At 48.7% G+C, this 49,452-nt stretch carries 42 protein-coding genes and 1 pseudogene; 26 read left to right on the top strand and 17 right to left on the bottom strand.

Features of this window, described 5'->3' with window-relative positions; translation table 11 throughout:
• The coding region (locus ABUL11_RS04415; protein ID WP_350282653.1) for a KGG domain-containing protein at positions 1-394 on the bottom strand (394 nt) is incomplete at its 3' end.
• 433 nt (positions 395-827) lie between these two features.
• On the opposite strand from ABUL11_RS04415, the gene ABUL11_RS04410 reads away from it, so the two are divergent.
• Both ABUL11_RS04410 and ABUL11_RS04405 read left to right on the top strand, forming a co-directional pair.
• Positions 828-1,349, top strand: a complete 522-nt coding sequence (locus tag ABUL11_RS04410) for a hemerythrin domain-containing protein (protein WP_350282649.1) — start codon at positions 828-830, stop codon at positions 1,347-1,349.
• Positions 1,350-1,503: 154 nt separating this feature from the next.
• Positions 1,504-1,656: pseudogene (locus ABUL11_RS04405) on the top strand (helix-turn-helix domain-containing protein); the annotation flags it as partial.
• 444 nt (positions 1,657-2,100) lie between these two features.
• Here ABUL11_RS04405 and efp read toward each other — a convergent pair.
• The 3 genes from efp to ABUL11_RS04390 form a co-directional block, all read right to left on the bottom strand.
• Positions 2,101-2,658 (bottom strand): elongation factor P, encoded by a 558-nt coding sequence (gene efp / locus ABUL11_RS04400; protein WP_350282648.1) that lies wholly within the window; start codon positions 2,656-2,658, stop codon positions 2,101-2,103.
• Between the two features lie 73 nt (positions 2,659-2,731).
• Positions 2,732-3,919: an elongation factor P maturation arginine rhamnosyltransferase EarP gene (gene earP, locus ABUL11_RS04395; protein ID WP_350282647.1), complete on the bottom strand. Its 1,188-nt coding sequence runs from the start codon at positions 3,917-3,919 to the stop codon at positions 2,732-2,734.
• Positions 3,892-4,044 carry a hypothetical protein gene (locus tag ABUL11_RS04390; RefSeq protein ID WP_350282646.1) on the bottom strand — a complete coding sequence of 51 codons (153 nt, stop codon included), beginning with the start codon at positions 4,042-4,044 and terminating at the stop codon, positions 3,892-3,894. The genes earP and ABUL11_RS04390 overlap by 28 nt, the downstream gene beginning before the upstream one ends.
• Here ABUL11_RS04390 and ABUL11_RS04385 point away from each other — a divergent pair.
• Positions 4,044-5,036, top strand: coding sequence for a 2-hydroxyacid dehydrogenase (locus tag ABUL11_RS04385; protein ID WP_350282645.1), 993 nt, complete (start codon positions 4,044-4,046; stop codon positions 5,034-5,036). The two genes, ABUL11_RS04390 and ABUL11_RS04385, sit on opposite strands and share 1 nt — an antisense overlap.
• Before the next feature lie 2 nt (positions 5,037-5,038).
• Here ABUL11_RS04385 and ABUL11_RS04380 read toward each other — a convergent pair whose 3' ends face one another.
• Together ABUL11_RS04380 and ABUL11_RS04375 are read right to left on the bottom strand one after the other, a co-directional pair.
• Positions 5,039-5,476, bottom strand: coding sequence for a glycine zipper family protein (locus ABUL11_RS04380; protein WP_350282644.1), 438 nt, complete (start codon positions 5,474-5,476; stop codon positions 5,039-5,041).
• Between the two features lie 31 nt (positions 5,477-5,507).
• A complete protein-coding gene (locus tag ABUL11_RS04375; RefSeq protein WP_350282652.1) occupies positions 5,508-8,822 on the bottom strand; it encodes a M20/M25/M40 family metallo-hydrolase in 3,315 nt (1,104 codons plus the stop codon).
• A 274-nt stretch (positions 8,823-9,096) separates the two neighbouring features.
• Between ABUL11_RS04375 and ABUL11_RS04370 the strand changes: the two genes are divergently transcribed.
• Genes ABUL11_RS04370 through ABUL11_RS04360 form a run of 3 tightly spaced genes read left to right on the top strand, consistent with a single transcriptional unit; the run spans position 9,097 to position 12,150 of the window.
• The gene (locus ABUL11_RS04370; RefSeq protein ID WP_350282643.1) at positions 9,097-10,206 is read left to right on the top strand and encodes a TolB-like translocation protein; all 1,110 of its coding nucleotides are present in this window, start codon (positions 9,097-9,099) and stop codon (positions 10,204-10,206) included.
• Between the two features lie 40 nt (positions 10,207-10,246).
• Complete coding sequence (locus tag ABUL11_RS04365) at positions 10,247-11,218, top strand: polysaccharide deacetylase family protein (protein ID WP_350282642.1); 972 nt, start codon at positions 10,247-10,249, stop codon at positions 11,216-11,218.
• Positions 11,215-12,150: a GNAT family N-acetyltransferase gene (locus ABUL11_RS04360; protein ID WP_350282641.1), complete on the top strand. Its 936-nt coding sequence runs from the start codon at positions 11,215-11,217 to the stop codon at positions 12,148-12,150. The genes ABUL11_RS04365 and ABUL11_RS04360 overlap by 4 nt, the downstream gene beginning before the upstream one ends.
• A 52-nt stretch (positions 12,151-12,202) precedes the next feature.
• On the opposite strand, the gene ABUL11_RS04355 is transcribed toward ABUL11_RS04360, so the two are convergent.
• Positions 12,203-13,480: a cytochrome c gene (locus ABUL11_RS04355; protein ID WP_350282640.1), complete on the bottom strand. Its 1,278-nt coding sequence runs from the start codon at positions 13,478-13,480 to the stop codon at positions 12,203-12,205.
• A complete protein-coding gene (locus ABUL11_RS04350) occupies positions 13,477-14,196 on the bottom strand; it encodes a c-type cytochrome (RefSeq protein WP_350282639.1) in 720 nt (239 codons plus the stop codon). Before ABUL11_RS04350 ends, ABUL11_RS04355 begins: the two co-directional genes overlap by 4 nt.
• Before the next feature lie 89 nt (positions 14,197-14,285).
• On the opposite strand from ABUL11_RS04350, the gene ABUL11_RS04345 reads away from it, so the two are divergent.
• Entirely contained in the window at positions 14,286-14,711 is a 426-nt protein-coding gene (locus ABUL11_RS04345; RefSeq protein ID WP_350282638.1) for a DUF3293 domain-containing protein, read from the top strand.
• Here ABUL11_RS04345 and ftsH read toward each other — a convergent pair.
• Positions 14,694-16,541 (bottom strand): ATP-dependent zinc metalloprotease FtsH, encoded by a 1,848-nt coding sequence (gene ftsH, locus ABUL11_RS04340; protein ID WP_350282651.1) that lies wholly within the window; start codon positions 16,539-16,541, stop codon positions 14,694-14,696. The genes ABUL11_RS04345 and ftsH overlap by 18 nt on opposite strands.
• Positions 16,542-16,719: 178 nt before the next feature.
• Between ftsH and ABUL11_RS04335 the strand changes: the two genes are divergently transcribed.
• The gene (locus tag ABUL11_RS04335; protein ID WP_350282637.1) at positions 16,720-17,826 is read left to right on the top strand and encodes an S-(hydroxymethyl)glutathione dehydrogenase/class III alcohol dehydrogenase; all 1,107 of its coding nucleotides are present in this window, start codon (positions 16,720-16,722) and stop codon (positions 17,824-17,826) included.
• A 12-nt stretch (positions 17,827-17,838) separates the two neighbouring features.
• On the top strand, positions 17,839-18,702 hold the full coding sequence (fghA, locus tag ABUL11_RS04330; RefSeq protein ID WP_350282636.1) for an S-formylglutathione hydrolase: 864 nt from the start codon (positions 17,839-17,841) through the stop codon (positions 18,700-18,702).
• A gap of 154 nt (positions 18,703-18,856) precedes the next feature.
• On the opposite strand, the gene ABUL11_RS04325 is transcribed toward fghA, so the two are convergent.
• Together ABUL11_RS04325 and ABUL11_RS04320 are read right to left on the bottom strand one after the other, a co-directional pair.
• Positions 18,857-20,032, bottom strand: a complete 1,176-nt coding sequence (locus ABUL11_RS04325; RefSeq protein ID WP_350282635.1) for a type III PLP-dependent enzyme — start codon at positions 20,030-20,032, stop codon at positions 18,857-18,859.
• Between the two features lie 389 nt (positions 20,033-20,421).
• Positions 20,422-20,595, bottom strand: a complete 174-nt coding sequence (locus ABUL11_RS04320; protein ID WP_350282634.1) for a hypothetical protein — start codon at positions 20,593-20,595, stop codon at positions 20,422-20,424.
• On the opposite strand from ABUL11_RS04320, the gene ABUL11_RS04315 reads away from it, so the two are divergent.
• The 13 genes from ABUL11_RS04315 to cphA all read left to right on the top strand — a co-directional run bounded on the left by ABUL11_RS04315 (position 20,594) and on the right by cphA (position 36,157).
• Positions 20,594-20,860, top strand: a complete 267-nt coding sequence (locus ABUL11_RS04315; protein ID WP_350282633.1) for a PepSY domain-containing protein — start codon at positions 20,594-20,596, stop codon at positions 20,858-20,860. The genes ABUL11_RS04320 and ABUL11_RS04315 overlap by 2 nt on opposite strands.
• A gap of 281 nt (positions 20,861-21,141) precedes the next feature.
• Positions 21,142-22,485, top strand: a complete 1,344-nt coding sequence (gene rimO / locus ABUL11_RS04310; protein ID WP_350282632.1) for a 30S ribosomal protein S12 methylthiotransferase RimO — start codon at positions 21,142-21,144, stop codon at positions 22,483-22,485.
• A gap of 577 nt (positions 22,486-23,062) precedes the next feature.
• Positions 23,063-23,878 (top strand): hypothetical protein, encoded by an 816-nt coding sequence (locus ABUL11_RS04305; RefSeq protein WP_350282631.1) that lies wholly within the window; start codon positions 23,063-23,065, stop codon positions 23,876-23,878.
• A 312-nt stretch (positions 23,879-24,190) separates the two neighbouring features.
• Positions 24,191-24,532, top strand: a complete 342-nt coding sequence (locus ABUL11_RS04300; RefSeq protein ID WP_350282630.1) for a BolA family protein — start codon at positions 24,191-24,193, stop codon at positions 24,530-24,532.
• A gap of 53 nt (positions 24,533-24,585) precedes the next feature.
• Positions 24,586-25,215, top strand: coding sequence for a LemA family protein (locus tag ABUL11_RS04295; RefSeq protein WP_350282629.1), 630 nt, complete (start codon positions 24,586-24,588; stop codon positions 25,213-25,215).
• A gap of 44 nt (positions 25,216-25,259) precedes the next feature.
• The gene (locus ABUL11_RS04290; protein ID WP_396956325.1) at positions 25,260-26,114 is read left to right on the top strand and encodes a TPM domain-containing protein; all 855 of its coding nucleotides are present in this window, start codon (positions 25,260-25,262) and stop codon (positions 26,112-26,114) included.
• A gap of 155 nt (positions 26,115-26,269) precedes the next feature.
• Positions 26,270-26,770 carry a TPM domain-containing protein gene (locus tag ABUL11_RS04285; protein ID WP_350282627.1) on the top strand — a complete coding sequence of 167 codons (501 nt, stop codon included), beginning with the start codon at positions 26,270-26,272 and terminating at the stop codon, positions 26,768-26,770.
• A 242-nt stretch (positions 26,771-27,012) separates the two neighbouring features.
• Complete coding sequence (locus ABUL11_RS04280; RefSeq protein ID WP_350282650.1) at positions 27,013-27,585, top strand: RNA polymerase sigma factor; 573 nt, start codon at positions 27,013-27,015, stop codon at positions 27,583-27,585.
• The gene (locus tag ABUL11_RS04275) at positions 27,585-28,274 is read left to right on the top strand and encodes a DUF3619 family protein (protein WP_350282626.1); all 690 of its coding nucleotides are present in this window, start codon (positions 27,585-27,587) and stop codon (positions 28,272-28,274) included. The genes ABUL11_RS04280 and ABUL11_RS04275 overlap by 1 nt, the downstream gene beginning before the upstream one ends.
• 118 nt (positions 28,275-28,392) lie before the next feature.
• Positions 28,393-30,705, top strand: a complete 2,313-nt coding sequence (locus tag ABUL11_RS04270) for a cyanophycin metabolism-associated ABC transporter (RefSeq protein ID WP_350282625.1) — start codon at positions 28,393-28,395, stop codon at positions 30,703-30,705.
• Entirely contained in the window at positions 30,702-31,169 is a 468-nt protein-coding gene (locus ABUL11_RS04265) for a cyanophycin metabolism-associated DUF1854 family protein (RefSeq protein WP_350282624.1), read from the top strand. The genes ABUL11_RS04270 and ABUL11_RS04265 overlap by 4 nt, the downstream gene beginning before the upstream one ends.
• A gap of 90 nt (positions 31,170-31,259) precedes the next feature.
• Positions 31,260-33,527 (top strand): cyanophycin synthetase, encoded by a 2,268-nt coding sequence (locus ABUL11_RS04260; protein WP_350282623.1) that lies wholly within the window; start codon positions 31,260-31,262, stop codon positions 33,525-33,527.
• A 59-nt stretch (positions 33,528-33,586) separates the two neighbouring features.
• Positions 33,587-36,157 (top strand): cyanophycin synthetase, encoded by a 2,571-nt coding sequence (gene cphA, locus ABUL11_RS04255; RefSeq protein WP_350282622.1) that lies wholly within the window; start codon positions 33,587-33,589, stop codon positions 36,155-36,157.
• A 193-nt stretch (positions 36,158-36,350) separates the two neighbouring features.
• Here cphA and ABUL11_RS04250 read toward each other — a convergent pair whose 3' ends face one another.
• The 4 genes from ABUL11_RS04250 to ABUL11_RS04235 are packed head-to-tail and all read right to left on the bottom strand — an operon-like array spanning position 36,351 to position 39,503.
• A complete protein-coding gene (locus tag ABUL11_RS04250; protein WP_347887720.1) occupies positions 36,351-37,295 on the bottom strand; it encodes a multicopper oxidase domain-containing protein in 945 nt (314 codons plus the stop codon).
• 42 nt (positions 37,296-37,337) lie between these two features.
• Positions 37,338-37,724 carry a c-type cytochrome gene (locus ABUL11_RS04245; protein WP_350282621.1) on the bottom strand — a complete coding sequence of 129 codons (387 nt, stop codon included), beginning with the start codon at positions 37,722-37,724 and terminating at the stop codon, positions 37,338-37,340.
• The gene (locus tag ABUL11_RS04240) at positions 37,724-38,416 is read right to left on the bottom strand and encodes a c-type cytochrome (protein WP_350282620.1); all 693 of its coding nucleotides are present in this window, start codon (positions 38,414-38,416) and stop codon (positions 37,724-37,726) included. Before ABUL11_RS04240 ends, ABUL11_RS04245 begins: the two co-directional genes overlap by 1 nt.
• A 28-nt stretch (positions 38,417-38,444) precedes the next feature.
• The gene (locus ABUL11_RS04235) at positions 38,445-39,503 is read right to left on the bottom strand and encodes a multicopper oxidase domain-containing protein (RefSeq protein WP_350282619.1); all 1,059 of its coding nucleotides are present in this window, start codon (positions 39,501-39,503) and stop codon (positions 38,445-38,447) included.
• A 230-nt stretch (positions 39,504-39,733) separates the two neighbouring features.
• Between ABUL11_RS04235 and ABUL11_RS04230 the strand changes: the two genes are divergently transcribed.
• On the top strand, positions 39,734-40,189 hold the full coding sequence (locus ABUL11_RS04230) for an Rrf2 family transcriptional regulator (RefSeq protein ID WP_350282618.1): 456 nt from the start codon (positions 39,734-39,736) through the stop codon (positions 40,187-40,189).
• Here the strand turns inward: ABUL11_RS04230 and ABUL11_RS04225 are convergent.
• Both ABUL11_RS04225 and ABUL11_RS04220 read right to left on the bottom strand, forming a co-directional pair.
• Positions 40,186-44,160: a translocation/assembly module TamB domain-containing protein gene (locus ABUL11_RS04225; RefSeq protein WP_350282617.1), complete on the bottom strand. Its 3,975-nt coding sequence runs from the start codon at positions 44,158-44,160 to the stop codon at positions 40,186-40,188. The two genes, ABUL11_RS04230 and ABUL11_RS04225, sit on opposite strands and share 4 nt — an antisense overlap.
• Before the next feature lies 1 nt (position 44,161).
• The gene (locus ABUL11_RS04220) at positions 44,162-45,922 is read right to left on the bottom strand and encodes an autotransporter assembly complex protein TamA (protein WP_350282616.1); all 1,761 of its coding nucleotides are present in this window, start codon (positions 45,920-45,922) and stop codon (positions 44,162-44,164) included.
• 191 nt (positions 45,923-46,113) lie between these two features.
• On the opposite strand from ABUL11_RS04220, the gene ABUL11_RS04215 reads away from it, so the two are divergent.
• From ABUL11_RS04215 to uvrC, 3 genes are read left to right on the top strand one after another with little or no spacing between them, the layout of a single operon-like run.
• Positions 46,114-46,770 carry a uracil-DNA glycosylase gene (locus ABUL11_RS04215; RefSeq protein ID WP_350282615.1) on the top strand — a complete coding sequence of 219 codons (657 nt, stop codon included), beginning with the start codon at positions 46,114-46,116 and terminating at the stop codon, positions 46,768-46,770.
• 30 nt (positions 46,771-46,800) lie between these two features.
• The gene (locus ABUL11_RS04210; RefSeq protein WP_350282614.1) at positions 46,801-46,989 is read left to right on the top strand and encodes a tautomerase family protein; all 189 of its coding nucleotides are present in this window, start codon (positions 46,801-46,803) and stop codon (positions 46,987-46,989) included.
• Positions 46,990-47,004: 15 nt separating this feature from the next.
• Positions 47,005-48,819, top strand: coding sequence for an excinuclease ABC subunit UvrC (gene uvrC, locus ABUL11_RS04205; protein ID WP_350282613.1), 1,815 nt, complete (start codon positions 47,005-47,007; stop codon positions 48,817-48,819).
• The last annotated feature ends 633 nt before the right edge of the window (positions 48,820-49,452 follow it).

Below are 49,452 nucleotides of genomic sequence, written 5' to 3'. Positions count from 1 at the left end.
CGTCATCATCTCTGCTGCTGCGACTACGACTGGTTCGACGGTTGTCATCATCGTCATCATCTCTGCTGCTGCGACTACGACTGGTTCGACGGTTGTCATCGTCGTCATCATCTCTGCTGCTGCGACTACGACTGGTTCGACGGTTGTCATCGTCGTCATCATCTCTGCTGCTGCGACTACGACTGGTTCGACGGTTGTCATCGTCGTCATTCTTATGGCTTTGCCGCCCAGCTTCTCGTGCTTCTTGGGAATCAAATTCATGTGCATTGCCACTCTGATGAGCCGCTATCCCAGCCTCTCGTGCTTCTTGGGAATTAAACTCATGTGCATTGCCACTCTGGTGAGCCGCTTTTCCGCCTTTGCTAGCGATTTCTCTTTGCTTTTCGGGATCCATACCCGCAAAACCTCGTCCTTCATTCTCATCTGAATCCTGCTTTTGCTTAGTGGTAACCATTATTCATCTCCTTAATGTTTACTTAATTTTTAAATTGAATAAAAAATGAATTTAATTTCAAACAAATAAAATATTTAATATTGCATCAAAATGATATTCCTATTTATCAATAATGTATATAAATTCATTTGCGCTAAAAAATAATAATTCAACATTAATTAAAGAGTATCCTAATTACAATACATAAAATAAACAATCATTTTATAAATTCATATAACCGCTTTTATGATCACTTATATCTTTCATTCTTTAAATCATAAGCATGCTATATGATTACTTAATCTCAGTTAATGCTAGTTATATAGCACATATAATTCTAGGAAATAGAGAGTAAAGAAATATTACGTAACCAAATTATTTATTAGGAGAAAACATGAAGCAAAATAAGGAAAGTAGTGCCCCCAAAGCAGTAACAGGCGATATTGTGAAACTGCTTAAGGCGGATCATGAGAAAGTCAAAAAATTATTTGAAGAATTCAAGGACTTAATTGAGAAAGGTAACAGCAAGAGCAAAAAAGAAAAAATTGTTAAAGAAATATGTGAAGAATTAACACTACATGCCTTAGTAGAGGAATCAATTGTTTACCCTGCAGCACGTGATGTAATTGAGGATCAGATTTTAATGGATGAGGCTGATGTAGAACATGCAGGCGTAAAAGAATTAATTTCCCAGCTCCAATCAATGACGCCCGAAGATAGTCATTATGATGCAAAGGTGATTGTATTAAGTGAATATGTTGAGCATCATGTAAAAGAAGAAGAGAAGACAATACTCCCGAAACTTGCCAAGTCAGAAATTGATGAAAAAGAATTGGCAGAGGAAGTAATACATTTCAAAGAAGATTATCAAGATGATGGGTCTACAAAGTCTACCCAACACAAGAAGAAAGAGTAATTTAGTTATGGTAGCTCAGATTTGATCTGTCATTATCCTTGTCAAAAGGTGAGATTACCCGGTTTGATAGAGGTGAGAATCTTTATCAACCAAGCGCGCAAGCGCAAAGGAGTAATCCCATGAGTAGCGTTAACCAGAAAATCTCAAATACAAGATTGGCTTGCTTAATCTGGCAGCCGAGCTTGGCAATGTATCCCGTGCCTGTAAAGTGATGGGTTTTTCTCGCGATACTTTCTATCGCTATCAGGCAGCTGTGGAAACAGGAGGTGTTGAAGCTCTGATAGATGCAAACCGACGTAAGCCCAATTAGGGGTAAAACCAACAAATGTTAAGGATAGTTCAACGAAATGGCGGCTGGTAACATAACTGTTGGTTTTACCCCTAATACTTCAATGCTTATCCCGTATATCAGATCATCCATTCTTATTTTTCTCCGGACAAAAAAATACCCGCGCGTGGCGGGTATAGAAAAGTGCTGGTTCTGTCAGCACGCGAGCCTCAATGATCCGAAAGGAAAGAGGAATCTATAGAGAAGATCAGTAATGTAATCTGCCTTCCTTCTAAAACGATTCCTACGTTCAATTTTACATAATATACATTATACGAAATTTAATGCTCGTGCCGCCGGTACGGAAACAAAGGAGGAAATGCGTTATGTCAGATCGAAAAACAGGATTAGAATCTGCTCCGAACGAGATAAAAACATCCATTCGGAGCAAAGACTGGAAAAATGGGGAGAATTATTTGAAGCTTATTTGACGCGGCTGCGGTATTCGCGCGTCCGAGTATCGATTTCGATTTTGTCGCCGATTTCACAAAACAACGGCACCGCTAGTTCAAAGCCGGTCGGTATTTTTGCAGGTTTCAGTACTTTACCCGTAGTATCTCCTTTGACTGCAGGCTCGGTGTAGATGATCTCGCGCACAACTGTATTAGGCAGTTCAACTGAAATAGGTTTGTCGTTGTAGAACACGACTTCGCAGGGCATGCCATCTTCCAGAAAGCTGAGTGCATCACTCATGGTTTCCTCTTCAACCTCATACTGATTGAATTCAGCATCCATGAATACATACATTGGGCTGGCAAAGTAGGAATAGTTCACCTCTTTCTTATCCAGCATTACTATGTCGAATTTATCATCCGCTTTGTATACGGCTTCACCAGGGGATTCAGTCAATAAATTCTTGTACTTCATTTTTACTACCGAGGAATTGCGTCCTGATTTGGTAAATTCGGTTTTCAGCACGACCATGGGATCTTTGCCGAGCATGAACACATTGCCTACACGAAGTTCTTGAGCAGTTTTCATCTAATTACTTACTATAAGTCAAGGAAAAAAAAGAACATTATACTTTGACTTCACCGGCAGAACGAGCAAATAATCACCGGTTCCTGCAAAAATTTACCAGACTGGAGGCCAGATCTGGGATTTGTGCAAGCCGTTCAGCCCAGGCCATGGCATGCTGTTGCAGCACATCGCGATATTTCCAGAAACAGTTCCAATCCAGTTGTTCGTTATTATTCCAACTTCGATGAAAAGCCCGCACTGCATCAGCTGCCGGTTCGGCCAATCCCTGGCAGTAAAGAGCCAGGAAAGCTTCCAGTTTGATTAGATGCACGTTTTCCTGTTGCGGATAGATCTGCCAGATGATCGGCCGTGCTGCCCACTGCGCACGCACGAAGGAATCCTCGCCACGTACAAAATTACAATCACACGCCCACAATAAACGGTCATAGTTTTCCTGCGACATAAAAGGAATGATATGCAAAGTCAGATTACCGCGTTGGATGCTATCTCCTGCGGCAAGGTGTGATTTCCCTGTCCAGTCGGCTGCTGATGCCAAAGCTGTGCCTTCCGGTAACAGGCATCGAACAGGTGAAATCGAGCCAGCCCACGCTTCCAGCAAATCACTGATCGGAGCACTGTCGTAGCAAAACAGTGAAACGGTGGCCTCCTCATCCGCAGCAGGATTGGTGATACCCAATTCGCGCCACAACCCTCCCGGGTCAGCGCGTGATGCATCGCGCAGCGCAAACAATCCCGCCTCTCGCAGCAGCCCCCCGGTTGCTGCAGTAAATCCCGGGAAAAAGAAGTAATTGGTCAACGGTAAACCGGGATGTGGCGAAGCCAGCCCATGGTAGCCTTCCACCCACTGTTCGGCTGACAAATATTCCAGATTGATCCATATTCGGTCTGTTTTTCCTTCAATCTCCGAAAGCCGGGGTGAAGCAGCAGCCATCGCTGCTACATAACGTGGCGGTAATTCACACCCGAATGCCTCGATCACCACATCCGCCGGCATAAGATCAGCAAACGGTTCAACCCAGTGGAGAATCTCCACTCCCCGGATGTTCTGAATTGCCAGACGAGGGTTGATTACCGGGCAAATGCGTTGCATTGTCCCCAAATCGTCCACCAGCATGCGCACAGAAATATCAAATTCCGTAACCAGTTGACGCGCCAGGCGCCAGCAAACACCAATGTCGCCATAGTTATCGATAACATGGCAGAAAATATCCCAGCGTATGGTTTCTTTTATCTTCAATCCGGCAACTTCTCTGGAATCCACATCTGCTTTCTTGTTTGACTTTCCGGATATTTCCCGATACTTTCGTTTTCATTGAGCACTTCTATTACTGCTTCACCTTCCATGCGCGTTGCAAGTTGTATTGTCTCTGTCGGAAAAATATTCAATGAAAATCACTTTCTTCAGCACTCAGCCGTATGACCGTGAATCCTTCCTCAAACATCATACCGACACGCAATTTGAACTCGTTTTCCTGGAAGAAAAACTAAGCGAACACACTGTATCACTGGCCAGCGGGAGCCAGGCAATTTGTGTTTTCGTCAATGACAGCCTCAATGAAGCCGTTATTCATCAGCTTGCTCAACTGAATGTGCAACTCATTGCGCTGCGCTGTGCTGGTTTCAACAATGTGGATATCAAAGCAGCTCATGCCTGTAATATCAGGGTGGTGCGCGTTCCGGCCTACTCTCCTCATGCCGTGGCAGAACACACGCTGGCAATGATCATGACGCTGAACCGCAAAACACACAAGGCTTATAACCGTGTTCGTGAACAGAATTTTTCGCTGAACGGATTGCTCGGCTTCGATCTCCATGAAAAAACGGTCGGTGTGATCGGTATCGGTCATATCGGTGAAGTTTTCTGTCGGATCATGCATGGTCTGGGTTGCAACATTCTCGCCTGTGACCCGGTAAAAAAGCCGGAAATCGAGAAAATGGGTATTTCGTATGTTTCCATGAACGAGCTTTTTTCCCGGTGCGACATCCTTTCCCTGCATTGCCCACTCAATGAAGAGACGCGCTATCTCATCGACAGCAGTGTCATTGCACAAATGAAAACAGGCGTCATGCTGATCAATACCGGCCGGGGTGGACTGATCGATACCAAAGCCGTGATCGCCGGGCTGAAATCAGGCAAGATCGGCTATCTCGGTATCGATGTTTATGAGCAGGAAGCAGATCTGTTTTTTCAGAATCTTTCCGAGCAGATCATTCTTGATGACACCATCGCACGCCTCATGACTTTTCCGAATGTGTTGATTACTGCACACCAGGGATTTTTCACGCAAGAAGCACTTGATCAGATTGCACTGACGACATTCGCTAATATAAAACGATTCATGGCTGGAGAAATGCTGGCAAATGAAGTGAAAATTTGATTTTATTGCCAGCCGGTTACTTCATAGCCTTTCTCACGCAAACAACGGTTTACAAAATTCGTATAAGCTGGCGCAGGTCGCGAAGTACTTCCTGAACCAAGTACGCCGGATAATAACCCCCAGGTAGCGCCGCTGGCAGCGCCAACCATGGCGCCCCGTCCAGCTGCACCGGCAATGGCCCCGCCAACGGCACCACTGGCCGCACCGGCACCTGCTCCAATTGCTGTTCTCCGCGCTGTATTTCCGGTGCTCCCGCTCCCTTCCCTGGCGCCGGCTGATTCAGCCAGCTGTCTGCATTCTCTGATATCTCGTTCTGCAGTAGTTTTTCCAACAGACTGATAATAGGAATTGGGGTACAGAACAGGCTGATAGGTTGCACAGGCAGATAATCCCGATAGTATTATTCCGAGCCCCACTATTCTTCCGCGCTTGCTGATCATGTCATTGCTCCCTAATATCCTAAATAAGGTATTAACGCTCAACCGGTACGATTTCAATTGTCTTGATATCTTTTCCCCGTCGGAGTTGCAGTTCGATTTTCTCTCCTGCTTTCAATACTCGCAGAATATCGGCGTATGACTTCAAATCAGTAATGGGTTGCTCTGCCAGCCGAATCAGGATGTCACCTTGCTGTAATTGCGCCTGCTGCGCTGGAGAATCGGGCAGCACATCATCCACGCGCACACCCTCCCCCTGCCAGGAAAAATCCGGTACTGTACCGATGATGATTTTGCGTTTACCCTCTATCTGAGTAGTTGTTTGAGCTGTGTCAGATGACTGATTACCGGCATCCAGCGTAACCGTCAATGGTTCAGAGCGATTAGCCAGATATTCAGCTCCTTCCTTGAGAATGGCAGCTACCTTGATCAGCCCGGCAGCATCGATTTTATCGACGGTATCGCCGGGGGCATGATAATCCTTATGCACGCTGCCAAAAAACTGGACTGCCGGTACACCCGCCCTGATAAAAGCGGCCTGATCACTGGAACCGAAGTCATTCGGCACCGCGTTGACGGGAATGCCGGTGACAAAACCGGCGCCACGGAATACATGTACCAGCTCGCTTGCCGTACCTGTACCAAATATAGTGACCGGATTGTTACCCAGCCGGCCGACAGTATCCAGATTCAGCATGGCGATGATTTTTTCAGTGGGATAACCGGATGAATTGCCCAGATAATGGGTTGACCCCAGCAACCCGGATTCTTCACCGGTAAAAGCAATAAAAATGATGGTGCGCTGCGGTTGCCACCAGGTTGCGATCTGGCGTGCCAGCTCCAGCATGACAGCTACCCCGCTGGCATTATCATCCGCACCATAATGAATCTTGCCACGGTTGGCTGCACGCACATCCGGCCAGCCCAGTCCGAGATGATCGTAATGCGCCCCGATCACCAGGCTTTGCCCGGCCAGTTGTGGATTGGTGCCAGGCAGGATTCCAATGACGTTGCGCAGGGTGATTTTCCCTTTTGGCGTTCCTACATCCTGCTGCCAGATCTGAAAATAGCTTCCACTCTCTCCCCCCGGCTGCAATCCCGCCTGTTGAAACTGCTGTGCGATATATTCTGCTGCCTTGTCCAGCTCCGGACTGCCCAGCTCGCGCCCCTTGAATGCCTCACTAGCTAGCAAGGTAATATCTTCCAGCATGCGGCTCTCCGAAAACAAGGGTGGCAGTTCTGCCAGTGCATGACGGGGTGCCAGGGTGCCGGTGTGACTGGAGGTAAACGAAGCATCATCCTTCTGTTTGACCAGTTGTGTCAGAGGAGAGCGGGTCACCGGCCATTGACCTTTGTTGATGTTGTTCAGTTCTTCGCTTTTACCGCTACCTTCAAATACCAGATAACTGTATTTGCGGTAATGCGGCAGTTTTCTGGCCAGCTCTGTAATTGCTGCAGGTTGATCCGATGCTACCCACAGCAGTGTTGAAGCGGGATTGGATGGCTGACGAGCCGTCAGCACGATAGCATGTTTGTCCTGCTGATAGATTTGCCCCCCCAGCTGCAATTCACCCTCTTTTCTGGCGACACCGTGCTCTGACAGCGTATTGATCACCTGATTGCTGAATTTGTTCTGCCAGCCCAGAATCCAGACTGTACGATCTGCGGGCAGCGTTTCCAGTTGATCATCACGGATGATTTCCAGCGAACCGGATTGGGTTTTCTGCCAGGTGGAAGCAAGCAGTTGATATGCCTGCGACAATTGCGTGCTGCCTATATTGGCCGGCAGGATCAGTAACGGTTTTTCCGCACCGAAGCCTTGTGACAAGGCAGCAGGAATTTCACGGCTGTCCAAGCGCCGGAATACATCGAACTGCGGGTCGATATCGATACGTACCGGGCGTGCCGGTAAATCCAGTTCAATGGCATTGTCTGGCTGATCGATTTTAACCTGTGTCTGCCAGGCAGCTGCTTTTCCTTCCAAATGAACCGCAATCGGTACAGTCAATTGATAAGGTGCACCTGGTTGGGTTTGTTTGATGATCGCTTTGAGCCGGTAACCCCGGTTCCAAGGCTCAGCCTGTGCACTTTCCAGTGAGATATCAGGAGCACCGCTCTGATACACCCATTGTTGAAAGAATGGGGAAAAATCTTTCCCGATCAGGGTATTGAGAGTCGTTTGTAAATCTTCAAAAGTTGCCTGTTTGAACTGGTATTGCTTATAGAAGCTGCGTAATACGTTGATGAAATTTTTATCTCCCAGTTCCTGCCGCAGCATGTGGAACATCATCATGGTTTTGCCATAGCCGACCGCTTCTGAACTGGGGCTGTGACGTGAAGTGAACCGGGCGATCGGAAAATCCTTTCCCTCATTCACGAAATCAGTATATTTCTGCAGCACATCACGGCGGTATTCTTCACCCTTGCCTCCTTGTTCACTGACGAGATGGTCGGCCAGGTAGGCTGTTAATCCTTCCGACCAGTTTCCTTTGCTGTAATCGACAAATACACCATTTCCCCAATAATTGTGCAAGATCTCATGCGGATAAGAGGTATGGAGAATAAATGGGAAACGCACGACTTTTGGTCCCAGCAGCGTAAACGATGGCATGCCGTAGCCGGTTTCCCAGAAGTTCTCCACCAATGCAAATTTCGGGTAGGGATAAGGTCCGATCAACTTACTGTACATAGTGATGTATTGTCCGGTTGCATCCAGATATTTCTGCGCCAGCGCTTTATCCGGACTGCGCAGATAAACGTAAGCTGTTACCGGGCCGGTGGATTGCTGATAACGCTGATAACGCCCGGCTACCAGATAAATATCATCCTGAGGTTTTTTCTCTTCCCAGATAACACGTCGAGTGGTTTCGGTAATATGTTCCTGTATCAGACTGCCCTGGCTGACGGCGTCCCAATCGGCGGGCAACTGAACAGCCAGATTGAATGACACCATACCTTCATCAAATTGAGGGTACCAGGCGGTGGAATTGGCAAGAAACACCCCTTCTCCGGAAATCAATCCCGGCGAATAACTGAAACTGCGTGAATATTCCAGACTGGGATCCTGCACGGCATGGTGAATCTGCCCGTCAAAAGAGAGGGTAAAAGTATCTTGCCCTACCGGCAAAGTTATCGCATATCGCTTCAATGGTATGGCGCCGGCATGGATATCGGCCCCGTTTACTGTCAGGGCAACGATATCCCCGCCTTCGGTTGCCGTAACCGATAAACCGGCATGCAAATTGAATTCCAGACGAGTGGGTGCTGTCTGATTAAGGATATTTTGGGGTATCTGAATCCGATCTTTCCCCCGAATCTCCGAACTCTCAGGTGAAAGCACTACTTCCATCCGATGATGAAAAGTCTGATCATCGGCTGATACATTAATGCTGCAAAGCAGATTAACTGCGATGAGGCAGCATAAGGAAAAGAGTCTGGTTGGTCTTGTCATGATGGATTAGATGAATAAGGTTTTTGATCCGATCCCGTTCAGGTTTATGCAATCATGGGTAGCAGTAAGCTTCTGCCAGGCATCAGTCATCTTTCCAGCGGAAGGATCGGCTTACTTTTTCTCGGAAGTATGTTTAAATAATTTTTATTTACCAATAGGAATTATGGACCAAATGAAAAATTTTACACAGTCGATCAATTTCTCCGTCAACTTGCCATTTACCCGCAATTTACTGGCAGTTGCCTGCTTCCTTGCTATGACACAAGCAAGTGCTGCCGATTTCATTACCGATGCCAGACAAATTTCAGATCAGGAAGTCCGATCTGGGGAAGGTTACTATCGTACCGACGGTAAGTGGCTGGTTTATCAGGCCGAAGTTGCTGGTGAAAACCCTTTCTATCAGATTTATCTGAAAGATATCGCAGGCGGAAAGGTACAACAGGTTTCACCTGGTATCGGCAAGACTACCTGCTCATGGGTGCATCCCCTTCAGGAAAAGGTATTGTTTTCCTCGACACACGAGGATCCTGAAGCAAAAGCCAAAATGACTGCTGAAATCGAGCAGAGAAAATCTGGCCAGCGCCGATCTTATGCCTGGGATTATGATGAGTTCTATGATATTTACGAAACAGATTTTGAAGGCGGAAACATCAGAAATCTTACGCATACCAGAGGCTATGATGCAGAAGCCTCATGGTCTCCTGATGGTAAACTGATCGCCTTTGCTTCCAATCGTAGAGCTTATAATGAACCACTATCCGAAGTAGAAACTGCGCTTTTCAACAATGACCCTTCCTCCATGATCGATATTTATATTATGGATGCGGATGGTTCCAATGTAAAAAGGTTGACGCATACCAATAGTTACGATGGCGGCCCATTTTTCAGCCCGGATGGAAAAAGAATCGTCTGGCGCCGTTTCTCGGAAAACGGGCAGGAAGCTGAAATATTCACCATGAACGTCGATGGATCGGATCAGAAACAGATTACCCGACTCAACAAAATGTCCTGGGCGCCTTTCTACCATCCATCAAATCAATACATTATTTTCGCGACCAACGTTCAGGGACATCGTAATTTCGAGCTCTATATCGTCGATGTCGATGGCAAGAAAGAACCGGTGCGGGTAACAGAGGAAGAAGGGTTTGACGGGCTGCCGGTATTCACTCCGGATGGTCAATACATTACCTGGACCAGTGACCGCACACCTAATCATAAAGGCCGTCTATTCCACGGGAAATGGAATCACAAAAAAGCACTGGAGAGCCTGGGTTTGGAATGAAGCAAAACAAGGTCCATGACACTGCTGGTAACTTATCTGTATGAATGTCCTCTTTACCTTCGATGTCGAGATCTGGTGCAATAGCTGGAGTACTCTGGATGAAGATTTTCCAGCCAGTTTTGACCGCTATGTCTTCGGCCGTTCAGCCAAGGGGGAATATGCGCTGCCAAAAATCCTAGATACACTTGGCACACATGGCCTGAAAGGCGTGTTCTTCGTTGAACCGCTGTTCGCTGCCCACTTCGGCGTTGAATATCTCAAAATTATTGTCAGACTGATTCAGGATGCCGGTCAGGAGGTTCAACTGCACCTGCATCCCGAATGGACTGATGAAGCACGTGATGCGCCGCTACTGGAGAACGTAACGGTAAAACGTCAGCACCTTACTCAGTACAGTATTGATGAACAGCAAGTTCTTATTAAGCACGGTCTCCGATTACTCCAGGAAGCAGGTTGCATACCGCCACCTGTTGCTTTCAGATCGGGCAGCTTCTCGTGCAATGAAGATACTTTCTCGGCAGTTACGATGAATGGCCTGAGGTTTGATAGCAGTATCAATCCCCAAATGGAAGAGTCTCAACCTGGTGATATCGCGCCCGTATACGCAAATCCTTATGAAGTTTTTACACGGAATGAATTAACTTTGATACCAATGAGCAGCTTTTGTGATGGGTTTGGTCAAAACCGGCATGCCCAGATCGGTGCCTGCAGTGCACGCGAAATTACTCAAGCACTTGAGGATGCCGTACGTAAACAGTGGCATACCTTTGTACTGCTTTCTCATGGTTTTGAACTCATGGTTCCCGGACGTAATACCTGCGACCCCTTCGTCGAACGACGTTTTACACATGTGTGCCGTTTCCTGGCTGCAAACCGGCTCACTATGCCAACAGTCAATTTTTCCGATTTATCCGTTTTTCCCGACCCCTGCAACGCACCTCTTCCGGCTGTCAGAAAGCTTGCTACTGTAAGACGTTATGCTGAACAGGCACTGCGCCGTCTATACCAATGAACAGTGTATCCTGGCATCCATTCGATTTTGATCTGAAATTTCACTTTGGCGAATTTACTGCCGCATGCGTTCCATTGAGAGTGCAACGCCGAGTTTATACCCTGGAAGAAATTCGCAATTGTACCTGCATACCCGAACTCCCTGCACTGGCAAGTGATCAGGCCGGTTATCTGCTAGCTAACATTCCAACACCGGGAAAAACTCTCGATTTCCCGATCGCCACTTCGTATCTGCGATATTGCCTCAAATCGTATATGCGGTGCTATATCGACATGACGATGAACTTCGATCAGTACAAGGCTAAATTTTCTGGAAAATCACGATCAGGCATCAATCGTAAAATAAAAAGATTTACAGAGGAGGCTGAAGGTTTGGATTTTCGCTGCTATCGCAGCCCGGATGAAATCAAACGATTTTTTGAACTCGCTCGGCCGGTTTCTGCATCAAGTTACCAGGAACGACTGCTGGATTGTGGCCTGCCCAAGTCACCCGACTACCTTGCTGCAGCAGTTGCTGCAGCAGAACATGATGGTATCCGTGCGTTTCTGCTCTTCGCTGATGGCAAACCTGTTTCCTACCTGTATTGCCCAGTTGAGGATCAGGTACTGCATTACGCTTATCTCGGATATCTGCCAGATTACAGCAAACTCTCACCAGGCACCGTGCTGCAATGGCTGGCTATGGAACAACTGTTTGCCGAAGGAAAGTTTACCGCATTTGATTTCACTGAAGGTGATTCGGACCATAAACGCTTTTTCAGTACTCATCAAATACCCTGTGGCCTTTGGCTGTTATTAAAACCAAATATAAAAAACCGTATGCTGCTTACTCTCCATAACGGTGTTGATCGCAGTACTACTTTATTCACCCGGATATTGGATAAACTTCACCTCAAGCAGAAAATTAAACGCTGGATTCGCCGCACCGCCTGATTTCCAGAATTTATACACATCGACTCTCCTGTAATCATCTCTTTCACGTACTTTAGAACTCATTTCCCCGGCTGCTATCGACATCTTCCGGGCTGACCAGGCTGCCCAAATTACCCCAGGCATTTCTGATGTAGGAAACTACCCAGGCAATTTCATGATCACGAATGATGTGCTGGAAAGGTGGCATCCCGTAAGGGCGGGGATTACCAGCCGTAGCAGGTGAAAATCCTCCATACAGCACACTGCGGATGGTATTCAGTGGTGAAGTCATAGTGACACTGCGATTTCCCGCCAGAGGCGGGTAGACTCCCGGTACACCTTCCCCTGATTTACCGTGACACCCCTGACAGTGTTTTACATACACGGGTTCACCCAGAGCCAGATACCTGCTTACACGTTCCGGCATGGGCGGGATTTTTCTCGAGGATTCCTCGCTACGCTTTTCACCCAGTGATTGCAGGTAAACCGCCACTGCACGCATATCCTTCGTTGACAGATATTGCAGGCTTTGCCGGACGATTGTTGCCATCGGGCCGGAAGTCACAGCATGGTCAGTCACCCCGGTAGAAAGCAGTTTGGCAATCTCGTCGACCGACCACTCTCCCATCCCTGCTTCACGCTGGGAAATTAGAGATGGCGCATACCAGTAAGTGCCCATGATTTCACCACCTGCCAATTTGTCATCCTGACTTGCTCCCCATACATTGCGGGGAGTATGGCAAGCATTACAGTGCCCCAGCCCCTGCACCAGATAATTGCCGCGATTCCATTCTTCGCTTTTAGAATCATCCGGCTCATAGACTCCTTCCTTGAAATACCAGGTACGCCAGAGAAACAGAAGAAACTGATTATCGTATGGAGGTGTGATTTTATGAGGTGGATTGGTCTGTGTTACGGGCATCAGTGAACGCAGATAGGCAAAAATTGCATCGGCATCCTGACGTGTGACTTTGGTATATTCAGTATACGGGAAAACAGGGTACAGATAGCTGCCATCCCTGCCCTTACCATAATGGAGTGCCTGCCAGAAATCTTCTTCACTCCAGTGACCAATACCTGTTTCACTGTCTGGCGTGATATTCGGGGTGATAAACTTGCCAAAAGGAGTTACCAGTTCACGTCCGCCAGCATACGGTTTTCCTCCCCGGGTAGTATGGCAGCCCATGCAGTTGCCGGCACGAGCAAGATATTCCCCCCGCTGAACTTGCTCCGCATTGGAATCGGCTGAAGGCTGGGCTGCCGCAACAGATGATAGCGGCAATAGCATGCTCACTATGAAAACTGCGACCTGCTGTTTTCCGGCAAGTCTGAATTTACTTGGTTGTTTCATCGGGTAAAACCCTCTCCGGATAAAGTAGTCTGACAACGCTGGGTAAGTTCCGTGGTCAGTATTTCTGTTTCTGCCGGCTCAGCCGTTATCGGTTGGGCAGGTAGCCACACAGTCAGCGCATTTACTTCTTCTTGGGAGAGTTTTCTGGCGATTTCGGACATGCAATCCGGTATTTGTCCCCGCATGCTCCCACCGTTACGCCAGCCCCCAAATTGCGCTGCCACATAGGCGTGAGGCAGACCGAGTAAACTGGGAATAAACGGTTTTACGCCCATCAGCGCTTTCCCATGACAGGCACTGCATGCAGGGATATCCCGTTCAGGGTCACCTGAATGAATCAGGGTTTCCACTGTCTGTGTTTCCTCAGGTGAAAGCGTATTTGCTGCGGCTTCTGGATAAGGGTATTTCAGAGAAGAAAAATAATGTGCGATCTCGAGCAGATATTCATCCGACAGATTTTCCAGCAAAATTGCCATGGCCTGGTAATAGCGTCGTCCATCGCGGAAATTGCGCAACTGATTAAACAGATAACCGGCAGGTTTGCCCGCAATCCGCGGGTAATATGCATCCCGCCCCGCCCTGTCTTCATCACCATGACAGATCGTACAAGGTTTTACACGCTGTTCCAGTGTATCGGGCACTAAAGGCGATACCGGTTCCTGCGCATTGATCAAACCTGACCCCATCGCTAACAGAATAAACACAATAAACTTCATTTACATTCAACCAATGAAAAATAATCAGAAAGACTTGTACAATCAGTGCTTTACTAATCTTTTTATACAAAAACTCACATAAAAATACAATGCCATCCACTCTTCCGGAAGAATTAGTCAGGCATTACCTGGCCGCACAATATCAGGTATGGATCGATGCCTCTCTGGTTGTCCTGCAGATTGGCTGTCAATCCGCACCACTGGCAGCACTGTTGCAAGCTACCGGTAATCGGAGTGCAGTATACGTTACTGCCTGCAACCCGGCCGGTGAACTGGTTTCTCCCCAAGAAAACCAGTTTGCCATGGCCCGATTGTATGAAAAACTTCTCTGTTATTCAAATCACATATATCGAGGCGCAGGTATTGATCCCGATGGAAAATGGCCTGCCGAAGAGAGTCTACTCGCACTGGGCATCGACCTTTCCACCGCCAAGAAAATTGGTGATGAATTCGGGCAGAATGCACTCATCTGGATAGATTCTGACGCGATTCCATGCTTAATTCTGCTGCGCTGAAGGATTCGTGTCTGTTTCCTCTCTGAGAATATTGTGCTTGAGCGCCAGCAATTCCGCCTGATTCAGGGTTTCAGTTTCCAGTAATTGCTGCGCAGTACGATCGAGCAAAGCACGATTCTTGATCAGAATCTGGCTGGCGCGTTCAAGCGCCATATCAAGCAGTGAACGCACAGCCTGATCAATTTTATTAGCTGTTTCTTCACTGTAGTCACGGCCTTGGGATACAGGAAAACCGGATTGCAGAAATGCCATTTGTTCCCGGTCATATACTACCTGCCCAAGCGCATCACTCATGCCATAACGCAGTACCATTGCACGGGCAATATCGGTAGCACGTCCCAAATCATCAGAAGCACCAGTGGAAATTTCGTCGAATACTACTTTTTCTGCTGCACGCCCGCCCAGCAATACCGCCATTTTATTTTCCAGTTCTTTGCGTGTCATAAGAAAACGATCTTCAGTGGGACGCTGAATGGTATAACCCAATGCACCGATTCCGCGCGGAATGATCGAAACCTTATGTACTTCATCCAATCCCGGTAGGGCAAGTGCTACCATGGCGTGGCCCAGTTCATGATAAGCAACTGTCCGTCTTTCTTCCGGGTTGAGCAGACGGTTTCTCTTCTCCAGGCCAGCCACGATCCGCTCAATGGCATTGTTGAAATCATCCATAGCCACAGCCAGGGCGCCCCGCCGGGTAGCCAGCAATGCGGCTTCATTGATCAGATTGGCCAAGTCGGCACCCGTAAAACCAGGTGTCAGTGCTGCAATCTGTTCTAGATTCACATCGCTGTCCAGCCTGATTTTACCAATATGAACGGCAAGAATCTGCTCACGGCCTTTTTTATCAGGCCGATCCACCAGTACCTGGCGATCGAAGCGCCCTGCGCGCAGCAAGGCTGCATCCAGTATTTCCGGGCGGTTGGTCGCTGCAAGCAGAACAATTCCACTGGAAGGATCGAATCCATCGAGTTCAGCCAGCAGTTGATTCAATGTCTGCTCTTTTTCATCATGACCGCCAAATCCGCCCGCACCACGTGCACGCCCGAGCGAATCCAGCTCATCGATGAAAATGATTGCCGGTGCCATCTGGCGGGCCTGTTCAAACAGATCACGTACCCGGGCAGCTCCTACTCCGACGAACATTTCGACAAATTCCGATCCGGAAATCGAAAAGAATGGCACATGCGCCTCTCCGGCCACAGCTCGGGCCAGCAAGGTTTTACCGGTACCTGGCGGCCCGACCAGCAGTATGCCTTTGGGCGCCCTCCCGCCCAATCTACTGTATTCCTTAGGATTCTTGAGAAAATTGACGATTTCGACCAGTTCTTCCTTGGCTTCATCCACTCCGGCAACATCGGCAAAGGTTACCTTGGTTTCTTTTTCCACATATACTTTGGCGCGACTTTTACCGATCGACATCAGGCCGCTTCCCATCATGCCCTTATTCATTCTCCGGATGATAAACAGCCAGATACCGATGAAAACAGCCATCGGTACAATCCAGGAAAGGAGATCACGCAACCAGGTACTCTGGACGACACCCGTATAAGTGACATTGTGTTTATCCAGCATCTCCGCCAGATCCGATTCAACCCGGGTAGTGACGAATTCGGTAAATTTCTCGCTAGTTGATTCCTTGAGGGAACCAAAGATTTGTTTATCAGTAATGGCTACTTCGGATATCTTGTCCTGTTCCAGCAGTGTCTGGAAGCGGCTGTAGGGAATCGGTTCGATTCGCGTATATTGGTTGTAAAGGTTCTGGATGAAGAGAATGCTGAGTATTGCAATCAGCACGTACCAGAAGTTGATCTGCGCCTTCTTGTCCATGGGTGACTGGTTATTCATGATTCCTCTCTTTTTCATCTGATTTTATTATTCTGTATGGCTGTGAATCATACAGGGCTGAAGGAAAATCCAAAACGGATCTTTGCTCCAGGTTGCACGATCGTATCAGTTACATACAATGACTACTTTCGACAATAAATTTAACAAAGGATTACCCTTAATGAAAACACGTGCAGCAGTTGCCTGGCAGGCTGGCCAGCCCCTTACAATCGAAGAAGTCGATCTCGCCGGCCCCCGTGTTGGCGAGGTACTGGTCGAAATCAAGGCAACGGGTATCTGCCATACTGATTATTACACGCTTTCCGGCGCCGATCCGGAGGGTTTGTTTCCTGCCATTCTCGGCCATGAGGGTGCCGGTATCGTGGTCGAAGTGGGTGCAGATGTTAAATCGCTCCGTCCAGGTGACCACGTTATTCCTCTATACACACCAGAATGCCGGGAATGCAAGTTCTGCCTCTCACGCAAAACTAATTTATGCCAGGCAATCCGTGCGACACAGGGACGCGGCTTGATGCCGGACGGTACTTCACGCTTCTCCCTCAACGGCAAACCTATTATGCATTATATGGGCACTTCGACTTTTTCCAACTATATTGTCGTTCCTGAAATTGCCCTGGCGAAGATCCGTGAAGATGCCCCTTTTGATAAAGCCTGTTATATCGGCTGTGGGGTAACCACCGGCATTGGTGCGGTACTGTTTACTGCTAAAGTGGAAGTCGGGGCAAATGTTGCCGTATTCGGACTGGGAGGAATCGGCTTGAACGTCATCCAGGGTGCACGCATGGCGGGTGCTGACAAAATCATCGGTATTGATATCAATCCTGAACGGGAAGTACTGGGTCACCAGTTTGGTATGACTCATTTCATCAATCCGAGTCAGGTGGAAAATGTAGTGGATGCAGTGATACAACTTACTGACGGCGGTGCAGATTACAGTTTTGAATGTATCGGTAATACCACAGTCATGCGTCAGGCTCTGGAGTGCACACACAAAGGTTGGGGGCGCAGCATCATCATTGGCGTAGCCAAAGCCGGTGCCGAGATCAGTACCCGGCCATTTCAGCTCGTTACCGGCAGAAAATGGGAAGGTTCTGCCTTTGGTGGAGCACGCGGCCGCTCAGATGTGCCGCGAATCGTCGACTGGTACATGGATGGCAAAATCAGCATCGACCCGTTGATCACACACACATTGAAACTGGAAGAAATCAATGAGGGCTTCAAGTTGATGGAAGCAGGCGAATCGATTCGTTCAGTAGTCATTTTCTAAGCGAACGGTGATATGACTGTCAAATTGGAAATTCGAAACCAGCATCGCTGTTTTGAGGGTGTTCAGGGCTATTATCAGCATCATTCAGAGATTATCGGTCTGCCGATGCGCTTTTCGGTATATGAGCCGCCACGAGCCCGGGAATCCGGAGAACAACGGTTCCCGGTCCTTTTTTTCCTCGCCGGGTTGACCTGTTCGGAGGAGACTTTCATGATCAAGGCCGGTGCTCAACGCTACGCTGCTGAACTGGGACTGATACTGGTCAGCATGGATACCAGTCCGCGCAATACTGGCATCCCGGGAGAAGCGGAGGATTGGGAATTTGGAACGGGAGCAGGATTCTATCTCGATGCCACCGAATCACCCTGGTCCAGATATTTTCACATGGAAAGCTATGTAACGAGGGAATTGTATGACATTATCCTGGATCAATTTCCGGTTGATCCTGAACGTGTTGGAATTTTCGGCCATTCCATGGGAGGACATGGGGCTCTGACACTGGCACTGCGCCACCCCGGACATTATCAGTCCGTCTCGGCATTTGCGCCGATTGCAGCACCGGCTCAATGCCTCTGGGGACAAAAAGCGTTCAGCCGATATCTGGGAGAATCTCCTGCAAACTGGCGTAAACACGATGCTACTGCACTGATTGAATCAGGCTGCCGATTACCGACTCCCCTGATTGATCAAGGGCTGAACGATCCTTTTCTGAATGATCAGCTACACCCCGGTTATTTTGAAGCAGCCTGCCAGCAAGCCGGACAGCCCCTCATACTGCGCCGCCATGCCGGATATGATCACAGCTATTTCTTTATCAGTACTTTCATTGAAGATCATCTGCGGCACCACTACACCTGGCTGATACCAAACGGCTAGGAATAAAAAATAGTGGAAACGCTTCAAGTAAACGACCGAACGAGCGTTCATTCGGCAAAACTGGCTAGAACGGTAATGCTGAATTGATCAGAAATGGCGGCAGATCAGTATGAGGATTGCCGCCATTTCCACAGTAATGTCATTTTCCGGACGATCAAATCACAACGACGTCCGGTAATGGAAAACCATTGAAATTACTTGCGTAGGAAGTCGTGTAGGCACCTGCATTGGGAATGAAAATGAAATCATTTTCCTGAATATCCTCAGGCAGCATTTCATCGTGCATGAGTACGTCTACGGAATCACAGGTAGGTCCGGCAACCGACCAGGGAATCGGGGAGCCATTACGCTGGGTCAGGATCTCGTAACGCAGCCCCTCGCTCACTTCGATAATGCCGCCAAATATCCCGGCATCCCAGTACATCCAGCGTTTGCCATTACGAGTGGCCGTACCGACCACACGACATACAAAACAGGCTGAATCAGAAACCAGATAACGTCCAGGTTCAGCCATGACACGAATATCTTCCGGCAAGTCGGCAATCGCTTCGTTGATGACTTCTGCGATGATCTCGATAGAGGGAATCGGCTTGACATAACGTACCGGATACCCCCCCCCCAGATTCAACAAACGTGGTTTGAGACCGGCCTCGCGCATATTGGCAAACACAGTCTGGGCACGCTCGATTCCTACCCGCCAGTTCTGCGGGTTGCGACACTGAGAGCCCACATGAAAAGTAACACCCGCCAGATCAGCTTTCAGCCTGACCGCTTCATCGATGATCTCGCTCACATCGACCAGATGAGTTCCGAATTTTCCTGCCAGCGGCCAGTCACTGCCGATATTAGGAGTATCGATACGTAAATACAGTTTGGCATCCGGTTTGATACTGACGATCTTGCGCAGCTCCTCGATGCTGTCCAGCACGTACCATTCCACGCCTTTCGCGGCTGCGTATTCGATATAAGTACGCGATTTCATCGGGTTACTATAAAAAATCTCGGCAGCCGGTACCCCCAGGCTCATCAAAAGATCGAGTTCAGCGATGGAAGCAATCTCGAAACCCACCCCTTCCTCGATCAGTGTTTTCAATACACGTGGATCAGGATTGGCTTTGGCTGCATAGTGCGGGCGCACGCGCGGCATGGCTGTCTTGAATCGTCGGGCTTTGCTACGAATGATATTACTGTCGATCAGCAGGAAGGGTTTCTGGTAACCCTGTTTCAACCTGGCTTCCACCAGGGGAAGATCGATAGTGACTTCAGGATGCGTATCGAAAACGATACTGGTTTCTGTTTGTTGTTGTACTGCGGCGAATGATTTTTTCATGAAAGTTTCTCCTGGAAATTGCTACGTTTCGGGGATATGAACTTGAACCCAGTCAGTCTGAATACACAGGTTTATTTTGCTTCTCATGATGACCTCCTTATGGGCTGCAGAAATTTCTAAAGGGACGCATTATATGCTTGATTTTCCCAGAATCAAGTATTTTTTAAAATTATTTTTATCAAAAAAAGTTTTTAATAATCATGATATTAGAATCAAAAAATTAGATATCATTCTTTGCATATCGTCCTGAACGCACCATGATTTTTCAACCGGCAGTTCTGACTGGAAAAAAAGTCAAATATCAACCTGTTTGATGTGCAATTTTCTCTGCCATCGTGACAGGAAAAATTTAAAAATTTGATGCAAACACCTCGATCACAGATCTATATCTATTCCTCTGCTGTAACCTGATCCACCCAAAAATAGTCGTATGGAACATCTTGCGATACTTCCTGCGTGAAGGAATCATTTGCATCCGAAACAGGTACAGGACTACTATCCTGAACAGTCAGTTCTGCAGAAGGACTGACATCTATACAGATAAACCAGAAGGAGATGATCATGAAGAAAATTGGTGGTGCTACCGTTTTCACTGCAATCATGTTGCTTTTTTCGTTCAACAGCGCGTTTGCCGATAGTGAAGGATTGCCGGCAGATCGTGTCATTACTGCTATCCAAACCGCAGTTGCAGCCAGCCCGGGGCTTATTCACGAAGTTGAAGTCGATCAAGAGCATGGAAAATTGATCGTCGAGATAAAAATTATCAATGCCACCGGTCAAAAAATCAAAGTAAAGATTGATCCGGAAAAGAATGAGGTAATACGTTAACGTTATTCACCGATAGTTCGGCAAGTCGAACAGAAAATTTCACTCCACTCTACTTGCCGAATTATCCGCGTTACTTCTCTTCTGTAAAAATTCCTCAAATAGAAATGCTCCCTGTCTGTTAATGCTTCTACTGGAGTCATTCAATAGTCATTCAATAATGCCTACGTGATTGAATGGGCAGAAACCTTGTGTAATGGATTTCCTGCTGGCACCATATCGCCTATTTATTCGGCGCCTGATAATCGGGTAGTGGATCATCATTACTTCATACGGAAATTTGAATGACATCTGTTTCATCCGCAACAATACAACCGCCTAAAATTCCACGTGTCGGCTTTGTTTCACTGGGTTGCCCCAAAGCTACCGTAGACTCCGAACGAATCCTGACCTGCCTGCGGGCTGAGGGCTATCTGATTTCGCCCAGCTATGCCGATGCCGATCTGGTCGTCGTCAATACCTGTGGTTTTATCGACAGTGCTGTGGCGGAGTCACTGGAAACAATCGGTGAAGCGCTGATGGAGAATGGCAAGGTAATCGTGACCGGCTGCCTTGGTGCAAAAGAAGATGTGATTCGGCAAGCGCACCCCAGTGTACTGGCAGTGACCGGCCCGCAGGCAACCGAGGAAGTGATGCAAGCCATCCATCATCATCTGCCCAAGCCACATGACCCCTATCTCGATCTGGTACCGCCACAGGGAATCAAGCTGACGCCGAAACACTATGCCTATCTCAAAATTTCCGAGGGCTGCAATCACCGCTGCACATTCTGCATCATCCCCAGTATGCGCGGTGATCTGGTCAGCCGGCCGGTGGGTGGCGTATTGCAGGAGGCCCAAAGCCTGGTCGATGCCGGTGTCAGAGAATTGCTGATCATTTCCCAGGATACCAGTGCCTACGGGGTGGATATCAAATACCGGACCGGTTTCTGGCAAGGCAGGCCCATCCGCTCTCGCATCACTGAACTGGCACGTGCGCTGGGAGAACTGGGTATCTGGATACGCCTGCATTATGTCTACCCCTATCCGCATGTCGATGAGTTGATTCCACTGATGGCGGAAGGCAAGCTCCTGCCTTATCTGGATATTCCTTTTCAACACGCCAATGAACGCATACTCAAGCTGATGAAGCGTCCTGCCAACAGTGAAAATGTACTGGCACGAATCCGTCAGTGGCGCTCTATTTGTCCGGATATTGCATTACGCAGCACTTTCATCGTCGGTTTCCCGGGTGAAACCGAGCAAGAATTCGAAGAACTGCTGGCTTTTCTGGAAGAAGCACAACTCGACCGGGTGGGTGCATTTGCCTATTCACCAGTCAAAGGCGCGGCTGCCAATGCACTGCCTGATCCTGTTCCTCCTGAAATACAACAGGAACGTCTGGCCAGGCTGATGCAATGGCAGGAAGAAATCAGTAAAAAACGCCTTGCTGGAAAAAAAGGCCGGATGCTCAAAGTACTGGTGGATACAGTGGATGAAAACGGCGCAATTGCCAGAAGCTATGCTGATGCACCGGAAATAGATGGTGTTGTTTACATTGATGATGCCTCAACCCTTAAACCAGGCGATTGGGCAGATGTTCGCGTTATCGATACTGACATCCACGATTTATGGGCAGAGAAAATCTGAAGTCCATTCAAAAATGTACGGGCCAGTTTAATACTGGTCCGTGCTATCCAGAAAAGAACCCTCTGAATAATTCAAACTTATTTTTACGGACTATAGATAAAGATCACTGGCATTGCTAAGTGTTAGCGCCGAAGCCATCCAGTACCTCGTTTACAAGTAACTGTTTCTGATTGGGCAGTAGTGCTTTTGCATTGAAACCATGCCATATATCAGCAGCTCGTTACCAAGACCGGAATCTTCTCCGGTCTCAGACACAAACTTTCCCTATACCTCCCCGCACAAATCAAGATTCCTGGCACCTCGCACAAGGGATTCAGATTATCTCTTTATAGCTAAAAGATCTTTATCAAAAACCACTGTACGAATCAAAGACTGTCAAGAAAGTTTACAAGAAGAAAATTACTCTGCTTAGCTACTTCCATAAATCAAGAAAATATTCATTAATATCATATATATAAAATATTTACGCAAATATGGCATGCAATGTGCTTTTTATCAATCAAGGTTATTCAGGACTAATCCCTCATTAACTCTGGCAGTCGTAAAAAACAAGAATTTTTAATCAAGGAGATTTACCATGAAGAAAGCGCTCATTGCAGCAGCGTTATTTGCCGCAATCGGAACAGTACACGCTGATCCAATTACACTGACCCGTACATCTATACTTGGGAATGGAACTACAGGGACTCTTCCCCATAGTTCATCATGGTCGGGCAATCCATGGAATCAGGGAAAACCCATTCAAGGAAACGTATATGCAGGAGAATTCAAGTTTAAAACAGCTGAAGGATTAGATTTCTACGCATTCTGTGCTGATATTTTCCATGCACTAAATCCTGCAGCAACAACATACCAAATGGATGCCTTAACAGCAGGAAGTGTTGCTGGTATTGGTTCTTGGGAAATTGCACGACTTGGTTATTTATTTGATAACTATGGCAGCTACCTTGATGATCCGACAAAAGGAAAAGAATTAGCGGCATTTCAGCTCACAATGTGGGAAATCCTATTTGAAAATGGCAACACACAAGGCAATAAGAACGGAAGTCCACTTTCAACTGGCAATTTTAAAGTGAATGGATTTGGTGATGCAGACAATCTGGCAAATACATGGATAAAAGATATTTATGACAATGCTGAAAATGGCAAAGAAAGTGAGTTGTATGATTTGTTTTTCCTGACATCAAGTTCTACTTGTGTTAGCAAATATACAAGTGGTACTAAAAAGGGACAATGTCGAGAATGGTCACAGGATTCACAAAACCTGATTTCCTGGAAAACCAAACCGGAAGATCCACAAGATCCAAATGAAATACCCGAACCCATGCCGCTGGTTCTTCTGACCGCTGGTTTACTGGCACTTGGATTCACCAGAAAGCTGCGCCGCTGCTAACCTATCGGGCCGGAAATAATTCTCCGGCTCGAGGGAAAGTATTTCTAAAACAGTTTTTTGGGCGAGTCATCGTATTTATGACTCGCCTCCTGCCTCCTATTTACCCGGTATATTTTACCGTTATTCTCCGCCTGGTTTGTCTCTACCCCCGTCAAAAAAGAACAGAATTCGCTTGGTATATTGATTAATATCTATAGCTTGTAAGAAAGATTGATAATTTCCACGACTGGTTGAACCCGCTTTTCATGAAAAAGTCTCAATGGAAGCACATCAGTTTGAACCAAGGAATAACAACAGGAAATCAGGACAAACATGACGGATATGAAGAACCGGATCGAGAACAGCCTGCAATCATTGCAGCCACAGTTTCTGGAAGTGATCAACGAGAGCTATCGACACGCTGTACCGGAGGGGTCCGAATCCCATTTCAAGGTGACGATCGTTTCCGACGCATTTGATGGCAAAACGCTCGTGGCGCGTCATCGGCTGGTCAACACCACGTTGACACAAGAAATCATCCGTTCAATTCATGCGCTGGCGCTGCATACACTGACACCTGCAGAGTGGCAAACTCGCAACGAAACAGCATGCGAATCCCCTCCCTGCCTGGGTGGCTCGATTGCAGAAGAACGAGCTGGAGCCAGAAAGAAATGATTTTCTATAAATAAATGTACTGATTGTTTCAGGAAAAATCTGGAGAAAGGATCATGCGCAAACTGTTAAATTTTCTGACGAATTTTCTGGCACCTGTCTCTCTGCTGATTTCAGTATCAATGCTGGGCGGTTGTGGTTACAACACATTGCAATCCACCGATGAGCAAGTTCAATCGGGCTGGTCAGAAGTGCTCAACCAATATCAGCGCCGAGCAGATCTGATCCCGAATCTGGTCAATACCGTAAAAGGTTTCGCTGCTCAGGAAAAAGAAGTACTGCTGGGTGTGACCGAAGCTCGCTCCAAAGCCGGCAGTATTCAGATATCACCGGAACTCATCGATGATCCTGAAGCCTTTGCCCGATTCCAGAACGTCCAGAGCGAGCTGACCAGTGCGTTGTCGCGATTGCTGGCTATTGCGGAAAACTATCCGCAGCTCAAATCAGATGCAAACTTTCGCGATTTGCAGGCACAGTTGGAGGGGACAGAAAACCGCATTGCGGTCGCTCGCAATCGTTACATCAAGACCGTTCAGGAATACAACGTGACGGTACGCTCGTTTCCGAGCAATCTTACCGCGATGATGTTCGGATTCAAGGTAAAACCCAACTTCACGGTAGAGAATGAAAAAGCACTCTCCACTCCACCAGCAGTCGATTTTGGAGCACCTGCCACCGCACAATGATCGATACTTTCCGATATTCTCATAAAATCATGCGATATCCGGTCATGATCCGCTACATCAATCTACTATCTCTGGTACTGCTACTCACCTTAGCCAACAGTACGCTGGCTGAAATCGCCATACCGTCGCTCAAATCACCTGTCACTGATCTGACAGGAACACTCTCCAGTATGGAAATTTCCCGTCTGGAACAGCAACTGGCCGATTTCGAAGCGAAAAAAGGCAGCCAGATCGCCCTATTGATCATCCCGACCACGCAACCCGAAACCATCGAACAATATTCGATACGGGTAGCCGAGGCGTGGAAACTCGGTCGCAAAGGTATCGATGATGGTGTATTGCTGCTGGTTGCCAAGAACGACAGAACTCTGCGTATCGAAACGGGCTACGGGCTTGAAGGAGTTTTACCGGATGCCCTTGCCCGGCGCATCATCGATGAAATTATCGTGCCGGAATTCAGGCGGGGTCATTTTTCTGGTGGATTACATGCGGGAGTCGAACAGATCATCAGCATCATCGAAGGCGAAACTCTGCCAGAATCTGAACCGACTGGTGGAACGAACCTGGCAGTAGAAAATATCATCCCCCTTCTATTCATTGCACTGGTATTGGGAAGGACGCTTCAATCCCTGTTCGGCAGAATGGCAGGTGCCACGATCACGGGTTCGATTGCAGGTGCCCTCACCTGGCTGATTTCATCCTCGATCGCGATTGCTTTACTCATTACCATTGCGATATTTGTTATCAGCCTGTTTGAACAGACCGGGAGAATCATACATCGGAGGGGACCTGGACACAGAAACTGGCCTGGAGGAGGTTTCTCCGGCGGAAGCTTCGGAGGGGGATTCCGTGGTGGTGGAGGTGGTTTTGGGGGCGGTGGTGCTTCAGGAAGGTGGTAATGAGAACCTGTTCAAGATCTCGATCAAGGGATGCAATGCAAGGCAAAATTGAATGAAGAAGCGGAGCATATTCAAAGTAGGTGAGCATTTTGAGTTCAATTTCAACGCCGCAATACGCCCTTCAATGAGATATTGAACAGATTCTGAGGAGAAATATGGATCCTATGCGTATCCTTCGACATCTCATCACCGGCCAGTTGGCCGTAAAACGGGCGTTTCCCCCTGCTACGCTGACAGTGATTGAACAGGCCATCGCACACTCTGAAACCCTACATGGGGGTGAAATCATCTTTGCGGTGGAGGCCTCACTCGATCTACCGCTGTTGTTGCAGAATCAGATTATTCGTGAACGAGCCATCGATGTATTTTCCCTGCTGCGGGTATGGGACACCGAACATAACAATGGTGTGCTGATTTATCTGCTGATGGCAGATCATGATGTAGAAATCGTAGCGGATCGGGGTATTCACGCCAAAGTCGATCCAGTCATCTGGGAAACAGCCTGCGATGCCATGAAAACCGCCTTTAAACACGGACAGTTCAAACAGGGCGTTCTTGCCGGCATCGATCTGTCAACCCGGGTTTTGCAGCAATTCTTTCCAGCCAGCACGGACAAAAGAAAAAGTGAACTCCCCGACAGGCCGGTGGTATTGTGATCACGCCGATCAGCCAGATCTGTAAGATTAAAAACAATGTGAATCAGATCTCGATGTAACTGTTTCATTACCGGAAAAGCTATAATACCACTCGTCTTAGCTGCATCTTCCCGTACTGGATAAAGCGCACCATAATAGTGTAAAAACCACGTGAAGAATCCGTGTAAGAAACGAAAACCATCAGGTAGCAGCGCTACTGAAAATAATTCACAGGCATATTGCAAATTTCAAGGCGGGCTATTCTGGCTACTCGGCAAGAACTCTCTGATTTCCTGAGCGAAGTCGAGCTACGTGCATACAAGCAAGCATTATTCGCCGTACAGGATGAGCATGCCGCACTGGATATCGTGCAGGATTCGATGATGAAACTGGTCGAGAAATATGCACACAAGCCACTCACCGAACTTCCCCTTCTGTTTCAGCGAATTTTGCAAAATACTATTCGTGATTTTTACCGGCGGCAGAAATCCCGTTCACTCTGGGTGACCCTGTTCTCATCGTTCATGCCTGATTCGAATGAAAAAGAAACCGGATATTCGGATATTCCCGAGTCACTACCGATAGCACAGGATTCCAGCCATAGAAATAATCCCGGTACCGCAGCAGAGCAATCCGAGCTCATCGAACTGATCAGCAAGGCACTGGAAACTTTACCACCACGTCAACGGGAAGCCTTTCTGCTGCGTTACTGGGAGGAGATGGATGTAGCCGAGACAGCAAAAATCATGGATTGCTCGGAGGGAAGCGTAAAAACGCATTGCTCGCGTGCCGTACACACACTCGCTGCCCTGCTGGAAAGTAAAGGAGTCAAATGATGAAGGAAGAGGAAAAAACAGGAAAAGCCATAGCAAAGTTGTTGATTCACAGCCTGAACGACATTACCCCAGGCACTTTGTATCGTCTGCAGACAGCACGTAGAGCTGCTCTGGAACATTATCAGCCAGCAGAAAAAATGCTTCATGCGGGTGTTGGAATTTCAATCCAAGGTGGGCACCACTGGTTTTCTGCACATGCCGGCAGATTGATACTGACAGCAAGCTTGCTGCTTTTTCTCGCAATTCACAGCTATTGGCAAATGAATAACAGGATCGAAGACACCGGACTCACTCCGGTAATTCTTATCAATGATTTATCAATCGAATCACAGGAAATCGAGGATACTGTCAATGACTATGAAGCTGCCGGGGAAGATACTGTTGAAGAAACAATTTCCCGTAAAAATGCTGATAATAGTGAGTACGACGGTAAAACCGACACCTCAGAAACTGAAGTTGATGCCAATGACACAGCAGGTTCCGATAATATTACTGATTCCCTTGATTCCACTGAGATTCAGGATACTGAAAATACAGATGAGCCCCTTCATGCTGCTGGAGATGATCAGCAATCCGCAATAGAAGAAGATACTGAAATTACCAGCGAGCACTTACAGAATTCTAAAAATACAGCTGATTCTCATGATACAAAAAATACTCAAGATTCAATCGATACGATCAATGAATGATGTATTTTTCAGTAACATTGAATAAATGACCGGATTGACTCCGGTCATTTTCTTCAAGCAGCACACTATTCCAGCAACAGTCGTTTCCACATTACGCCAAACTGTCTTTTTATGATCAATGCAATCCAACACTAGCGATCTGTCTCATACACTCCCTCCTGATTTTCCACTACACTGGCAAATACAGATCGGTTCTATATTACATGAGCATGAACAGATTCATGCATGGCTGGAAATCGATCTCGATAGCCAATTGAACTTTTCATCCGGGCTGATAGCAATTACCGCCCACCGAATTCTCGCCAGAATGGCAAATGATGAAAACTGGCAGGCATGGCCTTATCGGCAAGGCATGAGACTGACTTATCAGGATCATGCCGGCGTTTGCAGCATCGAATTGTCCAATACCCATGCGCGGCTTGCCTGCTGGTATTGCACGCTGAGCAGGAATCAGGCGGTGGATCAACTGATCACTTGTTTTTCTCGGCTGATTGCTGCAAATACCACCCAACCAGATGATACTGCGGCAGAACTGACCGGAAACAACGATGCAGATAACGAACTTGCTTCAGCGGAGGATAGCGAGAGCTCCCCTGCCAGCGATCAGGAAGCAACTGCTGCCCCACCCTCCACCTGGATACTGTTCCGACTCTGGCGTTTTGCCAGGCCCTACAAATGGCAGTTGTTCACCGGTTTCATACTGATGCTGGGCAGCACCGCAGCCGCACTGGTGCCACCCTACCTGACCATGCCGCTTATGGATAATGTGCTGATTCCATATCAGAATGGCCATCCAATCGATATCGATCTGGTGACGTTCTATCTGTCCGGTCTGCTGGCAGCAGCCATTCTGGCCTGGATACTGGGCTGGTCACGTACTTATACGCTGGCCAGAGTATCAGAGCGTATCGGCGCAGATTTGCGAACGACGACTTATGAACATCTGCTCAAACTTTCACAAGCTTATTTCGGCGGTAAACGTACCGGTGATTTGATGGCACGCATCGGTGCGGAAACGGATCGGATCAACCTGTTTCTTTCACTTAATCTGCTCGATTTTGCTACGGATGTGCTCATGATTACCATGACCGTCATCATCCTCATATCGATCAATCCATGGCTGGCGCTCATCACACTACTCCCCCTGCCGATCATTGCCTGGCTGATTCATCTGGTTCGTGACCGGTTGCGCGTCGGTTTTGAAAAAACCAATCGAGTCTGGGCCGAAGTCAATAATGTTCTGGCGGACACCCTACCCGGCATCCGGGTCGTCAAGGCATTTGCGCAGGAGGAAAGGGAAATCGAGCGTTTTCATACAGTCAACCAGCGCAATGTGGAAATCAATGATCGTGTCAACAAAGTCTGGGCACTATTCACTCCCACGGTAACGTTACTGACGGAATGCGGCTTGCTGGTTGTATGGATTTTCGGTATCTGGCAGGTATCGCAGGATCACATCACCGTTGGTGTACTCACCGCCTTTCTAGCCTATATCGGTCGCTTCTATCTGCGGCTGGATTCAATGAGCCGGATCGTCTCAGCCACACAAAAGGCAGCAGCCGGAACCAAACGGATCTTCGATATTCTCGATCATGTTTCCAGTGTTCCTGAACCGGTAAAACCCGTTCATCTGCCGGCGATGAAAGGCCATATCGAGTTACGTCACATCAGTTTTCGTTACGGGACACGCCGGGTTATCCAGGATTTGAATTTCACGATCGAACCTGGCGAAATGATCGGACTGGTCGGGCACAGCGGTTCGGGCAAAAGCACTCTCATCAACCTGATCTGCCGTTTTTATGATGTCACTGATGGCTCCATTCTGATCGATGGTGTCGATATCCGTGCCCTCCCCATCACAGAATATCGGAAACATATCGGGCTGGTACTGCAGGAACCCTTCCTTTTCTTCGGCACCATTGCCGAGAATATCGCCTATGGCAAACCCGGTACTTCCCGTAGAGAAATTATTGCAGCAGCCCGTGCTGCCCATGCTCATGAATTCATTCTGCGCCTGCCTTATGGTTATGATTCCCTGGTGGGAGAACGCGGACAGGCATTATCGGGTGGTGAAAGACAACGTATTTCCATTGCCCGGGCGTTACTGATCGACCCGCGCATCCTGATACTGGATGAAGCCACTTCGTCAGTCGACACTCAAACCGAGCAGGAAATTCAGGGAGCACTCGATAATCTCGTTTCCGGTCGGACAACCATTGCGATTGCCCATCGTCTGTCAACCTTGCAGGAAGCAAGCCGGTTGATCGTACTGGATCACGGCAGAATCGTGGAAACAGGAAACCACGAAGAATTGATGGCTCGCCAAGGATATTATTACCAGCTTTATCAATCTCAGTCACGCAGCAGTGACGATGAAAATCAACCTGACACATCCGAAAAAATAATGGATACCAGAGGAAGCCGTGTATGAATCTGTCTGACTGCCAACTGAGCCGAAATGCCTTTGGCAAACTGGTCGTCACGACAAAGGATCAGATCCATGAAGGTGTAGTACCTGTGCGCGCATTCCCGATCACTGCCGTCAGCGAAGGAGTTGCACTGGTCGATGGCCATGGCCATGAAGTGATCTGGATAGACAGTCTGGCCGAATTACCCGAAACAGAACGTATTCTGATTGAACAAGAACTCGCCAGCCGTGAATTCATGCCCGAGATAAAGCATATCGACAAGGTTTCAAATTTTGCCACGCCCAGCATCTGGCAGGTACAGACAGATCGAGGAGAAACCTGTTTTACCCTCAAGGGAGAGGAAGATATACGCCGGCTGTCACCTACTACACTGCTGATTACCGATAGCTGCGGCATCCATTTCCTGATTCGCGACCGGTCAGCGTTGGACCGCCACAGCAATAAGCTGCTGGATCGTTTTCTTTGAATTTTATTTCTTCAATATCTGTGTTTCTGCTGTAAACCGATTTGGCATATCGCGCGTTAATTGAGGGGTGTACATTCAGTTCCTCCCTTCATGTCAACTCCTACCGCAATTCGTACTGATCTTCCTGTTCACAGTACTAAAGATCTCAAGTTTCTTGAAATACGTTATCTGAATGGCCCCAATATGTGGACATATCATCCGGTTCTGGAAGCAATCGTCGATATTGGCGAGCTCGAGAATTATCCATCAGATACGATTCCCGGTTTTTATGAGCACTTATCATCATGGCTACCCTCACTGATCGAGCATCGCTGCAGTTATGGTGAGCAAGGCGGTTTTTTGCGCCGTGTTCGAGAAGGCACCTGGCCTTGTCACATTCTTGAACATATCACGCTTGAATTGCAGAATCTCGCCGGAATGCGCGGCGGATTCGGTCGGGTACGTGAAACCTTGACTTCCGGGGTATACAAGCTAGTCGTCAGTGCGTGGCATAAGGAAATAACGCTCAAAGCATTGTATCTGGCACGAGAATTGGTACTGGCCGCAATGGGATTTGATCAGGTAGAGCCGTCTTACGATGTGCAGCATGCTATCGGACAGTTGCATGACATGATCGATTCGTACTGGATCGGCCCTTCTACTGCCTGCATTGTTGACGCCGCTGCTGCTCGCAATATTCCATCGATCCGCCTGCTGGACAAAGGTAATCTCATTCAACTGGGACAAGGATCACGCAGCCGATACATCTGGACAGCGGAAACAGATCAGACCACGGCTATCGCCGAAAGCATTTCGCGTGACAAGGAGCTGACCAAATCACTGTTGCGATCCTGTGGTGTGCCTGTCCCGGCAGGACGTATCGCGACCGACCCGACCGATGCCTGGCTGGCCGCTGAAGACATCGGTTTGCCTGTCGTGCTCAAACCCGGAGATGGAAACCACGGGCGGGGTGTCTTTATCGAGTTAAACAATCGTGATGAAATCGAATCTGCTTTTCCGATTGCTCTGAAGGAAGGTAGTGATGTGCTGGTTGAGCGCTATATTCCCGGAATCGAGCATCGCCTGCTCATCGTTGGCAAACGACTTGTCGCTGCTGCACGGGGAGATTCAGTTTTTGTTACCGGAGACGGTATTTCCACCATTGCAGAACTGATACAAGATCAGATCAATTCTGATCCGCGCCGGGGTATTTCTGAAAATCATCCACTCAATTTCGTCGAGTTGGATAACGCGATTCGCATGGAGCTTGCACACCAGGGTCATACCAGCGATTCCATTCTGTCCCCCGGAACAAAAGTACGAATACAACGCAATGGCAATCATGCAATCGATATCACCGATGAAGTCCACCCGTCTACAGCTGAGCTGGCTGTACTGGCTGCTCGTATCGTCGGTCTGGATATTGCCGGAATCGACCTGGTTGCAGAAGATATTTCACGCCCGCTTGGCGAACAGGGAGGTGCTATCGTCGAGGTCAACGCGGGGCCCAGTCTGCTTATGCATATCAAACCTGCCATCGGTAAACCGCGACCGGTAGGTGAGGCAATCATCGATCAACTGTTTCCAGAACCGGATCAAGGCCGTATTCCAGTCGTTGGCATTACCGGCAGCAGAGACATGACGACTGTTGCTCATCTTGTCGCCAGTCTGCTCACACTGTCAGGCAAGCGTACCGGTCTGGCGTGCAGCAGTGGACTTTATTTAGATCACAAAAAAATCGATCACAGCAACTGTGCCAATCATATATCAGCTCGCCGTATTCTGATGAATCGTACTATTGAAGCGGCTGTTTTCGAAAATGGCTTCAGAACCATACTCGAAGAAGGTCTGGCATATGACAGCTGTCAGGTAGGTATCGTGACACGAATCGAGCCTGCATTGCACTTTGACGATCAGTGGATTGATACATCTGAACAAGTTTTCAAGGTGCTCAGAACACAAGTCGACATCGTTTCTCCCACCGGAGGTAAAAAAGAAGATATTTCACCAAAGGTCATATTGCCAACCGGTGCCGCTATTCTAAATGCTGAAGATCCCATGCTGATTCAGATGGCGGATCTATGTCAGGGCGAAGTCATTTACATCAGTTGTGATCCTGTCCTACCCGTGATCAATCTCCACCGCCAGGAAGGCACAGGCCCGACCCGAGGAAAACGTGCCGTCATTGTGCGCAACTGGGAAATCCTGCTGATCGATGGAGCTGCTGAAACAGCATTGATCAGGTTGGATGAACTGCAGGCAAAAATCGGCCATCCTGTAGAAACAGCACTGCTGCTGGCAAGTGTCGGAGCAGGCTGGGCATTGGGTATGTCACCCGATCTCATTCGCACTGGTTTGATCGCATTCCTGCAACACTAGGAAAAGCAATCCTCCGTTTACCAAACTTTCTAAAGTCGGATCATTTAAGGAAAATATCGATGAAGATATTACAAGTTCGTGCACTGCGTGGGCCCAATGTCTGGAGTAAACTTACCGCTATCGAAGCCATACTCGTTCTCGAACAGGATGAATATCTGCCTGACAGTATCCCTGGCTTCAATACCCGTTTACGTGAATATTTTCCGGATATTGCACTGCTGCAACCGGTCGACTGGCAGGAAATGACTCTTGCCCGCATTCTGGCATTCATTACTCTTAAGCTGCAGGAACGGGCAGGTTGTTCCGTCAGTTTCAGCCGTGTAATAAAAATGATGGAGGCCAATACTTGGCGGGTCGTAGTGGAATATACCGAAGAAGCGGTTGGCAGGCTGGCACTGGGGCAATCCCTCACATTGTGCCAGGCAGTAGCAGAAGCTACTCCATTCGACACCGATACAGCAGTAAATCGCCTGCGTGAACTGTACGAAGATGTCCGACTCGGACCCAGCACAAACTCAATTGTACAGGCTGCTATCAGGCGCAAAATTCCCTATCGCCGCTTGACTGACGGCAGTCTGGTCCAATTTGGCTGGGGCAGTCAGCAACGGCGTATCCTAGCTTCCGAAAGTAATCTTACCAGTAGTGTTGCGGAATCTGTCGTACAAGACAAAGATCTCACCAAGATGCTTTTACATGCCGCCGGTATTCCGGTCCCGGCCGGGCGACCAGTAGTCAGTGCCGATGATGCCTGGTCAGCAGCTTGTGAAATTGGCATGCCTGTCGTCATTAAACCGAGAGATGGCAGTCAGGGCAAAGGGGTTACAGTCAACCTGACTGATCGCAATCAAATAAAAGCTGCCTATCATGTCGCGTCAGAAAGAAGCAGCAATGTACTGGTTGAACGCTACATCAGCGGACACGATTACCGGTTACTGGTTGTGGGTAGAAAACTGATTGCAGCCGCAAGGCGCGATCCACCGCAAGTGGTAGGCGATGGTGTTCACAGTATTGCTCAGCTGGTGGAACAGGTCAACAGCAGCCCGCTGCGCAGTGAAGGACATGCAAACCTGCTGACCAGAATTCATCTGGATGAAATTTCTCTGGCCTACCTTGCAACGCAAGGGTTCAATCCAGCTTCCATTCCAGATAAGGGCAAGCTGGTGACATTGCGCAATAACGCAAATCTTTCCACGGGGGGTACAGCAACAGATGTAACAGATGAAATTCATCCTGATATTGCAGAGTGTGCAGTGATGACTGCCCGAATGACGGGCATCGATATCTGCGGGATCGATGTGATATGCAGCAGCCTATCGCGCCCGCTGAGAGAACAGGGAGGAGCGGTTATCGAAGTCAATGCTGCACCTGGCCTGCGCATGCATTTGCAGCCCTCATACGGCAAACCGCGCGCAGTGGGAGAAGCCATTATCGATCATCTGTTTACGCCGGGCGAGAATGCACGTATCCCGATCATCGCGGTGACCGGTACCAATGGAAAAACCACTACGGTACGCCTGATTGCCAATATGCTGAAAAGCAACCGGCTACGCGTGGGTATTGCCTGCACCGACGGAGTATTCGTCAATGACCAGTGCGTAGATACGGGTGATTGCAGCGGCCCGCAGAGTGCCCGGAACATACTGTTCCATCCAGAAGTCGATGCAGCAGTTCTGGAAACTGCACGGGGTGGTATTCTGCGCGAAGGACTGGGATTTGATTACTGTGATGTGGCAGTTGTCACCAACATCGGCCGGGGGGATCATCTCGGCATAGCCGATATCAATACAGTCGAGGAACTAGCAGCTGTCAAACGCACCATTGTGGAAAACGTCAATCCCCAAACCGGAATTGCTGTACTGAATGCAGACGATCCGCTGGTTCTCGGCATGGCGAGCCACTGTCCAGGTAGCATTACTTTTTTTTCACGTAACAACCGTCATCCGGTGATTCTGGAGCAACGTGTTCAGGGCAAACGTGTAATCTATATGGAAGATCATCATATTATCGTTGCAGAAGCGGGAGCTGAACGGCGAATTCCTCTCAATCAAATCAGCCTGACGAAAAATGGTATGGTCAGCTTCCAGATAGAGAATGTCATGGCATCTATCGGTGCAGGATTGGCCGCCGGGCTCGATTGGACAACCATCTGTGCAGGATTAGCGGATTTTGTCAGTGATGCACGGACTGTTCCAGGGCGGTTTAATCTGTTCAGCTACCGTGAAGCGACTCTGATAGCAGATTATGGTCACAATCCGGATGCGATGGAAGCACTGGTATGTGCCATCGTTCATATTCCTGCAAAAAAACGTACGGTGGTCATCAGCGCCGCAGGCGATCGCCGCAATGAGGATATTCGGTTGCAAACCCGGATTCTGGGTGATGTGTTTGATGAAATTGTACTGTTTCAGGATAAATGTCAGCGTGGTCGGGCTGATGGGGAGGTACTCAGGTTATTGCGAGAAGGATTGGAGAACGCTAAACGTGTGCGTAAGATCAGTGAGATTCGTGGCGAGTTCAAGGCGATCGAGACAGCGCTGACCAATCTGGAAGCAGGTGAACTTTGCCTTATTCTGATCGACCAGGTTGAGCAGGCGCTCGGGTATATTCACGCCCGTATTGCTGCAGCCTGACAGAAACTACTCTGGACCGATATGCAGAGTTCGAGCTATATCTCTGTTTCAATATATCCACAGACAGCTTTAACAAACCGGAAATTACAAACTCCTTCCTTATTCAATTAGTCCCGCCATAGTGAATAAAATCACGATGACGGGTTTTTTGTGACACAAGCCTATGGGGGTTTATAGTTATACAGTCAGTTATCTAGCGAATCAGAATATTGTCACCACGACCCATTTCAGGATCTGCATCATCGCTGAACATAATGACAGCTATCGCGCCACTCATTGCGTGGTGCATGGCATGATCAACGATTGCATTGGCGCCTTCGACCGGAGAAATCAGATCCAAAGCTGCCGCATCACCCGGCCCGACGGTATAGGACTGCATATTATGCAGGACATTCTTGGGACTCCCGCTGGGGAAAACCTTATCCCACATCCCGGCTATCGGGTGGAGTGATGAGAATTCATTGGGTCCGGCGTTGACAAAGTAGATACGTACCCGTTCACCCGGTTTGGCTTGCAGCCAGCGAGTGGCCTCAGAATCATGCACCGGGCTGTACTTGAAAATACCTCCATTGAAAACGACATTGGCCCATTTATTCCGCATCATGGCCGTTTTATCATCCGGATTTTCATAATGTTCAGCCTGAATCAGGACATATTCACGATCTGCCTTGGGTAACGCATTTTCATCTTTCGGATCCACGATGATCACACCATACATCCCGCGGGCGATATGCTGAATCATCGGATCTGAACCGCAGTGATAAAAAAACACGCCGGGCTTACTGGCAGGGAAAGTGAATTTTTTCGTTTCACCTGGTTTGACAGAATCGAAATCTGTTACCACATCCACTCTGGCAGCATGAAAATCCATACTGTGCGAGTTTTTATTACCTTCATCATTGATGAGGGTAAATTCGATTATGTCTCCTTCAGTCACACGTACAACCGGCCCCGGAACGGTACCGCCAAAAGTCCAGGCGTGATAAGTACTGCCTTTGTTATCGTACGCCACATCCTTTTCCACAGCGTGGATCGTTACCGGTACCGTTTTGGCTACAGCCTCTGCCTGAAATCCCGGCAAAGCAACACTGGCAAGCAGCGCAGCAAGACTTGCATTAAACAGGTGCTTATATTTCATATTGTTTTTTTTCCTCTACTTTGTTTACAAACTCGATTTTGATTAATTTGAACCACATTGGCAGACATGACGCAGATAAGCAGCCAGCTGTTCGACTTCTTCATCACTGAAAATACCTCCCCAGGCTGGCATCAATACTGATTTATTGGCAGCAAGACCTCCTTTTTTGATGACTTCGATAATCTCGTCGTTGGGAATATCACCCATCCCTTTCGGATCGCTGTGATCACGCGGCTGAACAGATATAAAGGCACTGTTGAGACCATTGCCATCACGGTTGACACCATGACACTGCGTGCAATATGTATCGTAGAGATGTGCCGCACGTTTGAACTGATCATCATCCGCTGCGGTAACCGGGCTGGAGAAAAAGCACAGAGAAACAAGACCGATCCCCGCAAATTTTAAAATAACGCGACTGATATTCATTATTTAGCCTCCTTTTTCCCGCTTAGTTGAACGATATAGCTGGTGAGATTCTGCAGATCCTGCTCGGAAATATTGAGCTTCGGCATCCAGACACTTTTGTCGATTTTTTGTGGATCCTTGATATAGCTATAAATAAAATCGGGTTGCAGACGTTCGCCACCGGTATGCAGTTCCGGTCCTGACAACCCACCCTTTCCATCACCGGTCGAATGGCAAGCGTAGCAACCACGCAGTTTGGTAAAGAGCATTTTTGCCATCGGTGATGCTTTCTTGTCTTCGAACTTCCCTTTTTCGATCAGCCCTTCCGGTCCGGTCAGCGCCATCAGTGCATCAGCAGCTGCTTCAGCATCAGCCTTTGCCAGCTTTGGATGCTCCGTGAGCGTGGATTCATCCACGACATCCACCTTATCGCCCTTCTTGACATGTTTAAAATAGAATTCACCGGCCGGCCGGATCCTGATCGGATCCTGCAGCCATTCCACCAGCCACGGCTTGTTGAATTTATCTCCGGCGTAATAAAGATCCGGCCCTTTACGTTCCCATACATGATCCAGAGCACTATTTTCCGGCTGGGTCAGCGCATGGCAGGAAGCACACTTTGATTCCAGTATGGCAGGTCCATCCGCTGCAGAAGCTGCGAATGATGTTGCGAGGAAGCCTGCACTGATTGCTGCAAACAGATACGGTTTCATTATTTTCTCCTTTGGTTGTTGCTAAACATTAATCCTCGATGAGTTCTCCTTTGAAAACGGTGGAGTTATGCATTCCAAAACCCTTCTTCATAGATTCTTCATAGTAAAAATCCGGTACAAATTTCTTGTTTTTCCATACATAGAAATCGTGATCAAGGCCGACTTCCTCATACTCGATTGTTGTCATGATTCCGCCGTCAACCTTGTTTCCATTGGTGGTATGCGTATCGACGTGGTCATGTATCATCCATAAACCGGGATTATCCATTTCGATGATAACGTCATAGCGCTCGCCCGGGCCGACGAGGACAGTGTCAGCTTTAATGGGATTGGGCAGAGGGAATCCGTCTTTGAAGACGATTTGTGAAATATGACCGTGAGTATGAATAGAATGAACCAGATCCCCTGACCCAACGAGACGAAGTCTTATAACGTCTCCTTTCTTGACACGTATCGGCTGTGTTTCGGGAAAGGATTTGGCGTTGATCGTGTAGTAATCGAACACATCTCCCGGAATACCGCCTTCACCTGGTTTGTTTGCCCAGGATGATGCCCAGTCGGAAAGCATCAGGATGTAATCCTTGGTTACTTTTTTCTCGATTGGAAGGGGATCTTTGGGCTCCACAATGAGCGGCCCCCACATACCACGCATGGTGACGTGTTCATTGACATTGACATGGCAGTGATACCACATGGTGCCGGAGGGCTCGGCCTTGAACTTATAGGTGTACGTCTCACCGGGTTCTACCGCGTGCTGAGTGGAATGCGGAACGCCATCACTCTGCCAGGTGCCGCGCTGGAGCATGCCATGCCAGTGAATCGTGTGTGGCAGAGTAGTCATATTGGTCAGATTTACCGTGACCTCATCCCCTTCCTTGACATGAAGTAGGGGTGCAGGAACCTGACCGTTGTAGGCAAACGTGTGGAAATCCCTGTTGCCGACCAGAACAATTCGAGTATCTTCGATGGTCATGTCGAACTCATGTTTTTCCGCCTGGCTGCTCAGAGGAATCAACGCCAGCACGACCAGCATCAGAATGATGTGGGTGAAGCGGTAATACGAAAATAACGAAATTGAATTTTTCATAAAAACAGTCCTTTTGGTGTATATTAGATACATCTTTTTCTGCACGAAAGACCTTTAAATACAGTCGTATTTAACTTCCTCGGTGATTATTAACCACTTCCTCTTAAAGATATATTAATAATATATCTTTTGCCGAATTTTACTCGCTCGATCCAGATTGTCAACCAGTCGGGCAGAAATAAAAAAGTGCAGATATACTTGTTAACCCACACTCAAATGGGTAATACCTCATGAGACTGACGAATTACAGCGATTATGCGTTACGCATCCTTACTTATCTCGGCCTGAAAAGAGAAGAGCTGTCCACTATCACGGAAATTGCAGACTGTTACGGTATTTCACGCAACCATATCGTCAAGATCGTACATCATCTTGGCCAGCTGGGTTATGTGGATACACTGCGTGGAAAAAATGGCGGTATTCGCCTCGCTCGTGCCCCTGAGAAAATCAATATCGGAGAAGTGATACGCCATACAGAAACTTCGATGGATATTGTCGAATGTTTCAGTAATCAGAATTCATGCATCATCGGCTGTAGCTGCGTATTGCGCACAGCTATCTCGGAGGCACTCTCTGCATTCATGGCCGTGCTGGATGACTACACGCTGGCTGATCTAATGGTACCCAGACGTCAGCTGAGCAAAAAACTGCACGTCATGCAGATATCTGACAGCCTGTCTGATTAATCGAACTGGAAGTTGTAGAACAGATCGACTGAACTGTCGTCACCTGCCCGGGTGACGACAGAAACACGAGGGAATAGGCTGTAGGTCAGCTTGGCAATACCGGCAGAAGCGGAAGTCAGGCCACGTTCATAACTCAGATAGGCACGTGATGACAATCGTTTGCCGATGGTACCGACCTGGTTAGTCAACGAGCCGCCCGCCTGCTGCCGGATCGAGAAATCATCGATCCCCAGCCCTTGCGTAATATTTTCCAAAACGCCTTCATCGGTACCTCCAAAGATACTTCCAGCTGCATTTAGTAGTAACGCACTATCCAGGCCGCTTTTATCGGCCGGGCGCCCCAACACGATCCAGGATAATTTCTCGGAATCAGGTACTTCCGGTTGTGATACCAGTTTGATTTTGGGATGTCTTACGGTGCCGGTGATTTCCACACCAGCCTCCACTTGCATTCCACCTCGCACAGCCAGCGCATTGACACTGCTGTCCTGAGAAGGTTGATCGATCACATCGGATGAACCCGTATCGAAATCAGATTGCTGACTAGTGCGGACGGCAAGAATATTGAGACCGGGATTATCGAGCGGTCCATCGAAGTTGACGATACCGCGTCGGACCTGCAACTGCTGGCCGTAAGCATCAAAACGGGTATCCCGCGTGGAAATGGTGCCGACCGCACTGAGCAATTGATCAGGTTGGCTGCGCAGATGCAACTGCCCGGCCAGTCGCCCTTCCAACCCGGAAGCACGTAAAAAGAATCGCTCTCCCAGATCGAGAGTTGCATCCAGATTCACTTTCATGGCGGGTGATTCCGGCTCGGCTTCGGTCTTTCCACTAATGACGACATCATCGGCCAGCTCCGGCCTGCCGGCTGCCGGCTGCTTGATGAATCCGACATCGGTCATGATTTTTCCGGTGATATCGAGCGCCTGTTCCTTGAAACCAATAACATTGCTTCCGGAAACAACGATCCAACGATCTGCCTGTTGTGCGATAGGTAGATGATCGAGTTCGATCGTCAGATGACTCTGCTGGTTATGGAGATCCAGACTGCCATGTGCATTCAATTGACCGTATTTCCGGGCCAGCTTGATATTTTTGAGCAAGCGATCTTTCGATGGTTTTTCGAGGGGTGCAGTAAAATTGAGTGTTTCGAGCCGCAGCCTGTCCTGGTTGAAATCCACCGCCAGTTTTCCTTCCTTCAATTGCAATCCCTGATCTAACAATGCAATCGTCAATGCATCTCCCGTTACCCTGCCTTGCAGTTCCGGCTGGTCGAATGTCCCTGCCAGGCTCGCTTGCGCAGTCACCCGACCTTCACTGCGCAGATTATCGTTCAGTGCCGGACCAATCCAGGCCAGATCAGGCAGATTCAACTGAAGATCTCCCTTTAGCGGTGCATTCTTGCTGATTTCCCAAGCGGAACCGACTGATTGCAGTGGTACGCTGACCCGGGCCGTGGTTTCACCCACATGCTTTCCGCGAATGGTCAATTGTCCATTCAAACCATTGTTCTCCGCCTGAAGATCGAACAGGAGCGTTTGCAAACCCAGGGCAAATGGTGTTTCTGTCGGCAGAATGAAATCTCCCTTCTCCCGTTGCATACGCAAGTGCCCGGCCAGTTGCCGATCAGCTGCAAGCTGCCAGTTTCCCCCCAGCTTCAATGGTTCAGCATGTTCGGATGAGAGATCGCCTGATTTCAGTGCAATCCCGGTGAAATTACCTTGTGTAGACCATTGTTTAGGTGTCCAGCGTGCATCCTGGATGTCGATTTCACCCGCTGCCACCATTAGCCGGGTATGTCCCAGCGCTACCGCTTCAGGGCTGATCCGAAGGCTCGGTTGCGTCACCAGATCAAGCGGTACTGACCCTGTCAGAGATAACTTCTCGATCACGCCCTCCCACCGTTTACGGGAAGTATCACCGGATCCTTTTGCCAGAAATTGTACTTCTGTCGCCTGATCGATCTGGCTCGTCAGTGACAACTGATGCCGAGCCTGTGTACCGCTCAACCCGAGTGACAGCTTCTGCAGGTAGGTTTGTGAGTCCTTTTGATATTCTCCCGTTTGAAGATCGAGCTGGAGAGCGGTTCCCCGCAAGTTTCCACTACCTTTAAGATGTGCAAGCTGATGCTCCTCGCGAAAGCTGAAATGATTCGAATTGATCTCAAACACTACATCCGGATGATCGATGATACCGCCTAACTCAACACGGGAGTGAATATCTCCCTGTAACCCGAACCCAATCTGCGCCAGCTTGGGAGCAGATAACACCACCGCCAGACGATCCCTGGGATTGCCCAGTGCCCCCTTGATTTCGAGCTGATTATCACCCAGGCGCAGATGGGTATCACTTCGTATATGAGCAGGCTGCTGCAGTACGAGGCTACCCTGGCCGGAAACAGGTTGATTGGCGAAACGGCTGGGCTCAAACGTAAAACCAATATTGGCAGCAGGTTGTGGAGCCAACTGGCCTGTCAGATTGAATGTTGCGTTCAGATTGGATGGTGGTACATCGGCAAAGGCAGAAACATCGAACCGCCTGAGCAATCCCTCGAAAGTGAATGGTTGCGACTCATCCAGTTGCAATGTGCCATGGCCAGACATACTCGAATCCCCCCGCACCAGATCGAGTTTCTCGATAGTAATGGCCGAGGTCGTACGCACCAGAGCCATATCCATATTCAGTCGCAAGGCTTCATCGCGGAGCTTGATCAATCCTTGCTGAGATTCTTGATTGCCATTGAAATGCAGGTTGCCGGACAGTTTTGCCGGGCGCAGGCTGCCTTGCAGATCAGCCGGATTCAGTCGTCGGACATGAATATCAGCCTGCCCGGTTTTCGTACTGATCTGCCAGTTAGCCTCCCCTGTCAAGCTGCCTGGTATTTCCTCCCGTTCAGACAAGCGCAATGCAATATCACTGAGCTGTATTTTGTCGCTGGTCAGATCGAGCAGCATACGGGCACTTTTCAGCGGTATACCCTCCTGATCCAGCGGGCGTGCCGTCGCATTGCTGACGGTAATGTGGCCGGTAAGTCGCTCTGCCTGCTTTTGTGTCAGCAGGCTGCTGAAACTCAGATCAGCTTTGGGCAGATCAGGAGAAAAAATATTCGGATCCAATCCGCTCACCAGCAGATTGGCTTCCAACAACGGCAGTGCATCAAAAGGGTGCACGGTGAAATTACCTTTCCCCGTCAGTTTTCTGTCTGCTATGGTCAGCACTGCTTGTATCTGCTGCAGATTGCCGTCCAGGCGAACAGCAGCATAACCAGCGGGCTCACTGCTGGTATTGGCAACATTGGCCCAATTATAGAAAACCAGTTGTGAGGCCAGATCAAAGGGTGGATGTATCCCGATTTCCAGGTTACCCGCTATTTTTCCCCATTCCAGACCGAGTGCCAGCGTTTGCAGATGATGGCGCTTGCCATCGCTATCCAGCCGCAAAGCGAGATCGGTCATGGCGATATCCGGCTGATCGTTACCCAGTGTATAACTCTTCAATGACCGGATACCCAATTTCTCGATCACCGCATCGACAGGGAGTGACAAATTCTCCGGCAGAGTAACGGGCTCCTCCTCCTTTTCAGAAGCAGCGCTATGCACCTCGACTGACCGGATCATCAGTGTTTCGATATGCAGCTTTCCGGTCAGTAGCTGTCGGGGCTGCCAGCGGAAAGTCATATCTTCGACCCTGGTGGTCAGCTCATCGCTTTGATAGGCAATTATCCCGGCGTGAACGGTATGATGCAGGCTGCCGCTCACCCCCGAAAACGTCAGTGCCCCTCCCGTGGCTTGAGAAGCAATCATCAGCAACCAGTGCAGACCGGTAGACGTAAAAATCAGCCAGTAGAAACCGCTGGCCACGGCCAGCACCAATACCGCCGCTATCCCCGCCAGCCATTTCCTGAATCGTCGTGAAGGCTTTACTGGAGGTTGTGATGTGGAGTTCTCGTTCTCTGCGTGATTGTCCATATCAGAATGCCACTGCGATGGAGAAATGCAGTCGTAATGTCCCGGTATCGTGTCGCCTTGCCAGATCCAGCGCAAAAGGGCCGGCAGGACTGCGCCAGCGTGCGCCGACACCATAACCTATTGCCAGATCGAATTCCTTCAGGCTGTCCGCCGCATCACCCACATCGGTAAATACGGCCGCTCCCCAGTCATTCGTAAGCCAATGGACATACTCTGCTGTACCAGTCGCAAGAACACGTCCGCCAACGATTGCATCGCCTTCACGCACGCCGAGACTCAAAAAATCATATCCACGAATGGATTGAATCCCCCCGGCGCGGAACAGGTATTCCTGCGGGATTCCCTGACGCGATGAAGCTAGGGTATAACCGGCCTCGGCACGAAAGTAGAGTGTATCCCGCCGGCCGATCGGCAACCAGTGCTGATGCCGCAGATAACTGCGAATGAAATCCTGATCCGACAGGACATAGCTGGAACCGCCCCCCAGCCGCACTTCCGAAACAAACCCGCGGCGAACGTTCACCGGATCATCGATGTCGTGATAGCGGTACCATAAATCCAGTGCCAGGGTTTCATTTGTAGTTTTCGGTGCACCAGAGGGTTCCCGCTCTTCACGCTGCCAGTTGACACCCACCTGCAGAATGGAATGAGTGGTTGTCCTTATTCTGGAGAAATCCACTCGCTGGTTGAATGTTTTCAGGTTTTTGATATCGGTCCTTTCGACGCGCACGCCTGATGAATACTGGAAATGATTGGCATCGGGCAAGGTGTCCACTCTTGTCGAGAAAGTCTGGCGTTTTTGTTCCAGACGCAACAAACTGCTCAGATTCCAGGCACGCCCCAGAAAGTTGTAGTCACGATAATTGATTTCACCACGCGCTCCATTGTTGGAACTGTAGCCAAGGCCTGCGCCAATATGTTTGGATTGTGCTTCAGTAAGCGTGACAATGACCGGTACGGCTCCATGTTGCTCGGGATCCGGTTTGACGGTGACCGCTGCCGCATTGAACAACTGGCTGTTTTGCAGGGCTGCCTGAAAAGCGAGTAACTGTTCCCGACTGTACGGGTCACCAGGGCGGAAAGGTACGCTGTTTTGAACCACATCCGGCTTGTAACGCTCCAGTCCGGTAATCTGCAGTTCACCATAACGGAAAGCCGGGCCGGAATCGATGGTGATTGACAACGTTGCCTGAGCAGTATCTGGATCCACTTTTGCCTGACTCTCGATAATACGGGCGGTGGCAAAATCTCTGTCCGACACACTGGAAAGTAAGGCAGATTTGGCATCTTCCCAGCGTGCACTGCGAAAGACTTTGCCTGGCTTCAACGGCCACTCAGCACGTAACTGTTCTGCCCGGGCACGATATATGGGTTCATCTGCCGCCAGTGCCCCCTGAAATTCGATTGTTACGGCAGCTACACGCATGCGCGGGCCTGGCGTAATGCGCAATTCATATGCTTTGGCTTTGGCCTTGCTGTTTCCTTTTTTTTCATCGAATTCGATTTCAGGGGTGAAATAGCCTTCCGTTGCCAGCAGCTCGATGGATTCCTGCTTGATTTTGCGTGTATATGCTGCCTGATCGATTTCATCCCTGAACGGTTTTGCCGGTAAGGTCATGTGTTTCTCCAGCAGCTTTTTGATGGGGGCAGGTGCCGTGATCGTCACTCCGACCGGATCCGGCTTTTTTTCCTTTTCATCAGCGGAAGCGGCCAGAACAGTACCACACCAGAACAGATACAACATACAACATGAAAGCAGCATAGCCGTCCACCGAGGCCAAGTGCATCTGAATCCCCCACCCGACCACTTCACACGGTCATGATAACATTTGAACATATGCCGCAAATGCAGGCTCCATTTGATTGAAGTACCGGTACAAACTTCAGCTGCCACAGGAAAATATGAATGACCATCTGCCGGTATAAAGATTTATTTTACAACAAAAGGATTCTATGACCGTATCAAGCCCGTTTCAGCCGGATTGTCGCAATTGCCCGCGACTCGCACAGCATCTGGATCAGATCAAAACTGATTACCCTGATTACCATGCTCGGCCAGTTGCCCCTTTCGGTGATCCGTTAGCAAAATTACTGGTCGTTGGTCTTGCACCAGGGTTGCATGGCGCCAATCGGACTGGCCGCCCGTTCACTGGTGATTATGCCGGGATACTTTTATATCAGACATTACACAAATTCGGCTTTGCCAGCCACGATAAATCAGTCAAGGCTGATGATCCGCTTCGTTTGATCGGTTGCCGAATTACCAATGCCGTCAAATGTCTGCCACCGGCAAATAAGCCTCAACCGGCAGAAATACGGCAATGCAATACTTTTCTGGCAATCGAACTAAATAGTTTTGCGCAAAATGGCGGGCAGGCACTACTGGCACTGGGAACCATCGCACATCAGGCCACGCTGATGGCATTGGGATACCGCAATACCGATTTTCCCTTCAGCCACGGTGCAATTCATCATGTCACAGAGGAATTGAGGCTCTATGACAGCTACCATTGCAGTCGCTACAATACTCAGACCAGACGTCTGACCGAAACCATGTTCGAACAGATTTTCGACAGGATCTGTCAGGATATGACCTTACTGAATCATTGAAAATTTCAATAGCCTAACAGGAGAATAAAAATGCCTTATATCAATATCCGGCTGGCAGGCACGCTGACTCGCGAACAGAAACAGCAGATCGCCACTGAAATTACCGATACGCTCGAACGTATCGCGCATAAACCCAAATCCTACACTTATATTGCGTTTGACGAGTTGCCGCATGAAAGCTGGGCGATTGGTGGCAAATTACTCGGCGACGATAAATAATGGAGTACCCTGCCCTTGCCGGATGCACACTTCGACGGTAAAGCATTCGTTCTGACGCTGCCTGCCCAGCCGGGCGTATATCGCATGCTGAATGCGGCAGGTGATGTGATTTATGTAGGTAAAGCCATCGATCTCAGGAAAAGAGTATCGTCCTACTTTCAGAAATCCGGCCTGTCACCGCGTATTCAGCTCATGGTGTCGCAAATTGCGGGGATCGAAACGACCGTCACCCGTTCCGAAGCAGAAGCACTGCTGCTGGAAAATAATCTGATCAAAAGCCTTGCACCCCGCTACAACATCTTGTTCCGGGATGACAAATCCTATCCTTATCTGCTGCTGACCCGGCACGCCTTTTCCAGACTTGCGTTTTATCGGGGTGCACTGGATGAGCGCCATCAGTATTTCGGCCCGTTCCCGAATGCGGGTGTCGTCAAATCCAGTATCCAGTTACTGCAGAAAGTGTTTCACCTACGCACCTGTGAGAACTCGGTATTCGATCACCGCACACGACCTTGCCTGCTTTATCAGATCAAGCGTTGCAGCGGGCCTTGTGTCGGGCTGATCACACCGGAAGCGTATCAGCAGGATGTAAAAAGTGCAGCTATGTTCCTGCAGGGCAAACAGGATGAAGTACTGAAAACGATCGAACAGAAAATGTTCGCTGCATCCGATCAGCAGGATTATGAACAGGCTGCACAATTGCGCGATCAGATGCAGGCATTGCGCAAAATCCAGGAAAAACAGTTTGTCGATAGCGGCAAGGCACTGGATGCGGATGTGATCGCGTGTGCAATTGAACCGGATAGCCATGCCGTCGCCGTCAACCTGGTCATGATCCGCAGCGGGCGTCACCTGGGCGATAAAACCTTCTTTCCACAGAACGTATATGAAGCAGACATCAGTACTGTGCTGGAAGCGTTTGTCACTCAGCATTATCTGAACCGCAATGTTCCTCCGCTGATCATTCTCGGTCAGAAAATCCGGATAACACTGCTGCAAAAGCTGTTATCTGACCAGGTCGGGCATAAAATTACCCTGACGGCCAACCCGATCGGAGAACGGCGCAAATGGCTGGATATGGCAACCGAAAATGCGCAACTGGCGCTGCAGCAGATGCTGGTTCAGCAAGCCAGCCAGGAAGACAGACTGCAAGCCCTGCAGGAAGCACTGAATCTACCCGGTCTGGCGCGCATCGAATGCTTCGATATCAGCCACACCATGGGAGAAGCAACCATTGCCTCCTGCGTGGTGTACGATCGTTTTGCCATGCGCAATGGTGAATACCGCCGCTATAACATTACTGGCATTGTCCCGGGAGATGACTATGCAGCGATGCGCAACGTGCTGCAGCGGCGTTATGCAAAAATTGCCATGGAGGAAGGAAAACTGCCTGATCTGATTCTGATCGATGGCGGTAAGGGACAAATCAGGGTTGCCAGTGAGGTGATGATAGAATTGGGGCTCAATGACATTCCATTGGTAGGTGTCGCCAAGGGAGAAACACGTAAACCTGGGCTGGAACAACTGATTCTCCCCTGGCAGGAAGAAGCCCTGCACCTGCCGGATGACTACCCTGCTCTGCACCTCATTCAACAAATCCGCGATGAAGCACACCGCTTTGCCATCCAGGGACATCGGGCAAAACGTGCCAAAACCCGCAGAATCTCCACGCTCGAACAAATCTCCGGTATTGGTACAAAACGCCGTCAGAGCCTGCTCACCCGCTTCGGTGGTCTTAAAGGAGTAAAAAACGCCAGCATTGAAGAATTACAGCAGACAGAAGGCATCAGCCGGTCACTGGCAGAAAAAATCTACCGGGAATTGCGCTAGGAAACCTCTGAAAAACGTTAGCGAAGCAATCAGCTCAAGGTAAAAGTCGGTGACGCAAGCAAAGCGTAGCGAACAATCGTAAGGCTGGCCCGTAGGGCGAGGCGCTGCCGCCGAGTAAAAGGCGGAGTTTATATTTGATAAATGAGCATATTGAGCCGGCTCTTAACGCAAGAATGGCAATGCAGTTAGTTTCTCAGAGATTCCCTAAAACGAAAATAAGGACTTTGATGATCCGAAGTTTTTCAATGAAAAGCAAGCATCACCCCGATTGGGGTATATCGCTGCCGAATGAAGTCACCTCCTATGCCTGTGTGATGATAAAAGCGCAGCAGATTCTTCCGGAAACCCGGTTAACTGAATTTATATAAAAACGCTTGACTTCTACCATCCACATCATTATCATTACAAATGAGATTGCTTCTCATTATCTCTCCTCTCTCTCGAAGCAATCTCAACCCCTCCAAATCCCGGACGGATTGTCCACCCGTTCGGGATTCTTCTTTATCTCTTTACCTTGAAAACGCGCTCGTGAGCCGCGTCAGCACCTTATGGAATTTCTCTGATATAGGGCAATCTAGAATAACCTGAGTTCGGGATAAGCCCTCAGGGTTGAGCCAAGCTATTGACTCTGGT

The organism is Nitrosomonas sp. (genome assembly GCF_040256045.1).
Lineage (GTDB): Bacteria > Pseudomonadota > Gammaproteobacteria > Burkholderiales > Nitrosomonadaceae > Nitrosomonas.
Note: the sequence above shows the minus strand (reverse complement) of the source record. Positions and strands in the feature narration are given on the sequence as shown.

What these genes read in the sequence shown, in the direction of transcription:
- ABUL11_RS04410 (WP_350282649.1), top strand. Translation starts at nt 828, where the DNA reads ATGAAGCAAAATAAGGAAAGTAGTGCCCCCAAAGCAGTAACAGGCGAT.
- efp (WP_350282648.1), bottom strand. Translation starts at nt 2,658, where the DNA reads ATGAAAACTGCTCAAGAACTTCGTGTAGGCAATGTGTTCATGCTCGGC.
- ABUL11_RS04385 (WP_350282645.1), top strand. Translation starts at nt 4,044, where the DNA reads ATGAAAATCACTTTCTTCAGCACTCAGCCGTATGACCGTGAATCCTTC.
- ABUL11_RS04380 (WP_350282644.1), bottom strand. Translation starts at nt 5,476, where the DNA reads ATGATCAGCAAGCGCGGAAGAATAGTGGGGCTCGGAATAATACTATCG.
- ABUL11_RS04375 (WP_350282652.1), bottom strand. Translation starts at nt 8,822, where the DNA reads ATGGAAGTAGTGCTTTCACCTGAGAGTTCGGAGATTCGGGGGAAAGAT.
- ABUL11_RS04370 (WP_350282643.1), top strand. Translation starts at nt 9,097, where the DNA reads ATGAAAAATTTTACACAGTCGATCAATTTCTCCGTCAACTTGCCATTT.
- ABUL11_RS04365 (WP_350282642.1), top strand. Translation starts at nt 10,247, where the DNA reads ATGAATGTCCTCTTTACCTTCGATGTCGAGATCTGGTGCAATAGCTGG.
- ABUL11_RS04360 (WP_350282641.1), top strand. Translation starts at nt 11,215, where the DNA reads ATGAACAGTGTATCCTGGCATCCATTCGATTTTGATCTGAAATTTCAC.
- ABUL11_RS04355 (WP_350282640.1), bottom strand. Translation starts at nt 13,480, where the DNA reads ATGAAACAACCAAGTAAATTCAGACTTGCCGGAAAACAGCAGGTCGCA.
- ABUL11_RS04350 (WP_350282639.1), bottom strand. Translation starts at nt 14,196, where the DNA reads ATGAAGTTTATTGTGTTTATTCTGTTAGCGATGGGGTCAGGTTTGATC.
- ABUL11_RS04345 (WP_350282638.1), top strand. Translation starts at nt 14,286, where the DNA reads ATGCCATCCACTCTTCCGGAAGAATTAGTCAGGCATTACCTGGCCGCA.
- ftsH (WP_350282651.1), bottom strand. Translation starts at nt 16,541, where the DNA reads ATGGACAAGAAGGCGCAGATCAACTTCTGGTACGTGCTGATTGCAATA.
- ABUL11_RS04335 (WP_350282637.1), top strand. Translation starts at nt 16,720, where the DNA reads ATGAAAACACGTGCAGCAGTTGCCTGGCAGGCTGGCCAGCCCCTTACA.
- fghA (WP_350282636.1), top strand. Translation starts at nt 17,839, where the DNA reads ATGACTGTCAAATTGGAAATTCGAAACCAGCATCGCTGTTTTGAGGGT.
- ABUL11_RS04325 (WP_350282635.1), bottom strand. Translation starts at nt 20,032, where the DNA reads ATGAAAAAATCATTCGCCGCAGTACAACAACAAACAGAAACCAGTATC.
- ABUL11_RS04315 (WP_350282633.1), top strand. Translation starts at nt 20,594, where the DNA reads ATGAAGAAAATTGGTGGTGCTACCGTTTTCACTGCAATCATGTTGCTT.
- ABUL11_RS04320 (WP_350282634.1), bottom strand. Translation starts at nt 20,595, where the DNA reads ATGATCATCTCCTTCTGGTTTATCTGTATAGATGTCAGTCCTTCTGCA.
- rimO (WP_350282632.1), top strand. Translation starts at nt 21,142, where the DNA reads ATGACATCTGTTTCATCCGCAACAATACAACCGCCTAAAATTCCACGT.
- ABUL11_RS04305 (WP_350282631.1), top strand. Translation starts at nt 23,063, where the DNA reads ATGAAGAAAGCGCTCATTGCAGCAGCGTTATTTGCCGCAATCGGAACA.
- ABUL11_RS04300 (WP_350282630.1), top strand. Translation starts at nt 24,191, where the DNA reads ATGACGGATATGAAGAACCGGATCGAGAACAGCCTGCAATCATTGCAG.
- ABUL11_RS04295 (WP_350282629.1), top strand. Translation starts at nt 24,586, where the DNA reads ATGCGCAAACTGTTAAATTTTCTGACGAATTTTCTGGCACCTGTCTCT.
- ABUL11_RS04290 (WP_396956325.1), top strand. Translation starts at nt 25,260, where the DNA reads ATGATCCGCTACATCAATCTACTATCTCTGGTACTGCTACTCACCTTA.
- ABUL11_RS04285 (WP_350282627.1), top strand. Translation starts at nt 26,270, where the DNA reads ATGGATCCTATGCGTATCCTTCGACATCTCATCACCGGCCAGTTGGCC.
- ABUL11_RS04275 (WP_350282626.1), top strand. Translation starts at nt 27,585, where the DNA reads ATGAAGGAAGAGGAAAAAACAGGAAAAGCCATAGCAAAGTTGTTGATT.
- ABUL11_RS04270 (WP_350282625.1), top strand. Translation starts at nt 28,393, where the DNA reads ATGCAATCCAACACTAGCGATCTGTCTCATACACTCCCTCCTGATTTT.
- ABUL11_RS04265 (WP_350282624.1), top strand. Translation starts at nt 30,702, where the DNA reads ATGAATCTGTCTGACTGCCAACTGAGCCGAAATGCCTTTGGCAAACTG.
- ABUL11_RS04260 (WP_350282623.1), top strand. Translation starts at nt 31,260, where the DNA reads ATGTCAACTCCTACCGCAATTCGTACTGATCTTCCTGTTCACAGTACT.
- cphA (WP_350282622.1), top strand. Translation starts at nt 33,587, where the DNA reads ATGAAGATATTACAAGTTCGTGCACTGCGTGGGCCCAATGTCTGGAGT.
- ABUL11_RS04250 (WP_347887720.1), bottom strand. Translation starts at nt 37,295, where the DNA reads ATGAAATATAAGCACCTGTTTAATGCAAGTCTTGCTGCGCTGCTTGCC.
- ABUL11_RS04245 (WP_350282621.1), bottom strand. Translation starts at nt 37,724, where the DNA reads ATGAATATCAGTCGCGTTATTTTAAAATTTGCGGGGATCGGTCTTGTT.
- ABUL11_RS04240 (WP_350282620.1), bottom strand. Translation starts at nt 38,416, where the DNA reads ATGAAACCGTATCTGTTTGCAGCAATCAGTGCAGGCTTCCTCGCAACA.
- ABUL11_RS04235 (WP_350282619.1), bottom strand. Translation starts at nt 39,503, where the DNA reads ATGAAAAATTCAATTTCGTTATTTTCGTATTACCGCTTCACCCACATC.
- ABUL11_RS04230 (WP_350282618.1), top strand. Translation starts at nt 39,734, where the DNA reads ATGAGACTGACGAATTACAGCGATTATGCGTTACGCATCCTTACTTAT.
- ABUL11_RS04225 (WP_350282617.1), bottom strand. Translation starts at nt 44,160, where the DNA reads ATGGACAATCACGCAGAGAACGAGAACTCCACATCACAACCTCCAGTA.
- ABUL11_RS04220 (WP_350282616.1), bottom strand. Translation starts at nt 45,922, where the DNA reads ATGCTGCTTTCATGTTGTATGTTGTATCTGTTCTGGTGTGGTACTGTT.
- ABUL11_RS04215 (WP_350282615.1), top strand. Translation starts at nt 46,114, where the DNA reads ATGACCGTATCAAGCCCGTTTCAGCCGGATTGTCGCAATTGCCCGCGA.
- ABUL11_RS04210 (WP_350282614.1), top strand. Translation starts at nt 46,801, where the DNA reads ATGCCTTATATCAATATCCGGCTGGCAGGCACGCTGACTCGCGAACAG.